The sequence below is a fragment of the Scytonema sp. PRP1 genome, assembly GCF_036697665.2.
GTDB classification, from domain to species: domain Bacteria; phylum Cyanobacteriota; class Cyanobacteriia; order Cyanobacteriales; family Nostocaceae; genus Kalymmatonema; species Kalymmatonema gypsitolerans.
On sequence record NZ_JBAHYJ020000017.1, the window covers coordinates 1 to 57,671 of the forward strand.

Consider the following 57,671-nt stretch of genomic DNA (forward strand, 5'->3'; position numbering starts at 1 on the left):
TTTTGGAGCCAGGTCAATCTTGATTCTATGAGGATGGGTTACGGATTCTTGAACGGTTCTATCCTGCAAAACAATAGTGAACGGATAGCACTTGAATACTTTAGCCCTCCCTTTTTTGGTAGTTCCCTTGCCCTAGCTGGATGGCAGGGGTCAAGAGGTTTTAAGTTTTTATCTAGAACAAAAGTACGCATTACTGCATCTCTCAATTTCTTGGTAGGGTTTGCCTCGACGGTGTTAAGACTCGGTACTTTCTGAGTAACACTGGCTTTTCCGAATGTCCTGTTTAATTACTCAGTTGTAGAGCTTGAAACTGGCACGCATTTCAAGGTACGAACTTGAACGCTTGGTCTTAACGGCTGCTAGGGTTTCCTAGCCGTCTGGTCAACAGGCTTTATTCAAGCCCACACTTACCCGGAACGGGAAGTGTGCGGTAGTTGACGCTAAAATAATGCAAACTCGTACTGCAAGTCCCACCAAAATTTGCTAACTTTAGATATTACGAAATTGTCATTCTGGGGTTTTGTCCAGATCTCCTGGTTAGCAAACGGCTACTTATGCAGCACGAGAATCTCAGTTTTTTCATTTTTAGATAAAATTTCAAATTCAATCGGACGCTGGTCAATCATCTCTTCAAGGTTGCCAGTTTCTATAAATGTCAGAAATCGCTCCTCCTCCATTGTCAAATTCGGAAAATTCAACATTTCAGTCAATCCCACTCGTAGTGGGTAAATCGAACCAAATTTTTGTAATAACCGAAATATTCGCGCTCTCTCTTGCATCGAAGGCTCCTCCTCTAAATAAGCATCAACCTGTTGAGGTCTAAGATTTATAGTCTCCAAATCGTTAGTTTTAAAATTCCGAAAACCAAACTCAATAAATTCGTTAGTGATTTTAATGACTCGACCGCATATTTGTAAATGCGGACGAACACGCTTTTTAAAGTGATAAACCTGCCCAATTTCAAAGCCTCGGAACGGATTGCGAAACCCTCGACGTACTAAACCTAGTCCATCTCGAATCGTATTTACCTCACCATTTTCAATAACATTTAATACTTCATCCCGACGCTCGTCGCAAATAAACTTGTACGCCGCATCAATACTGCGGTTGAATTCCCGTTGCAGCGCATCAGCTGAACGCAATTTGCTAAGTTCTATTAATTGAGAAATTAAATCAAATACTTTTTTCCCTTTCTGATAACTACCTGTACTTAAGCGCAATTTCTCAGCTACAGCAGCCCGAACATTAATCTTACTGCCACTATCTTTATGAGAATTATTTTCATCAACTGAATCTGTCAAATTTGACAACTTCTGGTTGAGGAGCGCTGATTGACGAAGGCCGTTTTCACGTTGCCGCTCTTTGGCTTGGCGCTTAAGCTTGGATTCCCAGTAGACACCTTCCCTAAATTTCTGGAAATAAGTCTTCACCTCTCGGTGCAGATTACAGTCAAACAGAACGTTAAGTTCTTCTTCAGCTGAAGCATAATCGCCAATGATGACTGGAACTACAGGCAAACCAAGCTTTCTGGCTATTTGCAACCGACACTTACCAGAAAGTACAACGTTTGCCCCGGTGCGTGTTGAAACCTCAAGAGGCGTAATGATTCCCTCTCGCTGAATACTCTGTTCCAATTTCGGGCGGTTTTCATCCTCACCATAAATTTCTATTAGCCTCTGGTGAATAATCAACTCATCTGGGGAAAGATGGAAAATCTGCTGATTGTCTAAACAATGCATATTTATACACAAGCATTCTCAAAGACATATCTTGAACAAACTGAACTCTTATCCTGAGCGAACACCTCCTCAAATGCTCAAACCCAAACCTTGCAAGCAATTGAATAATTAAAGCCAAACCAAAGGTTATGAAGTCTTAAGACAGTATTAAGTTTGTTAAATAACAATAAGCCTGTTATGTAAGTACTGCAAAAATAAACAAACTTTTGCAAATATGTATATATATTAACCCCAAGATGGCTAAATCTACTTAAAGAATTTGCCAAGTACCAACAGGGGGATAGAAAACAGCTATTGAAGGGAAGTCGTACACAAACAGGGTAATTCATGGTATGATTATGTTAGTTTATTGTAAAGACAAAAGCATTTGTCCAGCCTGGCGTTAACAGGTTGGCTTGCTTTTTCCTTTAAGATCTTATTGCCCCAAGCCCTTGAGTAAATGAGAAATTAATTGTATGAAAAGAGTATATCAGATCTCTAATTTTTTGGCAAAATTTTGAAAGATTATGGAGTAGGTAAAATAATGCCTGGTTTTAAAGCTGACTCAGTGGCAATAACAGACATAGAAAGAAAGGCGCTTATACATATAGTAGCTACAGGAAACGAACATACCAGTACTAAAGCTAAAGCCTTGTTAAAAGCGGAAGCAGGAGAGACTACCGCAGCAATAAGCAGAGAGCTAGAAGTAAGTCTTGGCTCGGTAGTAGGATGGAAAAAGAAGTGGAACTCAAGTACCATAAAGGCAAAAACTTGGGAAGAGGCAATTGACAAAGTTGAAAAAATTTTGGGAACAGCTGCAGGAAGACCTAAAAAGTGTAAACAAGCCCAAGTGAGCAAGATCATCGAAATCGTTACTTGGAACAATAGAGATTATCGTTCGCGACACGCTCAAAACGAAATAATCGCCTCCGAAGCAGTACGTAGAGGAATCGTTTCGGATATATCCCCTCGAAGCATAGGACGTTTACTCGAACAGTACGAAAAAGAAACGGCAGTCTCAAGTTAAGTAATAGTCAACTAACCTAACAATCATCTTGTCAAATATTTTTTTTGACAGGTTATACTTCCATAAAATATAGACAATCATAAATATTCAGCTTTACCGAAAAGTTTTTTAGAAGCCCTGCCATGTAAACATTTCAGGAAAATGCTGGGACACCACAAAAGAACTATATAATGAGCATTGAGCGGCGATACAGCTAGCTACCTTAAAGCAATCGCTCTTAACGAATGCTGTTTGCCTCCTTATTGGCGAGGGATGAAATCCTTATTTTTACGTTCGTTTCCGAAAGTTTTCGGTAAAGCTGATATTGCCTAAATTTTACATTTTAATCACAGGTGATGCCACAATACGGTTCGGTTAGGGAGATCATCTGTTGAGGTAAGCAGTTCTTGAGCAGGGGGAGTAGAGTTGCAGCGGGGGAGAAAAGAACTGATTTTTCTTCCCCTGCCTCCCCTACTTATCCGAACCATATTGGGGTAGAATTAACGTAACTGTAACGATCTGGCATCTGTTCTTCAAAACACTTATAATTTAAAACTGCCCCGCCAACCGACTACCTACTCATGGAATAGCAACGGGGATTTCTGTTAGTTGACCTCCTCCCAAGTCTCTATTTTCTAGCGAGGTTTAATGTACTGACTGGGGAAGTCAGACTACCTCCTGTGTCAGTGCGCCGCTCGGGTTTTCCGGTGTCAGGGGGTGGGGGGGTGGTGTGTTGAATATCAATGGTTCGTTTAATTGTTTGCTTGCGTTGAGAATAGAGCTTTGCACAAGAATGACAGGTTTGGCAGACTGTGCCTGTACATGTGCGAAATCCACCAGTGCTAGAGTGATAGCGAAACTAAGTTTCATTTTTTGAAGAGGCAACTTTATCTCAGTCATGACTCAAAATTACAGTTGTATGCTGCTGTCGCTGGCTCTGGGAGCGAGTATAGACTAACACACTACCGCCAGTGGTTACCAAAGCCAAGGCTGACGGGACGAGAGGTACCCAACTGCCGTGGGTGAAGAGGCCAAAACAAAGAACGTACAAGACCAAGAGTGCCCCTCCTCCCGCCATTCCCAAATGTAGTTGTGACCGACAACGCCAGACGAGGATGCCTCCCACCATAGACCAGCCCCAGACCCAGAAAGCTTCGCCCCAAAAAGGCCAAACTGATAACAGCGGTCGCTTATCCAAAACCGAACTTAGGATTTGACTCACCATCTGCGCTTGAACAATTACGCCTGGTATTTCCTGGTTAAACCCCTGGCTATCCCTGTAGGGGGTGCTCATATAATTATTAAATCTTCGGGCGGTGACACCGATGAGGACAATTCGGTCCAGAACTGCCTCAGGCTTAACCTTACCCTTGAGAACTTGTGTGAGCGTGACTGTTGGCGCGATTTTTAAAGGGGAATGGAGGTAAGAGCGGTAATTGAGCAATATTTGATAGCCGTTTGTATCCACTTGTTGATAGCCGCCCCTATGCGATCGCAAGCGCTTGAAGACGACGTTGCCTAACTGCAATTCCCCTTGAGGGGTGTACTTGGCAGAAATGCCCTCCGCCTCCAGGTAGTGGAATGCTAGTTGAGCGCTGAGGGCGTAGGGTGCAGTACAAGGGGATGTGGGGGCTGGGTTCATTGCTAATAAATGGCGACGCAAAACGCCGTCTGGATCTGTGACAACATCGCTAAACCCAAGGCGTGCTTGCGGAACCTCCGGAGGAGGTAAAATTCCCGGATTGTTTTTTGTGTGATCACTAACTTTGCACACAGCAATGAAGCCATCATTGCGCCGCATATGAGTGGCTAAATCTGGCTGATTGGGCTTTACAGGGAAATCGCGATAGATATTTAAGCCAATAGCTCGCGGTTGATACGGCTTTAGTTTCTGCAAAAGTAGAGCTAGTGCGCTATCCGATAGTGACCCTCGCCTCTCCATCCCCTTCTGGTCTTGATACTGAATATCCTGTTCATCGACAGTGACTATCAGGAGCCGTGAGTCCTGAGGTTCATCTGGCCGCAGTCGCATCAACTGGTCGAAAGCCTGTAGCTCCGATGCGTGCAGCATCCCTAGTTGCCGCACCCCCATCACCAAGCTGGTTATCGCCACACTCGCTAGGAGCGCTGTGCGAAGGATACGCCTACTTAGTGAAATTTGGCATTCGCACTCAGTTCTACCGCACAACTCCTGCCAAGTCGGAGGTACTTCTGTTGGATTCTGGCAAATCACTGGGCACCAACTGGCACAGGGGAATTTATCCTCTAAACCTTGTAACCTTTCCCGTGCTTCCCGTACCGCCAGATACAAAGACTTGCCTTCGGCAAAGATTTTCAGAAAATGCTGCAAAAATTTCTGTGCTACCAGATCTGGCACAGGCTCTCGCATAACAATGATTTGCGGAATGTGCAAATCAAGTAGTTCTCGCGCTAAGCCCAATCCATCACAGGAGTTGAAAATGGCCAGTTGCAACCCGCCAGCAACAGCGTTTCTTAGGGCATACTTGAGTTCTGAAATCGTTAAGCTATCCGTTTTATTAATGTAGATTCGACCTGTTTCACCCTCGGTTAAACTATGACCAGCGAAAAATAGAATGTCCCAGGGTTTGTTCCACAACTGGTCGTTGATGTCCTGGCGTTTAGGCTCTACTAGAAAAGTGGTTGCGGCATTGGGTAAATTTTCTAGCAACTGCCTGTCTTTCTGGACATCAATGCTGTCACTATTGCCCAGAATAGCCAAGATTTTGACAAAGCCTCGGCGAGTGAGCGTTTTATATTTTAGAGGTTCATACCTCCTTGGCAAACTCAAGGCCACTTCAGCCAGAGGGTAATTCTCCTCAACCAAATCCCATAGATGCCAGGGAAGTTGCCACAGTTGCTTGGAACGAGTGTGAATCAGCACCCGTACCTCGTCAGAGGGCACTAATTGTTTGAGCCATTGCTCCCGGATAGGACGAAAAGACTCGGAGTTGAGCCAGATGTTCAGGCGATCGCGCAACACCAACGTTGAGTCGCTACAGGTCTCGAACCGCTTGTCGATAGAACCATTGTAAACAACTTTTTCAAGTTTGATCCTGCTGGCAGAAACCATAAGACTTCGATAGTTTGACTGCCAACGGTCATAGTAGGTGACCAGTTCTGGTGCTGGAGGCAACAAGCCAGTGATTGCCGTTGAGGGGCGGGCTCCTTCTTCCCCAATCTCCAATGTGACTCGAACCCCCTGTTGAGCAAAATCACCATCTAGTTTCAGAACAACTAACTTCCTCATGCTCGGTACTGGTCGCTCGCTGATTACCCTCAAATTAGAAACGCTTTGGTAATGCTGACATCACCCAAAGCAACTATAATGCTGAAACGTTCTCCAGGTTTGCCACTAAACTTCACTTGAATATTGTTGGTTCTTTCCTCTATGGCTTTTCTGAAAAAGGAACTCCCCTTCTCATTTAGCAACATCAGGTGGAGACCGCATGACAGATAGGTTTGATCGCCTCTGGGATATACCTCCACCCAGACATTCAATTCCGGATCGGCAGCTGGCGTCAGCCCAACAACTAGAACCACCTGCTGGCGAGCACTTTGGTTTCCCAACTCAATCAGCTTGGCTCGCCTAACACCAACTGCTGAGTTGTCCGGTTCATTAGCTCTCAACTCCTGAGCGCTTCTAAAACTAAAACCCAGAACGTCTTGTTCTGGGTTTAAAAATGCTTCCACCGTCTGCCAACACGCCTCAAAAACATTCTCAAACCATTGGCTCAAGTTCACAGGTTCCTTGAGGAGTTCAATTAAATATTCCAGAGATTGTAATTCGTCTATTCTTAAATTGCCCGTTAATGCAGTTTGGGAAAATCCCAGAATTGTTGCCTGGCTAAGTGAATCACTAATCTGTACAACTACATAGCCAATCCTGTTTTGCCTGACTTCTAGTGGAATCGGGCATTCCTGTTCCTTTGGCCACACCGGGCGACACTCTAACTTCCCCATATTTGTCACCCATAAATCGGCAATATTCATGCGACTCTGCATACTATAGTTCCAACTATCACTTGCCTCCAAATCTGTCTGAATACCCAGCATTTGTAAGTATGAACGCACTGTATAAACTGCTAAAGTATTCATGTAAACCTCTTTAGATTTCTGGCTATCATGATATTCCCAAAACTCTTCAGCAATACGATGAGCTTCAGGAGTCAGAGGGAGGGTTACACTTAAGTGTTCTTTTGAGTTAATCATGAACTATCTACTTTTACTTTACTCATTACTTTACTCAGCCAAGTCATTGTTACTTATGTAAGTATTCCTTAAGGGTGGGAGCGAAGTGTTTGACACAAAAATTGTAAAAAGTATTCAGTTTTGAAATTGGAATTCTCCAATCTTCTGAAATATCTTTCCAGAATTCTCCGGCATCCCGTCGTTTCGCTAATGCTTGAAAGTTTGCTTCTGGATGACCTAATATATGTTTACTCTTAATGTCTTCAGATTGTAATAATGTATATTTAGCATCAGAAGGCAATTCTCGCTCCTCTCTTGAGGTAGAAGAAGTGAGATGTTTTTCCAGCAGGAAATTTACCCATGTTATTACGTCATCCTGTTTAGAATCGTCATTACGAATTTTCTTACAAATTTCTGATAAAACTGCATCAAGTGCCTGATTGTAAACATCAGGGGAGACTTTACCTTTACCATAAAGTCTGCTTGATTTCGTAATTCCATCAATCAGTTTTGTTAAAGCTATCCTTTCCTCCTTACTCTTTGGTGGGTGAAGTTTTGCTTCAAGTAGCAGAGCGTTTAGCTCTTCGCTCTTGTTTGGATTGACAGCACCGATTTGTCCCAAGAGACTCTTGGTAGCTTGCTCACGGGTCCACTCATCTTTACTCGTACTTAATAAGTTAGTTAAAGCTTTAATGGCGTCGGAGTTGCCAGCCGCAATTTGCTCTAAGCTCTCGGCAACTCGCTGACGAAGCCACGGGTCTTTACTATTAGGCAGTAGTTCTAACAAGGTATTGATAGCGTCTGAGTTTTCAGGATCGATTCGCCCCAAGCTAGTAGCTGCTTGACAGCGCGTATAGCTATCTTGACTATTGTGCAGCAGCTCGGTTAACGCATTAACGATATCCTTGTTACTGGCACCGATTTCACCCAAGAATTTGGCAATTTGCCAGCGGGTATCATCATCTGTGCTGGTGTAGAGTTGTTTAATCAATGCATCGATAAAGTTTTCCTTTTGCTGCTTTGGTATATCTTTTCGCTCCTGCCAGAGAAAAATTAGCTCCTGCCACTGCGGCTCAAAAAATAAACGGCGGTTGTCCGATTTGAGGAACTCCTGCCAGTCGTGGATGGCTTGCGCCGCAAAGTATTCCTGGAAGGTGGGATGAAAGAAGGCATAGACCTTTTCATCCGGATTTTCTGCCGCAACTCCTACCTGATTCAGCCAGCCCAGCTGTAGCGCTAGATGAAACAGGGAACCCTCCTCATCCGCTTCGCCCAGTTCCGACGAGATGAAGCGATGCTGCAGTCGAAATCGGGATGAGTTTTGGGCGATCGCTCTTCTTGACAATCGTCCTAGCGCCGCATTCAATTCCTGGCGTTGAGCCGACGTTGTAGGAAATCTTTCTTGTTTCCATTCGTAGAGTGCTTCAGCAAACTGCTGGTAAAGTGCGACTTTGGTGTGGGGTAATTTTCCTTGTCGTCTAGCCCAAGTGCGGCACAATAGCGCTAACCGCAAGGGATTTTTGACCATATCTTTGAGGCGCTCTTGTCCCGGTTGGTCTAACTCGGCTCTTAATTGGTTCCCTAGTTCTGGGTTGTTATTAAACCAATGGTGAATAAACTGCCCTACCTGATCTGTTGAAAGAACATCGCCATAACTAAAATTCAAAGTGCGATAGGCATCAAAACTTTCCAAGGCGTTCTTACCAGCGTCCCAAACATTTAGCCGACACGTCAGAACCACTCGCGCTTGGGCAACCCAACCAGTCAGTTGGTTTGCAATCTCAGCTAACGGGTTGGCAGTGTTGGTCACCATTTCATCTAGACCATCTAACAGCAGCCATACCCGACCTTGGTTGAACTGTTGCGAGAGCGCTTCCTGCATGGCTTCCGTGACGCGCACTTTCCGGGTAGCAGTTTTCAACCAATCTTCTAGTAAATAAGTTTCCAAGGTTTTCCCCTGCAAATCTGCCAAGGCGATCCAAATGGCTATGTCTTGCTTGGTGTTTTTGAACACCCAATTTGCTATAGTCTGCAACTGGGTCGTTTTGCCAGCTCCTGGTTCTCCAAGAATGGCTAACCGTCGCCCTTGGCTTATGGGGCTTTGCCTTCGGCGCAGGATTTGCTCAAAAAACTCATCCTGCTGAAACATTCTTGCATGGGGTTCCGGCTGATATAACTGCGATCCTCGCTCTGGAAAGACATTGCCACTACGCCTAGCTTGTTGCTGTCGCTCCACCAATCCCAGAGGTACAAAAATCTCATCTATATTAAATGTCAATCCATCTCTAACGGTTAAAGGATTGGTGGTCAGCCTTTTGCGATCAACGAGCATTTCTTGGGCTAATTGTCGCCAGTCAATCTCAAGGGAGGAAGATAAAGGCTTTACAGGTTGTAGACTTTGTTCTTGGTTTTCAGGTTCAGATTCGTTTTGCAACTCGGCGGCTTGTAGCCAGTCTACTCCTACAGCTTTACAAATCGCTACAAAGGTATCTTTATTAATAGGGCGTCCTAGCCAAAACCTCTTCAAGCTAGCTGGTGCAACTTGAGCTGCCTCACGCCATTCCACACTCGCTTTTGTCCAGCCCCGCTTGCGCCTAGCTGCATCCACGAGTTGTAGTCCTTGATCGGAAGCTTTGAGAGAAACTGCCATTCTTCTTCTTAAGATAAATTACTACTTTAGATAGACAGATATATATGAAATCTAGTGTGCTAGAGTAAGGTTACTTTTTACTCACTTTTTATGCACCAACTTTAAACGGCAATGGTCAACTAAGGAGTATGTCATACCTAAAAATAATCAGGCAGAATTTAGAATTTAAAAGTGCTGGTGCATTAAAGCCACTTTACAAACCTAGCACAAATTGACAGGCGCTTTAGTTAACACTGCAACAAAATTGATTAAAAAATGCATAACTTTTGTAAAGACTTGACGTAGTTGTGGTTGAGCATTAAGGGAACTGTATGAACAAAGAACAGGTGATAACTAAATTTAAAGGGCTACCTTCCAAACGTCGGATGGTACTGGAGAAAGTCTTGCAAGGTGATCAAAACGACAAAATTATGTGCGATCTCCAAATCGCTGATGATGCTCTAAGCCAGCATTTGAGGTTGCTTTACAAAGACTTTGGTCTCAGCAATGGAATGGGTGAGCGTGAGCGCAAGCGACATCAGCTCATTAATCTAATTAGAAATGCCGTGCCTGACATAGTTGAGTTAATCAAAGAGGGGACTCTTATCGTTCTTAATAGGAGTAGCGAAGCGGAACAGCCCCCTCTCAAGGAACAAACGACAAAAGCCTCCTTATATGTGGAACGACCCCCTATTGAACAATGTTGCTACGATTTGATTAAGCAACCAGATTCTTTAATTCGGCTTAAAGCGCCGAGCAGGATGGGTAAAACTTGGTTAATGCAAGAGATTCTGCAAAAAGCAGAAAGGTATAACTATCGACAAGTGCGTTTGAACCTTTTGCTAGCCGATGAAGAAATTTTCTCCTCTTTGGATAAATTCTTACGTTGGTTCTGTAATAACATTAGTTTGCAGTTGCAGCTGCCTACTCAAATAAATTATGAGTGGGATGAAAACTTAGGCAGCAATCCCAACTGTACAAACTATTTTGAAAAGTGTCTGTTAGCTCAAATAGACCACAAAAGTGCGTTGGTTTTGGGCTTAGATAATGTTGATTGTGTTTTCCCATATTCTACAATAGCGTCACCCTTCTTTGGTCTACTACGTCATTGGTTTGAACTGGCTAGAACTCACGAAATCTGGAGAAAATTACGGTTGGTCATTGCTTACTCTACAGATGTTTATATTCCACTAGAAATTTATGAATCCCCATTTAATGTTGGTATAGAATTTGAATTGCGACCATTTAAAGAATATAGAAGTCATGGAATTAGTGGAACGGCATGGACTAGCTTTAAATCCTTCAGATATCAAAGCTTTAATAAGCCTTGTAGGTGGACATCCTTGGCTATTAACTAAAGCACTTTCAGAACTCAAAAATTATCAGGACACTACACTTGAGGAGCTATTAAAACAAGCACATACACCATTTGGTATTTATAGCAACCACTTGCTAAATCTTTTGGAAAAACTAAAACAGTATACCGAGCTAGCTACAGCGATGAAAAAGGTAATCAATGGAGCAACTAACTCGGTGTTAGTGCAGTTAGAGCCAAAGCAGATGTCTCAATTAAAGCGTATGGGACTAGTACATATAGAGGACAATAATGTGAAGCCTTCCTGTGAACTTTATCGTCTGTACTTTCAGGAGCATTTATAGGGCAAAGCTACTAGGCAATGTTCATCTGTACTGTGATTAATTTTCATTAAATTGTGCAAATATTCTTCACTGCAAAGCTGAGAGTCGCATTTATCTAAATGGAGCATCTAATGCATGATAAAAATAGAAGCCAATTCTGCTTATTGCTATCAAGCTGGTGGGGGAAGCTTAGCTTTTGGACATCCCACCTATGTTCAAAGACAGGCTGATACAGACCTCTATGATGCGCTAGATAATGGTGAATATTGTTATGTGCTAAACGCACGACAGATGGGAAAGTCCAGTTTGCGGGTACAGGCAAAACACAGGCTACAAAATGAAAACATTGCTTGTATTTCGATTGACCTACAGGGTATTGAAAAAAATATTACTCAAGAAAGGTGGTACTACAGTATTGCATATGAGTTGATAAAACATTTAGGTAAAATAACAGATTTTGACTTAAAAAGTTGGTGGAATAAGCATGATGCTTTATCTTATATTCAGCGATTAATAAAATTAATTGAATCACAATTATTGATAAATATTTCTAAAAGAATAGTTATTTTTATAGATGAAATTGACAAAATTATTTCCTTAGATTTTATTAAAGACGATTTCTTAAGTTTTATTCGCTTTTGCTATAACCAACGGACTGAAAAACAGATTATAAGCGTCTTACGTTTGTGCTGTTAGGGGCGGCAACACCCTTGGAGTTAATTCAAGACACAATTCGGATGCCATTTAATATTGGCAGACTTATTGAACTGCAGCCCTTTAAATTGGAAGAAGCTTTGAAATTAGCGGAGGGATTAGAAGGTAAAGTTAGCGATCCCCGTGCTGTACTGACAGAAATATGGAGTTGGCAGGTGACAGCCGTTTCTTACTCAAAAACTTTGTCAACTTGTTCTAGATTCAAAATCTACTATTCAGGAGGGTCATGAAAAGAACAGCATAGAGTCGCTCGTGCGATCGCGGGTCATTAAGAATTGGAAAGACCAGGATGAGCTACGTCATTTGGAGACAATTAGCAGTCGATTACTGCAAAGTAAATCATCTGTTAAAATACTGGAGCTTTATAAGAAAATTTTGAAACAGGGGCAAGTAGCAGCAGATGATAGCCCGGAACAAATGGAATTGCGGATATCTGGATTGGTAGTAAAACAGGGTGGTAATTTAAAAGTTTGTAACCGGATTTACCAGTCTATTTTTAATGAAACTTGGATTCGAGAATCTTTATCGAATTTAAGACCTTATGCTGAGCAACTACGCGCTTGGTTAAAGTCTGCACGCTTGGATCAGTCGAAGTTGTTATACGGGCAGAAATATAGGGATGCAGATACATGGAAAGAAGGAAGAAACTTAACTGTAGAAGACTATGATTTTTTATATGCCAGCCGACGATTTGATGAGAGAGCTAAAGAATATCTATCCGATATCAGCAATTACGAAGCTGTTATTGAAGCAGTGCTGTCATGGACAGGCGGTCAAGAAGAACTTAACGATACCATTTTTCGACTACTAAAGTCCTCAACACCTTTAAGAGAAGGTTTTGAAGTACAGTGGGTTGATAACTTGGTGCGATCGCGACTGATTGACAATTGGGAAGCTCAAGAAGCGGCGAAGCCTCTGAGGGAGATTTGCGATCGCCTTCTTGATGATCTGGAGTGCGATCGGTTTCGGCTGCTGGAGAATTATCAGCAAATTTTGCAGCAACACGGTGTGGCGGAAGACGGTAGTAGAGAACAACAGGAGTTGCTTAAACTTAGGCTGGTGGTTGATGAGCAGGGGCTATTGAAAGTTTCTAATCGTATTTACAAAGAGGTTTTTAATCAAAATTGGGTTAGAAGGACTTTTACTGACAGCTTAGTAGGCTGTACAGGGATACTAGAAATGCTTTCGGAGCAAGATAAAGCAGATATTTTAGAGGTTTTACAAAAATGGCTCCCCCAATTAGAAGAAAAAACTAAAGTCCCCTATAGCATTGTCGTCAGAGAGATTCTTTTATGGACTAAGCCTAATCCCTTTCTCATTAAAGCGCTTTGTAAACTTATTTGTGAATTTAATATCCTCGCAAACAATGAAGTAGAACATATTAAGCAGCTAGTACAAACTCACTTGATTGACAACTGGGAATTTCAAGAGGCGGTAAAGCCTTTAAAGAGTATTCGAGATTGCCTTCTCAAAAATCAGGAACACGGCTCTTTTTGGCTGCTGATGCTATATCGACAAATTTTGCGACAAGAAGAAGTGGCAGAAGATTGCAGTCAGGAAAAAGAAGAACTGCTGAGATTAAAGTTAGTAGACGATATAGACGGTAAATTAAGGGTTGCTAACCGGACTTACCAGTTGGTTTTTAATCAGAGTTGGGTTGATGAAGCGTTAGCAGGTAGTTCGCGACCTTATGCTAAAGAACTCATCGCTTGGTTGGATTCCAAGTGTAAAGATAAATCCCAACTGTTGGTTGGAGATAATCTGCAAAGAGCTACAGCGTGGGCAGATAGTAATAAACCTTTTGTAAATAAGCAAGAAAAGCATTTTTTATTGAGAAGTGTCATAGAAAATTTTTAAGGAGGTTAAAATGATTACCGAAAAGGACAAAAAAGATATCTTTAACTATGTCAGTAGTATAAATTCCGAATTAGAGAAAAAAGTCCATAGTCCTACTACTGTCACAGAAGAAGTGCTTTCGTGGACATCTTTTCAAAGAGAACTCACAAAAAAAATCTTTGAAATTATCCTTGAGCAATCTGAACCTTTTATTCCACAAGGGCAGGAGAAAGAGCGGGTTGATAGGTTGGTGCGCTCCCACTTGATAGAAGAGTGGGAATTTCAAGAAGCATCAGAGCATCTAAGACAGATTCAAAATTTGATTGTTAACAGTAGGCAAAGCGCTAGACTGCTGAAACGGTATCAGCGAATTTTGCAGCGTGGAGAAGTGCAAAGTGATAACAGCCCAGAAGACATGGAACTCCTGCGATCGGGTTTGGTAAGTGTTATTGGGGGACGGTTAAAAGTTTCTAATCGTATCTATGAGGCTGTTTTTAATTGGAGTTGGGTAACTCAAGAGTTGAATAAAAATAATCGTCCAGTTTGGGCATTCATTCGTCAAAGAAGGCAATCCCGACTTGTTCTCTGGGTTATTCTATCAATGTTGGCGCTATTTACTGCTATTGCTTCACCTCAAGTTATAGATTTTTCAAAACCAATAGGATTTATTGATCCTATCTCTAATCCTCAAGGGCAAAGAGTAGACAATAATCTTAGGACTTTTAAGAAAGTGCAGGTTCCAGAAGGATTATTTAGCTACGGCGGCAGCACTTCTTTTGTCCCCATTTACAGTCCAGTAGAACAAGCCATCGAAAATGCTCAGCCACAGTTTCAATTGCGCTACCTGTCACACCCCACTGGTGCCTATGGTTCTAACATCGGTATCAAAATGTTGCTGGACGGTCAACTAACTTTTTCTCTGTCCTCTCGTGGTCTTAAACCAGTGGATCACGAGAGTGCTCAGCAGAGAAACTTCACCCTCAGTGCAATACCCGTAGCAATTGATGCAATTGCTGTGGCAGTTAATCCTGACCTTAACCTCAATGGTATCACTATCGATCAACTCAAGGGTATTTACACTGGCAAGTTTACTAACTGGATTCAAGTCGGCGGTCCTGACCTCCCAATTACTGCCTACTCCCGGCGTGAAGAAGATAGCGGCACGGTTAAATTCTTTGAGGAAAACATTCTAGGAGAAAATGGGAAGTTTGGTCCCAACGTCAAGTTTATTCCTATAACGACTAATGCGCTGCAAAAAGTGATTAAGAACCCAGGTGGTATCTACTACGGCTCAGCACCAGAGGTTGTACCGCAATGCTGGGTTAAGTCTCTGCCAATTGGGCGTCAACTGACTCAACTTGTGCCTCCCTACAAGGGATCTTTCGTCCCTCCTTCTCAATGCTCAGAGCAGCAGCGCAACCAGCTGAACAAAGAGGCATTCAAAAGTGGTCAGTATCCAATTACCCGCCATTTGTTTGTGATTGTCAAACAAAATGGTCAAGACGAGGAACGAGCAGGCAAAGCCTATGCCAATTTATTGAGAACAGACCAGGGTCAAGAATTAATTGAAAAGGCAGGATTTGTGCGAATCCGCTAATTAAGTAAGTTGGTACAAATAAAGTTAACTGGTAAGGATCGTCCTTTGTCATTAGTCATTGGTCATTTGCCACACATAAGACTTTTGACTAATGACGGTCAACATAGTTATATTTTCTTCTGCTTACCTACTTATCTCTCTTTTGTTACTTTGGGAAAAGTAAAATCGTCAAGACATTCAATAAGTAACTGCCAAACCTGCAGGAGAACGCGAAATTATTGATGATTCGGAAACCAAAAATTTTAAATACCTGCAGTGTGGTTGAATTAATTTCAATTTTTTGAAAAGATGTATTTAATAAATAAACATTAAACTTCTTGCAAAAGTCCAAAAAAATGGATAATTAACCGCAGATGCACGCAGATGCACACAGATGCAATCTACTTATGCAAGAGGTCTAGTCATATCAACACAATATAGGGGCGTAAGTCCTGCGGACAGGCTACACCAACGCGCAGCGTTCCCGCAGGGTACGGTTGTTCGCCCTTCTATGTGTATTGCACGTAATTAAGAACCGCTTTATCTGTATTTGGCAAGACCATTTTTTTCAAGTATAAATGTCTTGACAGGGTTGTATGTTTGAAACTGAGAAATTCTCAATGACTGAGAAAAATCTCAGTCCCAAAAAGTTTTTTGAGTTACCAAAATCTGAGATTTTTATATGTTCTCTTAAAGATAAGAGAGCTTTAAAGGCAGTGACCAGTAAAAAAGTTAAGTGGGATAAAAGGGGGTCATATGAAAACTTTAAAACAGGGTTTCGAGGAGTGCTATCTCGCTATAGCAATGGATGCAGAAAGACTGGTGCAAGATTGGCGATCGCGGTTAGCAATGGAGTGTCCAGAACAAAGTGTTGCTAACAGGGAAAGTATAATGAGCTGGCTTTTCTTAAATCACCTAAAGCAGTATGGGATACTCAACCAAGAGGAACAAAAAATTGTCCACCAGGCGGTGGAGTACCGCTACCAGATTTTACGTCGGCGCTACTTAGGGATTACCAAAGAACGTGCTTATCGCAACTTAATAACTCGGTTGGGAAGTTTGGTGACATTACGTCCTAAGATTCAGACTTGGGTAGCCAAGAGTCGAAACCACCAGCGGACGGTACTGGATGTGTTGCAAGAAGTTATCGAAGAATTACTGCAAAGTGATAACTATATACAACAACAGATGGTTTCCATTGCTCAATACACAACTGATGAGATGTTAAAGAACGCCCTGCTGTTTGCTAGTTTAGAAGAGTATTGTTTGCGACCAGTACGCAATCAACCGCTACTCGTTTATTGCTTTGTCAATTATGTGAGAAATTTGGGTGTATGAGCTATTTCAAGATTGACTTTTGAAACTGAAAAATTCTCAACAACTGAGATTTTTCTCAAATCAAAAAATTTTTCTCACTTACCAATTTCTGTATATTCCTAAGTGCTTCACTAAAAATAAATAAACTTGAAATTTTCTAAACACAAAGGCGGAGGATTGGTCATCATGCCAAAGAAAGTTTTAATGATAGTGACAAGCCATAACCGTTTGGGAGATACAAAAAAACCCACAGGTTTATATCTTTCAGATCTGGCACATTCTTATGAAGTGTTATCTGAGGCGGGGCTGGATATTACGGTGGCTTCACCTCAAGGAAAAAATGCACCGATTGACCTTAAAAGCCTCTCTGAAGAATTCACACTTTATGCCAAGTACGCTAAGAATACCTTACTACTTAAAGAAGTAAAAGTGGAGGACTACAATGCTTACTTAATAGTAGGGGGGCACGGAACTATGTGGGATCTTCCTGCTAATGCAGAGTTGCAACGTATTCTTCCCACTGCTTACGCTCAAAACAAAGTGGTTGCGGCAGTATGTCATGGTTCTGCAGCTTTAGTGCAACTTAAAAATCCGGATGGCAATTTCATGATTAAAGGCAAGCGAGTCACGGGTTTTACCAATGAAGAAGAAGAAGCTGTCGGGTTAACAAAAGTTATGCCATTTCTTTTGGAGGATGCTCTGAAAAATGCTGGTGGGGAATTTGTAAAAGCACCCAACTGGCAAGCCAATGTTGTTGTTGATGGATGCCTTGTCACTGGACAAAATCCAGCATCAACAAAAGGTGTGGCTGAGGCGGTAGTCAAGCTTTTAACAGCTCAGAAATTAAGCACTAAAAGCTTAGAAAGCCCTTTAACACTCTAAGAGAATGCTCAACTTCCCCTGAATTTGTGGGGGAAGGGGGCAAAACATAAATCTTAGGCTACAGCAGTTTTCAATTGTATGGACTCCACCCGCCTAGCGGCACCCACCCCTTGATAAGGGGAGGGTTAGGGAGGGGTGTATTCCATCTAGTTGCAAAACGCTGTAATGAATTGAGTTTCAACTTTCAACGCATGAGGAGCAAAACATGGAGTTACTAGTCGATCCGCCAAAAAAGAAAGTTGTTGGCATTACGAACGTAGTGCATCCTTCTATCCATGATGTGAATCTGTTAAGTGAAGCAAGGGCAGAAGGTTTAGAACTAAACTTTGAACAATTTGGTTTGGATTTGTATTTGGATGGTTTGATTGAAAAACCCTGGGGACGTGAATGTCGCATCTACGCTGACCTCTTTTATGATGTGTGGAAGCTAGACATTCTTCCCGGACAATCGACATCAATGCACTGCCATCCCCGGAAGGAAACTGTTTTGTTGTGTCTTGAGGGTACTGCAAAATTCCATTCCTTGGCTGAAACTCCTGTCCTTGAGGCACTGGACTTTGTTCATATCCGCAAAGGTGCGTTTCATTCCACTGAGAACATTGGTGATTCTGTTTTGAAATTAGTGGAAATTGAAACCCCTCGGAACAAGTTTGATTTGGTGAGAGCCAAGGACAAGTATGGACGGCAGGGGCGACTCTACGAGACGCAGACTTTAGACCACAAGATAGGTGAGATCAATCAGATCGATTTTCTGGGTGACGCCAAAATCCGGTCCACTGGTATTTCCAACAAATACCGATTTGGGGTGAAAGGTGGGATGGATATTATTTGCCGTCCCGATCACAACTTAATCTTTGCTGTTTCGTTGGGCATAAAGAATGTTTTTACTCATGACATTCAAGTGTTTCAGGCTGGCACTATGTCGATGTCAATGCTAGAGCCAGACAATCTCTACTTCACGATCGCTCACAATCTATAACTTTATCAACCATTATCAACGATTAGGAGAGTCTCAAATGTTTAACGCAGTTATCATCACAGGTCCTGGATTTCAAGATCATGACGTAGTTTACACTTACTACCGCTTGAAAGAAGAAGGATATGCAGTAGATGTTGCAACTAAAGCAGCTTCCCCAGTTAAGGGTAAATATGGAATACCCTTACCAATGGATAAAACTGCCCTACCACTGATTTCCTTCGACGATTTGTCCATTGATAAGTATGACGTTGTCATTCTCACTGGGGGTCATGAAGCACCCGATCGCGTCAGACAAGACAAGAAAGTGTTGCAATTCGTCAATCAAATGGCAGAGAAAGGTAAAATTGTTGCTGGCTTGTGTCATGGTCCGTGGATTATGATTTCCGCCAAAGTTTTGAAAGGACGGACTGTCTGCGCTTATGTTGGGATGGTGGATGACATGATTAACTCTGGTGCTAATGTTATCGATGCAGATGTGGTCACTGACGGCAATATTATTACTTGTTCCTACTACGGTCAGGTTGGTAAGTTTATGAGAGCTGTGTTTGCTGCAACAGAAAAAGCTCACATCAACGGTAACAAACAGCCAGAGTTAATCATTAGCTAGCAAGGAGTACCTTTCTCCTCCCGCTTCAACTCGAGAGAAGAGTCCTCCCACAGAATTTTTTGATTCAACAATCACATTTCTAACCCCTTTCTTAGGGGGGTAGGGGGGACTTTTTTGTCGAACAACCTTGATAACTGTATAGCTTTTAAAACAATTGAGAGCCACCCAATCAACACCTGACTAGGAGGAACAACTGATGAAAAAAGTCATAGCTTTGGATTTCGACGGATTGATTTGTGATGGATTGAAGGAATGTATTTTAGTTTCCTGGAATGGATATCATGGTAAAGATGTATCTGACTTCAGTGCCCAAGGTTTAGAAGCCATACCAGTAGAATTTTGTGAACGGTTTAAGCACTGTCGAAATTTCGCCAAACACCTGGGTCACTTCGCTGTTCCACTGTTTGACTATACAACCCCAATTGCCACGCAAGAGGATTTTGAGGCAGTTTACCAATCAATTAACTCAGATGTTATAGATGAGTTCACGAAAAATGTGACTGCCTACAGACACAAGGTAAGAAGGGAGAAAGAGGCAGAATGGTTGAGCTATCACACTTTATATCCAGGCATGGAAACTTTTTTAACCACAATTGACTTGCCTGTTTATATCGTTACCGCTAAAGACGGCGACTCGGTAATGAAAATCCTCAGCAGTGCAGGTATTCAGTTTGATGAAAGCCGAATTTTTGGCGAACAAAAAATGAAAGTAGAAGCTTTCCGCAAGATTACAGATTTGTCAGGCGTTCCCCCTCACGAACTGCATTTCTTTGATGACAACATTTTGAATGTGGTAGAAGCTCAAAAAGCTGGATACAGCGCTTACTGGGCAACTTGGGGATATAACGCGCCTGACCACATTCACATTGCTAAAGAGAATTCTGTCAGTAGCATCACTTTGTCTGAGTTTCTAGAAAATCACTTGGGAGTATTAGATCAATGAAGTTTTTACATTGCATGATTAGGGTCAAAAACTTGGAAGAAAGCTTGGATTTCTACTGCAATAAATTGAGGCTGAAACTTCTCAGACACAAGGATTACTCACACGGACGATTCAGCTTGTACTTTTTAGCAACCGATGAAGGTGCGCCAGAAATTGAATTAACTCACAACTGGGATGAACAAATCTACATCCAAGGTAACAATTTTGGACACCTAGCATATCTGGTTGATGACATTTATGAGACTTGTCAGCACCTGCAAGCGAATGGAGTTCAAATCCTGCGTCCTCCCAGAGATGGTCGTATGGCTTTCATCAAAGACCCAAATGGAATTTCCATTGAATTACTCCAAGCAGGACAATCCCTTTCTCCGGCAGAACCTTGGGTGTCAATGCCTAACGTCGGGACGTGGTGATTTTTCCGATTAGGGTGCCAAAACTTTTCACTTAAGTTGTTTTAAGAAGGGAACTAATAATTAGGATGAAACACACACTAACAGCACCAAAAAGTCAAGACCAGCGCGAACGTTTGCTACGGCTTCTTGTGACAGCAACATTCTTGATTTTTTTTCAAGCCTACATGGTTGCACCGCTCATCCCTCACCTCGCCGTTGCGTTCAAGGTTTCTAGCCAGACGATTGGACTCATAGTCCCGGCGTATTTGATTCCCTATGGGATAGGGTCACTCATCTATGGTTTACTCTCGGACCAAATTGGACGGCGGCGCATCATACTGACTTCGTTGCTGGCGTTTGTTGTCCTAACTTGCTTCACAACAACGGCACAATCAGCCTCACAGCTCATCTTCTGGCGCTTCTTAACCGGACTATGTGCCAGCGGTGTCATCCCTTTAGCGCTGACATTAATAGGGGACATATATCCCTATGAGCGGCGGGGACGTCCGATGGGCTGGATATTTGGAGCGATGGCTGGAGGTATGGCATTCGGTTCAACATTCGGAGCTTTGCTTGAGCCACTCATCACCTGGCGTGGGATTTTCCTTGGGGTCGGTATTCTTGGCGCTCTTGTGTTGAGCCTGCTGTACCTTCAACGGCATCTTCTGGGGAATGCCACACGCTCGACCACTAACAACATCCGTGACTTGTTAACTACTTACAAGATGTTACTTGGATCTGGGCGGGGACGGCGAACTTATGCCTACGTGCTGCTCAATGGCATCTTTCACTCAGGGGTTTACACGTGGCTCGGTTTGTACTTCCAACAGCGCTACGGTTTGGGGGAAGTCGGCATCGGTCTAGCACTTCTTGGCTACGGTGTTCCAGGTTTTTTACTCGGTCCAATGATTGGACGCGCTGTAGATCGCTGGGGGCGCAGTTGGCTACTACCCACTGGGTTTGCGATCGCAGGGGTTGCAGCTGCTATTTTGATGTTCCACTTGCCTCTAGTTGTTGCAGCTGTGGCAGTAACGCTTTTGTCCCTTGGCTATGACATGACACAACCCTTGCTTGCTGGGATTGTGACTTCCTTGGGTGGAAAGCGCGGCGGTCAGGCGATGGGACTCAACGTGTTCACTCTATTTATTGGGTTTGGTGTCGGCAGCTTTCTCTTTGGTGAGGTGCTGAGACTGGGCTTGAGCGCGGCGCTCTTCCTTTTTGCTGCGATCGTCCTGGTAGCCGCCTTAGCTGCAATTCCCTTGTTCCGTTCGGAGGCTCCAAATGTAGTGTCTAGCTCAGAACGTACTTAGTCTCGCTGAAACGGAGAGTGGAAAAAACCGAGTTCTCCCGCAATTTTAGTGAAAGGGGATATGTGCCTGCGATTGCCCGAAGGACAGTGTGCTCCGGGCGATCGCGGCATAAAACTTTCTTTGACAATACACCAGCCCAAATATATTTACAAAGTGCAGGTGACATTTCATGCTATTGTGCTGACTTGTTTTTATAGGAAATTTCATATATTATGGTTGATAATGAGGATGTTTCAGAAATCCCGTTACGCCCTCTTGTTTGGATGGGAGACTCTCGTAAGAATATTCGTGAGTTTCCTGAAAATGTGCGTGCATCGGTAGGCTATGCGCTGCAATTGGTGCAAGCAGGGGAAACACCAATGGATGCCAAGCCTTTTAAAGGGGTTGGAAGCGGCGTGTATGAAATCGTCAAACGGTATGATACCGACACGTACAGGGCAGTTTATGCGGTAAAGATTGGGGAGAAGGTTTATGTCCTGCACGCTTTTCAGAAGAAATCAAAGCGCGGTATCAAAACCCCACAGACGGACGTTGACTTGATTAAACAACGTTATAAGGATGCACTAGAAAGGGAAAAACAACCATGACCCAAGAACCCGTTTTTGAAGAAAGCACTGGCAACGTTTTCGCTGACCTTGGTTTGGCGGATGCCGATGAACTTTTTACCCGTGGCAAGATAGGGATTCAGGTACTCCGTCTCCTGAAAGGGCGTAACTTGAAACAACGCGAAATCAGTGACCTTCTCGGTATTCCACAGCCCGAGGTATCCCATTTGATGAAAGGAGAGTTTCAACGGTTCAGCGAGGGTAAACTTCTCACTTTCCTCAAGCGACTCGATACGGAAATCACCTTGCATCTTCGTCCCCGTCATGGTGGAGAACAAGCGGCGGAAACGGTGGTATCGCTATAAGGGGTAGTTTGAAGGCGATCGCCAAATGCCATTAAGGAGCAAGTGATTCTACGAAATTTGCCCAAAACGTGTACTGCGGGTTGTCTATCCTGCTCATGACGCACAGAGGATTTTCTAGAGGACAGGATGAGACAACCTGAGAGTATCCGTCAGTGAAGGCTTTTGAGACGCACTTGTTGAAGTGCTTATCTTCAAATACAGTGGGTCAGGACGGCTTACGCAGAAACAGCTGAAGAAAGAACGCTCGTAGTTTGCGCGAGCAGTTCTACCATACGCTCAGCGACACCCATTGCCGATGCGGGATTTTGTCCAGTCACCAGGCGATCGCTCACAACCACCTTCGCTTGAAAATTAGGTGCTTTGTCCACAGTTGCACCACGTTCAATCAGCTTCGATTCCAATAGGAACGGTACAACTTCAGTTAATCCCACTGCGGCTTCTTCTTCGTTGGTGAAGCTGGAAACAGTTTTATCTGCAACCAAATACTGACCATTAGAGAGTTTGATGTTCACAAGTCCCGCCGGACCATGACACACTGCTCCAACCACGCCGCCTTGCTCGTAAATCGCTGTCGCAATGCGGGCTAGTTCTGCGTTATCGGGGAAATCCCACATGGTACCGTGTCCACCTGCATAGAAGATGGCATTGTACTGGGCTGGATTGATTTGCTCGGGGCGTAATGTGTTTTCCACCTGTGCGACTTTTTCTGGATTGTCGAGGAAGGCTTTGTTGAGCGGGTCATTTAGGTCAACCCCAATCATAGGAGCTTTGCCACCCAAGGGGCTTACGTATTGAACACTCAAGCTTGCTTTGTCGAACACTGCAACTGGATGGCTCACTTCTGGCAAGTAGAACCCGGTTTCTTTGCCTGTATCTCCTAATGTGTCATGACTGGTTAAAACGACTAAAACTTTTGCAGACATACGATGGCTCCGTGAGTCAAAAACGCGCTATTCCAGGCAAACACTTGTTTTACGTAAGAATGTGCCTGATAGTTCCATGCTAGAAGCAACTTATCTAAAATACAAATTATAAAAATTGGGTCTTTCCATAAATATAATTATGGTTAGTTTGGAATGGTATCGTAGCTTTATTGAGGTCTATCGGGTTGGAACCGTATCGGGTGCGGCACAAGTGTTGCATTTGACGCAACCTGCAGTCAGTCAGCACATTGCAGCTTTGGAGTCTACCTTGGGTACGCAGTTGTTTCAACGTATGCCGAGACGCATGTTACCAACCGAAGCTGGAAAGCGGTTGTATAACCGAATTGCTGCTGCTATTGAAACGCTGGGATCGATACCAACAAAGTCAGCCCTAGCTGATGCTCCGCTTCTCATCAGGCTGGGAACACCGCAGGAATTCTTCTCCGAACACATACTGAAATACCTGTCTCAAACTGATTCGACACTGTTTTCAATTCGATTTGGATTAACGCAGGAATTGATTGAGCAACTCTTGGAGAATAATCTTGATTGTGTGATTGCCACGCAAAAGATTCCAAAATCAGAACTGGAATATCAACTCATTTTTGAAGAAAGCTTTTGGCTAGTTGGACCACCGACAGCAATCATTCCAGTGTCTCAAGATGTCCTACAGGTTGATTTAACACCGCTAGAGCAGTGGCTAAGCCAGCAACCCTGGATTGCTTATAGTGAAGATTTACCAATCATTCGGCGATTTTGGCGGGTTGTTTTTGGTCGTCGCTTGAATGTTAACCCACAGTTTGTGATCCCAGACTTACGCAGCATTCGTGCAGCGATCGCCCAGGGGTTAGGTTACAGTGTTTTGCCCGACTATCTCTGCAAAGAATGGATTGCTGAAAATCGTATAACGCTGGTTCTCAAACCAACTTTAGCTGTAACGAATCACATCTGGCTAGCCTATCGAAAATCCGAAAGACAGTCACAGCAAACAGCAATGCTCCTGAACTTACTAGAAGCATCTCTATTGTGAATTCATGGTTTGCGCCATACGGTTGCCATAGAGCGAGTAGGATTGATGGGTATTGAACATATATCGGCTTAAATAACCTGCGGTTATTGTCAGTCGGTTTTCGTCACTGTCCGGCGCAAGACTGGCCACGCTCACGGAGTACCGTTATAGTGGGGGACTTAGTGCCGAATTAGTTAAAAAATCCTCTATCCAGATAAAGCTTTTTCACCTGAATTTTTCTGACTTTTCACGGGAAGTTCTCAAACCACGAAACAGCATGACTTTTTCCACAGCATTATTTTCAATAGTCGTGAATTAATGAAAATGAGCAACGGAAAAACCAGGGTTTGGGAAACCCTCAAAATGTTCCAAATTTATTGCTCGCTGCGACCCAATTGACTGATGCGCTTAAGTATACGTAGAACGCTGTATAACTCATTTTCTCTGTTACGCACATCAAAAATATCTGAAGTCGCATAGCGAGGCGGATTGCCTTTGACGAGTTTAATGAACATAAAACTGCCACCAGATGTAATCATGCCAAAAACTTCCTCCTGTGACTGGGGAGCAGCTAGCATATACGCTAAAATTTGGTCAAGTCCTGCCTCTACAGAATAAGCTACCTGTTTCGACTCAATGACTGTCACCCAGAATTTCTGATTGAGAAGTAAGAAGTCAATTCGTCCTTTAATGATGGAAAGTTTGTCAGTAGTTTCAATTTCGACAGATTTCTCTAATTTGATGTGAAAAGGAGGTAGATAGAACTTGCCAATGAATAGTAGGGGAGATAAAACGATAGTATTAACCGTGTTTTCTAGTAACGGCGGATAATTCCGTAAATTGATGTAACCTGCTTTTACTTGGTCTAATAGCTGCTTTTCTTGGTCTGTCAGTTCTGGTAATTCGTCTTGCCACTCACGAAAAAATTCCTCAGAATCAACTAACTCTAATCCATAAAGTGATATGAGATTTTCAAGAGTGATATTTTCTGCCTGAAGAGTTTGAACCATAAGTCAATCTAGTTAATAAAGATTTTTTGCAGTCAAAGAGGGAACAGGCAACAGGCAATAGCGAACAGACTGCTTAAAGTGGGGATGAGTGACCCCACTTTAAGCCTACGACGCAGTAGTTGTCGGAGTCTGGAGACTCAAGAGCACCCAATAGAGAACAAGGAACTGTTCCCCGCTCTTGAGTTCCCTATTCCCTTCTTTGATGAATTGAGACAAGATTTCATAATTGGGAAATTATCAATTATCAATTAATCTTGGTAATTATCTATTGGTAATTACAATTGATTTTAACAAAATTATGACTTTTCAGGTTGAGACTGCAAAATCCTTTGGGTTTATTTCTTCTCGAAATAAGAATTAACTGACAGAATTTTACCCACAATAACCGGGGTTACCAAACTCATGCGCTAATGGACGCAAGCTGCAAAAACTCAACAATCTGACTAGAATTAACAGACAAAGTTAGCAAGTAGTCAACTAGCCTTTCTTTCTCACCACTATTCACATAAACAGAATAGCCAGGAATAGAGGCTTTAGAACAGAAACTACGTAACTTCCTCAAGCTAAATTGCATTAACTTCTGCTTTTCCTGAATAGCATTTACTGTTGGCGTCTCTTGAGAACCAAATAACTCCCTCTGTTGAGTAAAATTATCCATTTGTAGCTTTTCTTCACCATCTAGTTGAGTATCTTTTTGAAAAGTTAACTGTAGATTTGAAGAAAAATCTTCAGTCGGTTCTTGAATGAGTTCTTCCAAAAAAGATTTGGAAGTCCCTACTACCTCACCAGTTTCACCAGTAGGAGTATAAAAAAGCCAGCAAATTAATGAAAGAATCACTCCAAACAGGTAAACATTAAACACTAGGTCATAAGCAAAGTTAACTAGTTCAGTCATGTCGGTTTCTCCAAATAGTTAATTGGGTAGATTCTGTAAAGATTAGCTACCCAGTAGTGGGGCGAAACCGCCCCGTACTGAGTGCCACATCTACAAATTCCCAACTACCTTTGAAGAAGGGAAATTAAATTAAGTCAACAAGGTTTTCAGACACTTGAGGTGGAGATATTGGATGGAAAAGATTAGGAGAAATTCTAGGTGGAGAAATCTCACGTCTATTACCACGTAAATAGTTAACAAGAGAAACCAAGTCGTAATTATACCGAAGCTCGTGCGGGCAATTAGAGTCGTATGGGTCAATTGCTTGACCGTTAAACTTAAAGAAATAGTTAACACCAGTAGAACACTTGTGGACAACTATTCTATTTCTATCCACGCGCACGTCGGCACCATACAAACCTTTATTCAGTTCCCTAATTTTGTCTAGGTGACTGTAATCTTCATGAACTATTTCTCGGTATTTAAAGTGAGTGACATATCGGCGCAAATGAGAAGGCGAACCTAATTCAGGTAATTGATCTGACCAAGATAACCTAAATCCATCAAAATCAAACTGAAATCTACGACCGGAATAACTATCTTTGACAACAATATAGTCATCCATTTTAAAAACTTCGACATCAGCCAAACCTTCGTTAAGGCTAGCAATAACATCTGCGTTTTCATATTCGCGCTGCACTATCCCGTCTAAGAGTTTTTTATCAGGACAATGTGTTCGTTCCCACCCAAAAGGATGCATTCCACAGACTATTCTGTCAGCACCATGAAGGTAAGAACAGCCCTTGCAGGAATCCAAACAAGCATTTCTAAATTGCCCGCTAGATTTTGCCCAGTAAAAACTATTATGAAGCTGAAAATACTCCTCCAACGCTTCTTTAGGTAAAGGTTGACGTGAATGGAAATACTTTCCTACCAGATTTTCTCTTTCTGGATAGCTGGCTTCAAAAAGGACAGTCAGTTTTTGAATTTGGTAGTCATCAAGTTTAACAGAAACAATTTCTTCTTTCAGGTTAGACTTTGTACCGCAATGCGAACTCAAACGACAAAGGTGTAATCCATGTAAGGTAGGATGACCTTTGATTTGAGTTACATAATAGGTGTAAGTGACATTTTGCCGCCAAGTATATTCAACTCCTTTTGAATGAGTTTCCTCATCTTCTTCACAATCATCCAAACCAAATAATTCATTTTCTTCCTCCTCTTCTTCCTGTGAATCATCTTCATCAAATAATTCATCAGAATTATAGGAATCAATTGCAATTATCCGGTTTGAAGATTTATTTTTTTCCTCCTCTTCCAACTCTTTATTGGTTGTACCCAACACTAAACTACCAATAGTAACAGCAGAAACAGTACCAACTAAACCAAATAAACCAGTTGCAGTCGCAAGAGCAGTTATACCCTTGTAAGCAGGCTTATTTTCTACGCCCACCCCGGCATCTGCCAGGAATGTCAACCCAATTGAAGCCGGTAAAACCAATCCTACTGAAGCAAGCATTGCTAGTAGAGAAGCCATTCCTAAACAAGAATTGATTTCTTGTAGTCGATGTACAACCTGTGTCTTGAATTTGTCTTTCATAATTTCCCCTTTTGCAATTTTAACCGTTAGCTGCTAATGGCAACCCCGGCATTGGGGATGAGGGATTTTTAGACTTTGAAAAAACTTACTACTCTACTACTGTCAACTATAAATGGCACTCAGTTTTGATTTGAAACCATTATTTTTGATGTTCGAGTTCAGTTTTCTAAAAGCTAGACTCCCAGTGGCAGTAACAAGCATCGAACCTGTAAATAACCCAACGTTTACTGCCCAGTATCATTAGAAGATATGACTATTAGACTCATTCATCTCTAACTCTTGGAAACAATCAGTGAAACTTTGAAAGTGGAAATAACGTAAAGGTTGACAAGATACTGTCAACAAGCTTAATGTATCCAAAATAGCAAGCATTTGTAACCTAGATAAATCAGCGCTTAAATCATTAGTAGTGCAGTGTAACCTATCAAAATTATCTAATACTAAAAGCTTATTTTCTCCAAGTTGTAGCCTTTCTACAATTTGCTGCCACTCTGCACCAGCGTATAATCCAAAACCCATAGCTATAGCAGAAAAGAGGCTATCTACATTAAAAGGATAATCCAAAGCTAAGTACAAACTTTTACAGCTAGTATCTTTAAGTAAAGCCTGTTTGATAAGGTAAGTTTTTCCAATTCCGGTACGTCCCCACAAATTAATATTGACACCACGATTAATTTTCTCTAACAAATCTCTATAAGCTTGATACCTTAACATGAGCGCCAACCTCCTTTATACTTCTAATATTTCAGACAAAAACACTAACTACAAAGTACAAAACTACTCCCGGTAACTGAAAAAAAGAACCTACTACCCAAGCAACAACAATCGTGTTTGTCATATCCAGCAATTTTCTATATTCCCTAGCAAAGGAAATATATAGAATTGCCAGTACCACAAGAGCAGCAAGATGCATAAAGCTACACACCTACAAATTGTAGAGCTTTTTCTAAAGCCAAACTAGAAAACTGATTAAACTTGTAAAAGCTATCCAATAAAAAATCAGGATTTTGTGCCATTCTCACCAACACTTCATCTTTTTTCGCCCGATGATAATAATGAACAACAGGAGAGGAAATAGTACATAAATTGTCATTTCTAATGACTGCCGCTGCTACTAACCCATCCATAATAAATTTACTAGCTGCAGCAACATTATCATGGTCCCGGGCAAAGGTCTTTAAGTACCAGTGAAACTCCAACCAAACTTGACCTGAAAATTTGACATCACAAGTGCTTGCAAATCGGCATATCTTAGCTGTCCAGTATTTTTTCTGTCTGGCGCTTACTTGCCAGCTTTGACGAGCAAAATCTATTTGGTCATTAAGAGTGGGAGGAAGAAAATTTATCCTCATTTCAAATATCATCTCCTTCCTCCAAACCTATAAATTGAACGACAGCATCACGGATACGCTTGTATCTTCTACCATCCGCACGCGATATACTAAACAATTCTTGAACTATCTCAGAAATCTCATAACCCCTTTGATGCAGGGATATAATACTAGATTTAGTAGCTTCATCAAACGCAATATTTGAACGAAACTCTTCTTGTTTGTCAAACTTATTCTTATCAAGAACTCTAACTGAAATTTCTGACGTAATGGAGGTATTAAAATGAGAGAAATTCAAACCAGAATCCCAAGGAGTCATATCAAAAGCATGATTTTTCGCTTCTTCTAAATATTTCTCAAAATCTTTCTTCTCGTCTCCCAAGTACAGCCCCTGGAGACGAATGACCCCTAAGGGAGACTTGTAGAGCATATCGCCAAACCCCAGTAAGCTAGCTGCCCGGTTATCATCAGGATCGCCCAAGATAATCCCGCTGTCCTCCGGTCGGGAAGTTGCAAAAGCCACCTTCGCTGGACAGTTAGACCGAATGAGGGGTTTAATCACATCTTTGTCCGGACGCTGGGTAAACAACAAAATATGTATCCCCGCAGCTCCCGCTTTCGCCAGCAGCTTCATGAGCATCAGTTCAATCTGGTCTTTGTGATTAGGGTCAGACAATAAGTCAAAACACTCGTCTATCAGACACGCTATCCGAGCCATTGGCGCAGTGGGAAACATCTGATTGTATTGCGCCGCCTTCTCCACTCCCAAGCGCTCAAATTCCTGGTAACGGAGTTCTTGCTCCGCCACAAGATATTCCAGCAACTTTAAAGTGGCTCGCGCATCCTTAGCCACTGGTGCAATTAAATGGGGTAGCCCGTCAAAACAGCCAAACGTCACGCGCTTAACATCACTAAGAACCAACCTCACCACTCCTGGAGGATACCGCCGCGCCAAATATAAAACAGCAGCGCGCTCAAACTGACTCTTACCCCCACGAGTCGGCCCACCACCCAAGACATGAAAACGTAGACGTTCTCATCATAAAGGGGTATTTCAACATAGTTACTGTCAACATCCACACCACCTGGAATAAGTAAGTCGGCGTGAAAAAACCAAACTATGTAAAGATAAGTAAATACGGAGAAGATATCAAGCGGGGTAATAAAGATATGGGTGCTCGTTTAAGGGTGTTTCTAACTCGTGAGCAAGATCGAACCCTACTAAACCTCAGAAGTGCAGATGTACCACAGAAAGTCAAAGACCGAGCAGAAGTAATCAGGTTAAACGCACATGGCTGGTACGTGGAAAAAATAGCGGCTCACTTTAACTGGACTCCACAAACAGTAAGAGAAGTTTTACATAAATGGGAAAAGCATGGTCTGCAAGGACTTTGGGAATTACCAGGTCGAGGGGGGAAAACAAAATACAAGGAAGAGGACATAGTTTTTTTGGAAGAATGCCTCAAAAAAGAACCACGTACATACAACAGTCTTCAATTAGCACAGAAATTAGAACGCGATTGCCCGAAGGGCACTGCGCTCCGCGCAATCGCCTAGTCAAGTTGAGTCCCGATAGGTTAAGACGGGTACTCAAAAAAAGGGGGTAAGAGTGGAAACGAGCAAGGAAGAGCCACAAAGGGAAGCAAGACCCAAAAATCAGAGAAATAAAGCAAGCAGACCTAGATATGTTGGAAGTATCTGCTGCCACTGGAGAAATAGACCTGAAGTATTTAGATGAATCAGGGTTTTGTGCATGGAGTGAGCCGAGTTATACCTATTACCAACGAGGTGAGCAAAAACATTTAGAACAAACTTCTCGTCGTGGTCGCAGATTAAGCATTATCGGGTTTCTTCAACCCTTAATCAGTTTTGTTTATGGTCTTGTTATCGGTGGTGTTTCACGCAAATCTTATATCCAGATGATGGAACAAGAAGCCGAGGAAACCGAAAAGGCTGGACGTATTCGGGTAATTGTGCAGGATAACGGTCCAATACATCGATGCCAGGATGTTCAGCAGTTATGGTCAAAGTGGGAAAAGCAAGGTTTGTATAGCCGTCGCCAAAGGTGTTAGGACAAGTCGGCTGTAGATGGCTGCAACAGCATGATTTGTGGATTGAAAAGTTGTCCTAAGCTTCGTGTCGGTTGCTATATCTCCATGAGATGAAGCGAACTCACGGAATTTTTCCCAGTCGCTGATTTTATGATTATTACCCGGAGGCTGATTGGGCAAGGCTTGGAAGTCCCCAGTTTCGGCTTGTCGCTTCAGCCATAAGTCTATCGTGTTGCGACTGATATTGAACACAAGACTTGCTTCGCTTTTCTTCAAACCATCAAGTTCGATAGCTTGGATGACCTTTTGACGAAGGTCGTAACTGTAAGGTTTAGGCATATGTTAGCGCGAGCGCACTTTGCAGGAAAAAAAGGGACTACATCTAGTTTATGCTCAAACCGCCTTGGCGGTTGCTATAAAACCCAAGTTGAGATGGCCTCACTTTGGGAGGGAGAAATTAGTGATCGCACAATCTCACGGGCTTTGAAGAAAATTGGTTTTACTCGAAAAAAAAGACCTATGGCTACCGTGAGCGCGATGAAGCCAAACGACAAACGTTCATAGATCAGTTATCTACACTACCCTCGGATAAAATCGTGTACTTAGATGAGTCTGGCATGGATAGTCGAGATGAGTATGATTATGGTTGGAATGAAAAAGGGGAGCGCTTCCATGCACTTAAGTCAGGCCGACGCTCTGGACGGGTTAACATGATTGCCGCGCTGTGTAACCAAAACCTAATAGCTCCCTTCACTGTTGAGGGTGCGTGTAATCGAACAGTTTTTGAAACTTGGCTGGAAGCTTGTTTGCTTCCAATACTCGAACCGGGACAGGTTTTGGTGATGGATAATGCCACATTCCATAAAGGTGGGCGCATTCAACAATTGATCCAGGATGCAGGGTGTGAACTGCTGTACCTACCGCCTTATTCTCCAGACCTTAATAAGATTGAAAAATGCTGGTCTTGGTTAAAAAGTCGAATCCGCAAAAAACTCGATCAGTTTGATTGTTTACGAGATGCCATTGAGGATGTCTTGCTTTTTACGTCTTAACCGCCTTGGCGGTTGCTATACCCGTTCAAACCTCCTTAACTTCCGTTCAGGTTAATCATGACTGGTTGAAAGCCGGAAAACAAACGAGATCAATATCAATAATCAAAACCTTCAATACGATATGTAGAGTACTTACTTCAATTCTTCTTAATAAATTGGAGTTCAATGTGATGGATAATGTAAGGGATAATTCAACCGAAATAGATTCAGCACCGTCTCAGAAGTTTAGTAAGAAATCAATTTTAGTGATTACGGGGATTGCGATCGCAGCCCTGGCAGGAACGATTGGTTATCGCTGGTGGATTTATAATAAAACCCATGAATCAACTGATGATGCCTATGTAACAACTTATATCCATCCGATTAGCAGCCGTATTGCTGGAACGGTCACCCAGGTCAATGTAGATGATAATCAGGAAGTCAAGCAGGGACAAATACTGGTTGAGCTAGATCCAAAAGATTATCAAGTTGTTGTGCAACAAGCGCAAGCAGCATTGGAAAATGCGAGCAGGCAAGCCAGTGCCGCTCAAGCGACTATCAACCTGGCATCTAAAACGGCTCAAGCCAATACAACCGAGGCACAAGGAGCAGTAGGGGACGCGATTGCCAGCATTGCCAGTTCCCAGTCTGCTGTGAAGCAGGCGCAAGCAGGAATCGCAACTGCACAGCAACAATTCACCAAGGCACAGGCACAGGAAGCCAATACCAAAATCACTTACCAACGGTATGAACAGCTTTATCAAACGGGGGCAATTCCTAAACAGCAGCGAGATGATGCTCTGACGGCTTACCAAGTTGCCCAGGCAGAAACGAAGGCGGCACAACAGAGTATTCTGGATGCAAAAGCGAAGTATCAATCCGCACTCGATGGCATCGATCAAGCCAGAGCAAACTTAGTGGATTCGCAGGGGAAAGTGCAGCAGGCACAAGCCAGTGGACAGCAGACCGAAGTCAACCGCCGCCAGTATCAAGCTGCCCAGGCGCAAATTGCCAGTGCGGATGCCAATCTCAAACAGGCACAGCTCAATTTGTCCTATACCGTCATCAAAGCGCCTGTTGCAGGCAAAATTGGTAATAAAACAGTTCAAGTGGGCCAACGGATTCAACCCGATCAACCGCTGCTTTCTGTCGTGAGTGATGATAATTGGATCGTTGGCAACTTTAATGAAACACAGGTGGGTAAGATGCAACCCGGAGAAGCGGTTGATATTCGTGTGGATGCATTTCCAGGCAAGACTTTCAAAGGCGCAATCAACAGCGTATCGCCTGCATCGGGTTCAGATTTCTCCTTGCTGCCTCCCGACAATGCCACTGGCAACTTTACCAAAGTGGTGCAGCGGATTCCAGTCAAAATTACCTTTGATCGCAATAGCATTAAAGGCTATGAAAACCGCATCACACCAGGAATGTCGGTTGAAGTGACGGTCAGTACGGGAAGTCATTAAACATGAGCGAAAAACTCTAATGAAGAAGCAAAACTCATCCACGATACGTCAATTATCAAGCTACAGCCTTAAACAACTGCTTGACAATCGCCGCTCTTTTGTGCTTAAGGTAGTTCAACCAAGTTTGGAAGGATTGATGGATGGCTCTGTTTCTACCCTCGCACCTATCTTTGCAGCCGTGTTTGCGACTCAAAAGCCCCATGTAGGTTTTGTCGTTGGACTTTCGGCGGCGGTTGGTGCGGGAATCAGTATGGCATTCGCGGAAGCCCTTTCAGATACAGGAGTAGAAACCGGACGAGGACATCCGATTTTTCGGGGTGCGATCGTGGGTTTGATGACATTTTTAGGGGGCATTTTGCACACCTTACCATTCTTGATTTCTAACGTGAATACTGCACTCTATCTGGCTTATGGAGTTGTTGTATTTGAGTTAATTGTGATTTCTTACATTCGCTACCGATTCTTCCAATTGAATTTTATTAAATCTGCCTTTCAAGTCATTGTTGGAGGCGTTCTAGTTTTTCTTTCCGGTGTTGTTATTGGAAATGGATAGCTGAGTATTTACAAAAGACATCATCATGACACGATCTAAAATGGTCAAACCACAGGTGAAACAATCTAGTGATTCTGTTCCCGTATTAACCTGGGTAGCGGTGTTGGGAATGAACCTGGGCGCATTGATGTCATCCCTGGATGTGACTGCTACGAATGCATCGTTGCAAGACATGACTGGCGCGTTAGGAGCCACCCTCGATCAAGGTTCTTGGATTGCTACCGCTTATTTAATTGGTGAAATTATTGTCGTTCCGTTAACAGGTTGGTTTGGTAAAGTCTTTTCTACCCGCTGGTACATGACGGCTAGCACAGTCTTATTTCTGGTTTTTTCCGTTGCCTGTGCCAATGCTACAACGTTAGTTGAAATGATTGCCTTTCGAGGCTTTCAGGGATTCTTTGCGGGTGCATTCGTTCCTGTGGCAATGGCATACGTCCTACGTCACCTACCACCCTCAAAACACACGATTGGGCTAGCAATCTTTGGTCTTACTATCACCCTTGGACCTGCTATTGGACCAGCATTGGGCGGTTGGCTAACTTATAACTATAGCTGGCAATATATCTTCTACATTAACCTGATTCCCGGTAGTTTAATGTTGGCGACCTGCATTTTTCTAATTGAGCATGAACCGATGCACTTGAACGAATTAAAGCAGGGTGATTGGGCTGGCATATTAACAATGGGAATTGGGCTGGCCTGTCTGCAAACTGTGTTGGAGGAAGGGAACCGCGATCTCTGGTTTAACTCACCATTTATTGTGCGATTGACTGCGATCGCCGTCGTCTGTCTGACCCTATTTCTGGTAATCGAACTGACCAAAAAGCGCCCTTTTATCAATTTACGCCTGATGCAGCGTCGAAATCTTGCGCTTGCCAGTATCATCAGTTTTGTCGCCGGGTGCGGCATCTTTGGTGCTCTGTATGTGATGCCTATATATCTAGACTCCGTACAACACTACACTCCCTACCAGGTTGGGCTGACTCTAATGTGGGTTGGATTTGGTTCAGTGCTGGTAATGCCGTTCCTACCTATCATTCAAGCTAAAGTCGATTCACGGGTGATTGTCGCCGTAGGATGTGCCGTCTATGCAGTCAGTTGTTTCATGAACTCTCACCTGAGTGCTCAGTCGGGTACACCGCAGTTAATGCTGCCAGAGCTTGTTCAAGGAATCGGACAGAGTTTAATCACGATTCCCCTATCGGCTCTCGCAACTGCTGGAATTCAAGGGGAGCAATTGAGTGATGCTAGTGCGCTGTTCAACCAGGTACGCTACCTGGGGGGTTCCTTTGCCGATGCAATCTTTGCGACTGTGATCCAACATCGTTCCGAATTCCATTACGATCGCCTGCGAGGTGATGTCAGCCTCTACAACGAAACAACTCAGCAGCGACTTCAAGAGATGATACAGTATTTCATGAGTAAAGGAGCCGATTCAGCTACCGCTACCCAACAGGCAATTGCGGCGATCGCTCAAGTTGTGCAGCAACAAGCAACCGTTATGGCGATCGATGACTGTTACTACCTGCTAGGGTTGCTAATTCTCATCAGCGGTACTGCCCTACTGTTGATGAAAAAAGCTAAAACAAGCGGGAACATTGTTGCTCATTAGAAACCAGTACCTTTAGGTTAAGGGAAAAAGCGGAAGGCGAAAGGGTTAATTAACGCTTGTAGGTAGCTTCTTTTGCAAGGGAAATGTGATTGCCCTTTGGGCAGAGCGCAATCGCCATCATCAGCCCAAAAACCTTGGCTCTTACCCTCATTCTTTCGTTAACCTACAAAAGTTTTCGATCAAGCTGAATTCTCAACAAACCCTGCTTTTTACTATAAGCAATTACGAGAAAACAACTTTAGTTTGTCAATTTTTTTCAGAATATATTTATGATAATCATAATTTTTTTTGGTTAGATATCTATTTTTTAATAGTTAAACTTAAGTAGGAATGTGAACAACACACCTAGGGGGATATGAACACTCAAATCTTGTGGTTGCTCATCAAACGTATCAATTACAGACTCTACCTAGGCTTTATCCTAAGCTTATTACTGTTTATTTGTCCAACAGCTAAAGCTGGTTACGTACCCCCCAAAACTCAAAAGCCTCCTAGCGATCAATCAAGATCTGGAGGAACTAGAGGATGTTCAGAAGAAAAGATACCCCTAACCATTCTTGCCCCTACGACACATGTTGGATATACAGCTTCTTTTCGCCCCACATTTGTCTGGTTTTTATACAGTCCTTATGAAACAGACTTCAGAATTTTTGAGTTTGATACAAACAATCGCCTTCAACAACTAGGGAATCCCATTAAGTTGCAAGCTTCAAAAGGAATTAACAAATATTCTCTTCCAAAATCTCAGCCAGAATTAACTGTAGGTAAAAAATATCTTTGGCAGGTAGCTATCTTTTGTCCAGAGGGTGGCTTCTTAGTTCAAAGAGCAGAATTTGTGGTTGTCCAACCGTCATCAGATTTTACAAATAAACTATCAAAGACAGTAAATGGTTCTCAAAGAGCAAATTTTTACGCCAATGAAAGTCTGTGGTACGATGCATTAGAAGAGGCTCTCAAATTGGCTCCAAATGGTAAGCTGGGAGAAGTTGGTGCATCTCTGGTGCAATCTCTTATGCAATCGGAAAAACAAGAGGGAAGTCTTCAGGAGCAACAAGAAATTCAGCAAAAATTTGAAAATGTAAAGGCGATCGTAAACTCTCAAACATAAAACACTGCACATTAAAAGAGTGAACAGCTACCTACGCAGTAACGCGTCGCTTTGGTGGAGGATTTAAACCCGGCACCAACGCTCTCTGGTGCTCTTGGTGCGGGACTTAAATCCAATGATGAAACTGATAACTGATAACTGATAACTGGTAACTGGTAACTGTTAAAGCCAATTACCAATTAAGATGAATGGTGCCCAGTAATAGGGGTGTTCAAATTGGTCATTCATGTCTGATTCTCTGGCTTTAATAAGTTGAATTTGAGCCTGCCGCAAAGCTTGTGCTTTACTCATACCTGGGTTGCGTAAGTTGCGGTAAAATTCAGAGACTAACATTAATGTGGAATCATCTCTGATAGACCAAAGAGAAGCTAGGGCACTTTTGACGCCAGCCTGCAAAGCTACACCAGCTAAACCAAGAGTTGCACGGTCATCTCCTACAGCAGTTTGACAAGCAGTGAGTGTGAGCAATTCTACCAAATCAGAACCATCATTGACTTGGCGGAGTATACGTTCTAGCTCATTGATGGTAAGTTTATTGTTGTCTCCTGTGACTAGAAAAGTATCTTCTAGAAGTGTACCAAACTGAGCGTGAGTTGCGATGTGAATAATCGGATAGTTAACTCTATCTAGTTCTTTTTCTAGTCTACTCTGGTTGAAATCTGTATTTTTTAACTGTTTGCTACGCGGAAATTGTTGTTCAACCATCTGAATTTCTGAATCCACTTGTAGTAAAGCTGGATAGTCTTTTTCATCAACTTTAGCTTTTGTGGTTAAGCCCAAGATTAAAGCTCTATTTATTTGAAGATTCTGTTGATTAGATGCTGTTAGACGTAAACTAGGTGTGGTAGCAATAGCATACTTCTCAATCAAATATTTCTCCCCATCATGAAGCGCAGTTATGGGAATACTTCGTAGGAAACTGTCTTGGATGAAAACGAGAGTTTTAATTTGATTTGGATTGAAATCAGCCTCGAAAGGACGAATAATCCAGTTATATAGTTTCTGCGCTGAGGCTTTATTATAATCGATGATCGCAGATAATTGGTCTTGCAGCCCTTGGCGAAATTCGTTAACTTGTCCTTCCAGAGTTTCGCGCTTCTCATTTATCCAGTGCAACCGCTTGGTGCCATTTGGGAGACTGAGTATAATCGCAGTTTTATCATCGAAAATAATCGAGCTAAAAACAGCAGTATCTTTTCCTAGTAGCTCATCAATATTTTTCGAGTTACTAATAGCGACTACTATACAATCATTTCCAAAATAATTTTGTAATTCTGCCAATCTGAGAGAATCTATAGTTGACACCGCAGTTGTAAGTTGCTGAAAGCGCGTTTTATTTTCAATCGATGATAAAGAAGCTTGCTCTAGCTCTAACTGAGCGAATTCTCTGTAAAAAGGCTCAACGACATCCCGAAAATCAAATTGTAAGTTTCTATCAGCATTTAGGATATCACTACGGATGTCTTCTAGAGTAGAATATGCTTTTTGATAAGCTGTTGCAGCTTCCGCCTTTTTCCCCTGCGCTTTCAAAATTCGTCCCACTTGCCACTCCCACAAATAAAGGCTATCTTTTGCCAATAATCCTTGTTCAGCTTGCCAAAGCGACTCTTGAGTGAGTTTTAAAGCTTGCTCATATTCTTGACGACATTCATAAAAATGACCTAGTGAGCCATTTGCAAAAGATGCTGAGCGAGAATTTTTGAGACTTTCAGCGGTTTTGATAGCATTGTTGAGTAGTACAACAACTTCTGCATCTGGTAGTAGTCCTTTTACGGGACATTGAGTTAAGCGTGAGGTTGCAGAAGTCATATAAGTTGTCGCAGCATCAACCTTAATAGCTGGTAGATTCGCCAAATCTATTGCTATATAAACTTTTTGGGTAGAATCGGGTAACTTCTCTAGTAGGGCTAAAGCTTCTTTCACGGCTGTGTCAAGTTGAGTAGGATGAACTTTGGTACGATAATAAAGCTGAATTAAATTGCTTAGTGCTGACGCTTGAGCGAGCTGATCACTTTGGCGAGCTTTGTTAAGACTAGACTGAAATGTCTGTGAAGCTTTTTGGTAAAAACTTTTAGCGTTTTGCTTGAACTGCTCAGCCCGAGGAACACCGCTACTTTGAGCAGATTTAGCACGCAATTCCCACAACTGCGCCTGACTAGCATAGGTATTGCCTAAACTATTCAGCACTAAAAAGTTATAATCATTGTGAGCAATCTTTTGTGCACTCTCAAGATATTTAATAGCTTGCTCGTAATCACCCATCAAACGATAAGCTTCCCCAAGACTTCCTAAAGCTGCTGCTTCCCCCCGTTGGTCTTTTTGATAACGAGAAATTTGCAATGCACTTTGTTGCAGACAAACAGGTTCTTTGACTGGTTGTTGTTGCTTAGGTTCTTGTGCCAATACACCACATAATAGAGCGATCGCCTTTTTGGATTGCCCTAACCTGCTGTAGACTTGAGCAAGTTCAGTGAGCATTCGTCCCATTTGCTGCGTATCTCCTATTTGACGATAGTAAGCAATGACTGCATCCCAATGAGCGATGGACTTGTCCATTTGACCGATTTGTTGATACGCCCTTGCTAAATTCTCTAAAACTATCGTTGCATTTGCAGAGTTGTGAGTCGTTTTGTAAATATTTAAAGCGGATTGCCAATATTTAATTGCATCTGAAAAATTTGCGCTTCGGTAGCTTTGAACACCCTGTTGTACTAGTTTACTAGCATCAGGAGTTTGTGCTTGTACCACTTCCCCTATTTTCGGTTGCCAAGTGATAAATGCCACATCATTTAGCCATAAGCAAAAGGTGAGACTGCAAAGAAATAGAATTCCTAGTAACCGATATCGAGTAGATTTACGGTATTGATTGTCCACATAGCACCTCCTATAACGAAAAGCAAACGTTATCAAGGACACTCACGGCTTAAAACAAGCTGTCCTGAAGGAAGTTGATACACATCTTGAGCTTCCACAATCGGCGAACCTTTTTGCCAAGCATGACGAGTAGAGTTTTCTAATGCGGAAGCATCAGTTGTACGCACACTGCCAGTCGCATACTGGGACATCACAGCGTCTCCAGGACGAAATGGCAAACCACCAGAACCTGTGATAATGAAACTCCCCTGTTGCTTTTGATTACGGCGTGCAATACAGCTACTGGCAATCAACCGCGACGTGTCTACAAATTCAATCGGTAATTCAACTAAACCAGCAGCTGGGTCAATACCTGCTGTGGTGACACTGATTATGCCAATTAAGGCATCGGTCGCTCCCGTGGCGGTGATGTCGCTACTGGGGGTGGGCTGAAGACGCGGTTGAATGCCAAAAATCGAATAGGCATTGATGCTGACGTTGCCGCCGCGAAAATCTTCAGAGTTGGCGCTGATGTCGCTATTTTCTTGAGGAATAGCCACTAGAAACTGAGTATCAATCTCAATGTTGCCACCAGGAATGTTGCTTCCTTTGGCGTTGGTTGTGATCTTACTACCATTGCGGAGGAGGATGAGGGGCGATCGCAAATTGATATTCCCTCCACCGCCAGTGGTGTCTGCCCGAATGCTGCCAGCATTGTTGAGATAGATTTGATTCGCATCCACAAACAAGTTGCCTGCACTGCCTGTGCCTGAACTGCTGACCGTCACTTGTGCTTGGTTTTGAATACCGAGGGTGCCTGTGCGGAGATTTAAGTTCCCGCCATTGCCGCTGCTACCCGTCCCGGCGGCAATAATCGAACCATTGCCTGTGAGCGTAATCGACTCTGGGGCAGTGAGCGTCAACGTTCCACCCCGACCACTGCTGTAGGTGGAAGCAGAGATTTGTGCGCCTTGTTGCAGGTTCACCCGCACACTTTGCCCGTTCCCTCGTGGCTGAATGGTCAAGTCGCCCGCATCTCCAGTATTGGTGGTTTCGGCGAATAGACCACTGCTTGCCCCACTCAGTTGCAGGTCTGGAGTATTAACTATGATGTCGCCAGCCTCACCGTTACTATTCGTCGTGGTGAGTAGTCGCCCGCCACTGCTCAAAGCTACCGTGTCGGCACTGAGTGTGATATTGCCAGCGTTTCCCTCTCCAGAGGTGGAAGCTGCAAGTTGAGCGCCATTGAGCAGTGAGAGCTTAAGCGCTGTGATGTCAATATCGCCTCCCCTGCCCGATCCACTTGGCTCAAGCGTACTGATGGCATCTCCCCCATCAAACGAGACACTACCGTTCGCCTGAATCTGGATATTTCCGGCATCGCCTTGCCCTTGTGTGCTCGTGCTGATTCTGCCTTGGTCGGAAACCGACAGTGAACCTGTGGTGATGATGATGTCCCCTCCGTTTCCCACAACTCCTTGTGGGGTCGTGGCAAACACTCCACTGCGGAGGTTAGTACGAGTAGAGGTTGTGCCACGAATCTGTACAGAGTCACGAGCATGAATGGTGATATCACCTGCATTACCCGTGCCGCTGTCATTGTCGGCATACAGGGCACCCCCATTGGTCAGCGCCAGCACTCCAGTGGTGATCGTTATATCTCCTCCCCTACCCACAGCTCCTTGATTCACTTGTGTGAAAATAGCGGTGTTTTCAACGGGGCTTTCACCATCTAGTGAGACAGTATCGCGGACATTGATATTGACGCTACCTGCATCTCCCTGTCCATTAGTGCTGGAAACCATTTGAGAGCCTCCTGTAAGAGACAGCGACCCTGCCGTGATCTCGATATCGCCACCCTTACCGATGCTAGTGTTGTTTATGTTACTGAGTACACTACTGTAACTATTCAAAGAGACAGTATCGCGGGCATTAATATCCACACTGCCTGCATCTCCCTGTCCATCCGTGGCAGAATTCAGTTGAGCGTTATTGGTGAGAGAAAGCGACCCCGTAGTGATGTTGATACCGCCACTGTTACCGACACCTTGGTACACGGCACTGCCTATAAGACTGTCATCCAAAGAGACAGTATCGCGGGCATTAATATTCACCCTACCTGTGTTTCCCTGTCCTCTCGTGTAGGAATTCAGTTGAGCGTTATTGGTGAGAGACAGCGACCCCGTAGTAATGTTAATACCACCACTGTTACCGACACCAGTTGGGTCTACGCCACTGCCTATAAGACTGCCGTAACTACCCCCATCCATAAAGATCATATCGCGGGCATAAATATTGATACTACCTGTATTCCCCTGTCCTCTCGTGACTGAACCTATTCGAGCACTATTTGTGATAAAAACCGATCCTGTCGTGATGTTGAAATCGCCAGCGTTACCGACACTCGTTGGTTGCACCGCAGTGCCGCCTATGACACCATCACCATCCCAAGACACCGTATCGCGGGCATTAATATTGATACTGCCTGTATTTCCCTGCCCAAACGTGTCGGAACCTAGTTGAGCATTCCCTGTGACAGAAAACGACCCTGTCGTGATGTTGATGTTACCTGCATTACCCGTACTTCCAAAACCCACTCGGTTACCGATTAGGCTGTCATCAGCTAGGTTGATTGTTTCTGTCGCATCAAGCTGCATATCCCCCGCTTGTGCCCCAGCAAAGCCCAACCCGTCTTTAATTCCCACCCAAATTCTACTTCCTTGGCTTAGGGTCAAGTTCCGTGCGGTGATAATCATACTCCCGCCACCCCCTCCACGAGCGTCTATAACAGCGCTGTTGCTGAGGGAAACATCTGCCCGTGCTACGCTATCGGGAAAACTCAACCGCCACTCACTAGCCGTTCCACTCAGCCCAACACTTCCCTGTCCCGCTACGGCACCCAACTCCACTCGGCTTCCCGGACTGATAATTTGCCCGCCTTCTAACCCGACATTGCCACCAACTAGCAACAAGCTCTGTCCCGGTGGTACCTGCAGCCCGGTACTGTTGTTAGCCGTCGAGCGGTTGATAATTGCTTGCGCTGCCAGTTGATTGAAAAACAAGGCGTTGGGATTGACGTTCAACACTTGACTGGGCACCGGTTGTCCTGGATTCGCACTAAAAATATCTCCATTTGCCAATCCAATCGCATCGGCTGTGGTGGTTACAAACGAACCGCCAATATTGAGTGACGCATTCGGACCAAACACAATGCCATTCGGGTTGAGCAAGAACAGGTTGGCTGTACCGTTAGCTCGGATTAAGCCATCAATATTAGAAATTGACCCACCTGTGACTCGTGTTAGGATATTCTGCACATTAGCCGGATTGTTGAAGAAGGCAGTACCGCCAGTGGGCACAGAAAACGATTGGAAACTGTGGAAGAGATTACTACCGCGAATTGCTCCGCCATCAATGCGATCGCTTGCTAAGTCACGAATCACTAAATTAGGTGTAACGACAGAACTTTCAGAAGACAGCGTAGCATCTGGTGTTATTTGTGCATTGGCTTGCTCAGATGTTGTCAATGCGTACGCACCTACCAAGGAACAGCAACCTGCCAACCCTAATTGCAATCTTCTAAGTCGCCAAAATTTTCTTTTCATAGAATAGTTCGCTTAAGAAGTGATAAATGGCACATGGTCTAGCCATAAGCAAAAGGTGAGGCTGCAAATAAAATAAATAGGATTTCTAGTAACTGGTATCGAGTAGATTTACGATATTGATTGTCCAAATAGCACCTCTTATAACGAAAAGCAAACGTTATCAAGGACACTCCCGGCTTAAAACAAGCTGTCCTGAAGGAAGTTGATACACATTTTGAGCTTCCACAATCGGCGAACCTTTTTGCCAAGCATGACGAGTCGAGTTTTCTGATGCGGAAGCATCAGTTGTACGCACACTCCCAGTCGCATACTGGGATATCACAGCGTCTCCAGGACGAAACGGCAAACCACCAGAACCTGTGATCATGAAACTCCCCTGTTGCTTTTGATTACGGCGTGCAATACAGCTACTAGCAATCAAGCTGCTAGTGTCGATTAGGTTTTGAGGTAACTCAATAAAGCTATTTTGAACCAAGCTTGGTTCAGGTGTGGTGATGATGCCGGAGGACAAGTCACCAGTTGCATTGAGATCAACGCGGTTATTACGATCCAGAGTGAGGCGATCTGCACCAGAAAGAGTAGGTTGATAGTTTTGACCGAAGAAAGCGGGGGTGTTAAGGGTGATGTTACCGCCTCTTCCATCTCGGGCAAATGCAAGGATGTCGCTGTCATTGAGGGCGATGATGGAGTTAGCATTAAGGGTGATATTACCGCCGCCACCTACGCCACTCAAGACGTTGGTTGCAATGTTGCTGTCACCAAACAGGCGCATGTCCTTTGCTGTAATAGTGATGGCACCTCCGGAAGAGCGTTCTGCAGTAGTGATGATATCACCGTTAGTAGCCCTTAAGAGTCCGTCAACATTAATAGTGATGTTGCCTGCATTTCCCTGACTGCGCCCCTCGGCGCTAACTACTGCTCTATCCTGAATCAGCAACTCACTGGTATGAATCGTCAAATCACCCCCATTTCCAGTTGAGCCTGAAATAGCTGCAGAATACAAGCCGCTGAAACTGTGACCATCACTAGAGGTACCAATCAGTTGTACCTTGTTAGCAGTGAGTGTCAAATTCCCTCCATTGCCACTACCCAATGTGCTAGTACTAACTTGTGCCCCATTTTGAATCAGCAACTCACTGGTATTAATCATCAAATCACCCGCATTCCCGGTTGAGCCTGAAATAGCTGCAGAATACAAGCCGCTGGAGAAGCGACCATCACTAGAGGTACCAATCAATTGCACCTTGTTGGCTCGTACTGTAAGATTCCCTCCATTGCCAGTACCAAATGTGGCAGCATTAACTTGTGCCCCATTTTCAATCAGCAACTCATTGGTATGAATCGTCACATTAGCCCCATTCCCAGTTGAGCCTGAATCAGCAGCAGAACCCAAGCTGCTGACAAAGCGACCATCACTAGAGGTACCGATCAGTTGCACCTTGTTGGCTCGTACTGTAAGATTCCCTCCATTGCCAGTACCAAATGTGCCAGTAGTAACTTGTGCCCCATTTTGAACCAGCAACTCACTGGTATGAATCGTCAAATCACCTGCATTTCCGGTTGAGCCTGGGTTAGCAACAGAAAACAAGCCGGTGCCAAAGGAACTATCACTAGAACTACCAATCAGTTGCACCTTGTTGGCAGTGAGTGCCAAATTCCCTCCATTGCCACTACCAAATGTGGCAGCACTAACTTGTGCCCCATTTTGAATCAGCAACTCACTGGTATGAATCGTCAAATCACCCGCCTTCCCGGTTGAGCCCGGGTTAGCAACAGAAAACAAGCCGGTGCCAAAGGAACTATCACTAGAACTACCAATCACTTGCACCTTGTTGGCTGTAAGTGTCAAATTTCCTCCATTGCCACTACCATATGTGCCAGTAGTAACTTGTGCCCGATTTTGAATCAGCAACTCACTGGTATGAATCGTCAAATCACCCGCCTTCCCGGTTGAGCCTGGGTAAGCAGCAGAAGCCAAGTTGCTGAAAATCTGACCATCACTAGAACTACCAATCAGTTGCACCTTGTTAGCAGTGATTGTCAAATTTCCTCCATTGCCACTACCAAGTGTGCCAGTACTAACTTGTGCCCCATTTTGAATCAGCAACTCACTGGTATTAATCGTCAAGGAACCCGCATTCGCGGTTGAGCGTCGTTCAGCTTGAGAATACAAGCCGCTGGGATACTGACCATCACTGGTCGTACCAATCACTTGCACCTTGTTAGCAGTAATTGTCAAATTGCCTCCATTGCCACTACCAAATGTGCCAGTACTAACTAGTGCCCCATTTTGAATCAGCAACTCACTGGTATTAATCGTCAAGGAACCCGCATTCCCGGTTGCGCCTGAAAGAGGTTCAGAAAACAAGCCGCTGGAAAACTGATTATCACTAGAGGTACCAATCACTTGCACCTTGTTAGCAGTGATTGTCAAATTCCCTCCATTGCCACTACCAAGTGTGCCAGTACTAACTTGTGCTCCATTTTGAATCAGCAACTCACTGGTATTAATCGTCAAGGAACCCGCATTCCCGGTTGCTCCTGGCTTAGCTTGAGCAGTCAAAGCATTGAGGAACCGATTATCACTAGAAATACCATTTATATTTAGCAACTCAGTCGCCATCACTTGCAAGGATCCACCAGACTCTGTTCCGAGAGTACTTGCCTCTATTTGAGAACCATTGCTCAGGGTGACGCGCCTGCCCACTACCTGTATATCACCACTGCCCGCGCCACTAGCATCAACTGCTGTTTGTTGCGATAGTTGAATATTGCCAAAGTTTTGCACCCCATCATAGCCAAAGGCAAAACCTTTATTATTGGAGGCGAGGCTGACAAAACCTGAGCCGGCAACACTCCCCAGTTCTATCCGTCCGCCAGCAGTTTTGATGGTTGCTCCTTCTAAGCTAATATCACCACCCACCAATGCTAAGGTTTGGTTCGGTTCCACCCGTAGAGCATTCATTGTATCAATTAACTCACTTGTTATCCTTTGACCCTGACCATCGCCTATAACCTGAATCTCTCCTGGATTTGCTCCATATTGCAAACCTACAGGCACACTGAGGGTAAGTAATGATGTAGACTGTGGTGCAGTGGCGCTATATTCAAAGCCATCAGCAAATTTCAAGCTATTTGCCGTACTACCAACAAACGAACCCTGAAGATCCAATCGCGCATTTTGACCAAATAGAATTCCATTGGGATTGAGCAAAAACAAGTTGGCATTACCCAATACACCAAGCCTCCCTAGAATCTCGGAGCGACTCGTTCCTGTCACCCGAGTGAGAATGTTCTTAATTCCCTCAGGATTGCTGAAATAAACTCCTCTTGCTTCACCCACGTTGAATTCTCGAAAACTGTGGAAGAGATTACCACCGCGAATTGCTCCGCCATCAATGCGATCGCTTGTTAAGTCACGAATCACTAAATTAGGTGTAACGACAGAACTTTCAGAAGACAGCGTAGCATCTGGTGTTATTTGTGCATGGGCTTGCTCGGATGTTGTCAATACGTACGCACTTACCAAAGCCCAGCAACCTGCTAATCCTAATTGCAATCTTCTAATACCGTTTCTCCATGAAGATGCACGCTTATTCAACCCCCTTGTAGTCCCCCCTTGGTAGGGGGGGATGCAGTCGGCGGAGGGTAAATAAAGTGCAATGTCACAGAGAATTGCTATACAGCGCTTTGCATCTAAATGGAGTACACCCCTCCCCAACCCTCCCCTTGGCAAGGGAAGGGTGCGCGACAGCGCGGGTGGGGTACTTCTGTACTTCACGAACTTGCAATCTGCTATAAGTAGCCAAAATTTTTCTTTCATATAACATATTCTTTATTCTGTCAATTTTCATAAATAAATTTTTACTGAAAAATAAAAATCAATTTTTAGCTGGATCTAAAATTTTTTGTTGATAAATTATTTACTGTAAATTAAACCATGAACAACACACTGAGGGGAAGATATGAACTCTCAAATGTTGTAGTTATTCATCAAACGTATCAATTGCATTCCTGACATGTTCTGATAAAAATAAACTGTTATCTAGCTGCTATTTAGCTGTCAATATATTTTTGGATATTTAAATGTAAAGTAAATTAAATTTTTCAATTAATTACTACTGGTAAAAAAAGTAACTTTAATCACAAACAATCTTCTAAATATTAATTTTGTCAATTCCGGGAAGTGTCAAATGCAGCCTCATATAAAGCTTCTAGCTGGCTAAGATACCATTAACAAGACTAATTTGATAAACAAAATTAATCACATATTAAGCAACACCTTATGGGGTTCATCCCAATTTCACCAAAACACCCAAGGCAATTCGGTGCGTAGTCCTGAGCGAAGCGAAGGAACAGGAGGGAAGAATCTCAAGCCCACGTTGATTTAAAAGATGCTTCGCTTCACTTAGCATGACAATAAATTTGCACCTATGGGATACTCCCCACCTATTATTTTTTCATTTCTTTGTTACTTAGTTAACTTGTTAGTAAAAGTATTCTGTGATAAACAAGTAACAATACTATATTTATTACTAACGTTTAGTTTCAGAGAAGCTTTGAAATATGCTGTCAATGGTGGGGTTAAAATTGTGTACTGGAGCGAATACCTACAGTTTTACTTTGCAGTACGTATTTGGAGGTTGAGTGTAGCAGGGTTGTTAGGGTGCATAGGAGCGTGCGCCACTTCTTTAGATATCTGTGTCTTTGCCCAAAGCAGCGATATTGTATTTGACAACACTTTAGGCTCTGAAAGTTCTACAATTTTTTACCTAAACCCCAGCTTAAGAGTTGCACAATCAACCCCACCGCCGAGAGTTACCATTCCCCCAACCGTACCAGGGCGCGTTGAAGAAATTATTCCCAAACCCACTAAACCTCTACCCATCCCCTCTACTCCAAGCGCACCACCAACACCACCCAATCTCGAAACACCTCCCATTCCTCAACCCACCGCGCCTTCTCCCACAAACCTTCGCTTTTACATTAAGAAGATTGAAGTCTTAGGCAATACCGTTCTCAAAGAGGAAATTAGTCAGTTAGTTAAGAAATATGAAAACCGGAAAATTACTTTTGAAGACCTAACCGCCTTGCGCTCTGCTATCACCGAGCTTTACGTCAAAAAAGGTTACGTCACTTCCGGTGCATTTTTGCCCAACAACCAAGCTCTTGACAAAGGTATTGTGCAAATTCAACTGGTAGAAGGCGAACTAGAGCGAATAGAAATTACTGGTTTAAGCCGCCTGGGAAAAGGATACGTGCTTCGTCGCTTGAGGAGCGCCACTAAAGCTCCTTTAAACCGCCAACGCCTAGAGGAAGCACTGCAACTGTTGCAGCTTGATCCGCTTTTAGAACGGGTGAATGCTGAGTTAACCGCAGGTAGTGTCCCAGGGCGCAATATCTTACAAGTGCGTTTGAAAGAAGCTCCTGCATTTCATGCAGGCATTATCATTGGCAACAACCAATCTCCTAGCATCGGTTCAATTCAGGGTAGTGTCTTTGTGACTCACGATAACTTGTTGGGCTTCGGCGATCGCCTGGCTGTTGAATACGGACGCACCGAGGGACTCAATCTCTACGATTTCAGCTACACCGTGCCGCTTTTACCTCGCAATGGCACTCTTAGCTTCCGCTATAGCAACAACGACAGCAATATTGTCGAAGCCCCTTTCCAAGACTTAGGTATTCGCAACCAGTCCGAAACCTTTTCCGTCAGTCTGCGCCAACCGTTAGCGCAATCCCCTGAATCTGAGTTTGCTATTGGTGTAGGGTTAGACTTGCGTCGCAATCAAACCTTTATTCTGGATGACATTCCCTACTCGTTTTCACAAGGACCAGAAAACGGGAGATCCAGAATCACTGTGATTCGGTTTTACCAAGACTGGGTAAATCGGACTGCAACACAAGTGCTAGCAGCGCGATCCCAATTCAGCTTTGGCATCGATGCCTTTGATGCAACCATCAATAACACAGGTACCGATGGACGCTTCTTTTCGTGGTTAGGACAGTTTCAGTGGGTGCAGCAATTGTCCCCAAGAGCCTTGCTGGTAACTCGCATCGATACCCAGTTAACGCCAGATTCTCTTCTATCATTGGAAAAGTTTAGTATTGGTGGTGTAGATACGGTTAGGGGCTATCGGCAAAACCAAGTAGTATCTGACAATGGCGTTGTCGCTTCTTTTGAACTCCGCATTCCCGTCACCGCTGATCCTAGAACCCTACAAATCACGCCATTTTTTGAGATAGGCACTGGGTGGAATAACCGTGATGCTAACCCAGATCCGAATTTAATTGCAGGCTTGGGTTTGGGTGTGGAATGGCAAATTAACCGTAGTTTGGATGTCCGCTTAGATTATGGTATCCCATTAGTTGGGGTGAGCAATAGAGGAGACTCCTTGCAAGATAATGGACTTTATTTCTCGTTGCGATATCAACCTTTTTAACCTTAAGGTAATGATAAGTATTCAACCGCACATGATATTAGCCAGAAACTCAACCTCTCCATCATTATTAGGACTTACGCAAAATCTCTAATGAAAGCCTCTTTCCTTCATGTCCTTCGTGTCCTTTGCGGTTCATTTTTCGGTTATTACTGCGTAAGTCCTAATTATATCTCAATACGGTTCAGTTAGTGGTGTTTAGTTTTGTTAAGATCCCCTAACCCCCTTAAAAAGGGGGCTTAGTTCCCTCCTTTTTAAGGAGGGCTAGGGAGGATCAATCCTTAACTGAACTGTATTGAATTATATCTTTGGCACTACCCATCTTTGGCACTCCCAAAAAAGGATTTAAGTTGCTTTCGGATTTTTCCGATGCAACCTTTGCTACCTCCGAGGAACCAGGTTAACTCACATAAAGTTCCACGGGGAGAAACAGATTCTCGCTTAAAATGACCTCCCAATTTACAAGCTAAATTTATAGCTTGTTTTGTGCCTTTATTTTCTAAATTTGAACTGATGCCGCATCCATTATCTTTTATGGTAAGAGTGTACCATCCTTGATTTTCCTTACCAGTAGCTTGGATGAATTTGGCTCCTACTGCATGTTTTCCAACATTGCATAAAGCTTCTTCCAAGAATTGGCAAAGTTCTCGTTTCTGTTCAATACTCAAATACTCCTCCCCAATGGGGTCAAATGACCGAGTTTTTACTTTAAGATTTTGAAAAAAGGGAAGGTCTCGCTCTAATGTACTGGTGTAAACCTCATAAAAAAGTTCGTGAATTGGAAGTTTTAAATCTAGTTTTAAACCACTCCCAATACGGAGGCTTTCTTCCTGATCTAGGGCTTCCAATTTTAGATATTCACCAATCGCCCGAATTTCAAAGTTGAGACTTTTCAATTGCGAGTGTAATTTCTCCCGTGAATAATTCTGCTCCTGAACACATCTTAAAGTATTAGCTAGTGTCTGCAAAGGTCCATTATGAATAAGAGTAAATGTATGGTCAATTGTGCGTTGGCGTTCATTAATTTGAGATTGCAAAGCTCGGTCGCGTTGATAAAAAGCAAAAGCACTTAGACCTACACCATTGATACCTAAAATTAACAAATTTGGTGCAACGGGAATCCACCAACCCCATATCAAAAGCAGATAACTAATTCCAACCAACAAAAGACTAATAACACCAATAGCAAACAGATTCTTGAGTACAGATTGAGTCAGCCGCCCAATAATAATGGGGATAAAACCCCAAAATGTTATCCACAAATATTCCCACTTATCTGACCAATCTTTTAACAGTGGTCGTTTATTAAGAACTGCGCTAATGATTTGGGAACAAGCATGAGCGTGAAATTCTACTCCAAAAATTTGATCAAAACTTTTCAAATCAGCAATTGCTTTAGTATAAAGATAGTCTGGAACGCTAGGAGCTGTTATACCTATCAAAATAATGCGATCGCGCAGCCATTCCGGCTGAGATTTGCCAGTTTTAATATCATTAAGAGATAAAACTCGAAATGGTTTTTTTCCACTCCGCCAATTGAGTAATGTTTGAACCCCACCCGCATCTGTTCCTACATATCCGCCAGTGTTGGGCAAAAAGCGAGGGATTTCAACTGAGCCAAAGCGCATAGCTTCGGGGTCATGAATACCATTTTCTAAAGTAATACCTTCACGAGATAAATAATTCTCTGCTAAACGCAAAGATAGGGAAAACTTGTAGCTTTGATTATTGTTTAATGATGGTGTACTCAGAAGAACGCGCCTGGAGTTGCCATCCTTATCAGCGATAACATCCATGAAACCTATTTGTTCAGAAGACACATACGACAGCGCAGCAATTTGATTAGGTAAGACTTTTTCAATAGCAATTATATTTTTACTTTGTTTAAATACATCAATTAGTTGTTTATGACCTGGCTCAAGAGGCACATTTCTAACAATATCCAAACCAATAACTCTCGGTTTATAATTCTGTACTTTCCTGATAACTGCTGCAATCTCACCATCTGGTATGGGATATGTTTTTGCACTCGCGATATCATCTTCATTAATGCCGATAATTGTGATTCTATTATCTATAGGCTCAGCAGGACGTAAATGGAGAAAGTTATCAAGTGCCATCCACTCTAAAGGTTGAAGTAACCCAGTGAAGCGAGCGATGGTGACAATCGCCAAGACTGCAAAGCCTGGTAACGCTCCTGTACGCCAAATAGCAATTTCTTTCTTAATTTTTCTCCAAATCTGCGTTTCAGAAGCTTCAACCATGAATTAATAACTCCTAACTCCTTATTAGTCAATTAGCCCTTCTTCTTTCGCACGGATTCTCGTTTGAATTCGCATATTCTTGCCTTCTTGTCTGCAATCTTCAGGATAAACGCCCAAAACGTCTTGGATTTTAGTCCAGTATGAACGAATTGTCCTTTCATGCATATGCATTCGTTCAGCAATAGTCTTATCTTGCAATCCTTCTTCAAATGCTAGCCCCAGAACCTCTAGCCACTCAGGCTTAAATTCCAGTGCTGTTTTTATATCTTTTGTATGCGTTCCCCCTTGTAGTGCTAAGTTAATCCTTGTTAATATCTCTTTTTCAGACAGTCCTTTATCGGCGATCGCAAAGCCCCCTTGATGCTCGTCAATTTCATGTTTAATCCGCACCAGTGCTTTAACATAACTGCTTTGCACCACGATATTTAGTGCAGGATATTTTTTCATCAAAATCTTCAGTAGTTGAATACCTTCATCAATATGGGCGGTCATTCCGGTCTTGTATGGAATGGACAAGTCCATCACAACAAGATCAAGTTGAAAACTCTCTACTATATCAAAAGCTTCTTGTGCAGTTTTAGCCTTGAGAATTTCCGCGTTTGGGTACTTCTGTCGTAGCACATCGAGGCTTCCTGTCAGGATTAATTGGTGGTCATCTACTACTAGAATCTTTTGCTTTTCTTGACTCATCATCAATTCCTCAAAGTTTACTTTTACCGTAGTTCTTTCTGATATCACGTTCATAGCAAACCTGAAACCCAAGTATCCACCACTTAATTGTTTTGTCAAATAAACCGATAAGTTTTTTAAACACATAAATTTAAAAAAGTCAATTACTTTTCTTAGGTAAACAGTGATTTTTACGAAAAATTAATAATATTTAATAAATCTGCGCTTGTCTTCAATGTATTTGTGTATGCGCTTATTTTATTAAAAGCAGCTCTAGCCGTGTATACAGAAAAGTGTATGTTTTGAAGCCGGGTTTGGTATTCAACACAGCACTTTTGGTAAGTGTGTAATTTAGCAGTTCTTTTTATCTTATTAATTAAGCACACTTCAAGCTTAACTTCCATTCAGCGAACAACAAACGAAAGATAAACTGACGACTTGCCAACTTTTACGCATCTACCTTTACTTATATGAGCTTTAAATCCTTTGCAATCCACTCAACTGAAGCCAAAAAGTTAGAACTCGACAGCCATGTCGAAATTTTACCAAATCAGACTATGGGCTTTAAGTATAAAACTGTATCTGCCCTAGTCTCACCATCTGAGTCATCTTTGGCCCCCTCACCTTTTGTAAATGTCCAGCCAAACCCACAATTGGACATCGTGTCTCTCAAAACAAGTCAGCAAGTTGCACCTGTCTCAGTAGCTGAGGCGATCGCCAAAATGCTCTCTGACATGGGAGTGCAATATGCCTTTGGTGTTTCGGGAGGTGCGATCGCTCCTGTATGGCATACACTGGAGAATAGTTCAATCGAGGTGCTTCACTTTCGTCATGAAGCAGGAGCCGCTTTTGCTGCTTGCGAGGCATACTTTGCTAGTGGTCGCCCTGTCGTGGTGTTTGCCACAGCAGGTCCAGGCATCACAAACGCTCTGACCGGACTCTTTGCTGCACGTTGGGAGGGTGCGAAGGTGATTTTCCTGTCGCCTTCCACATCAACAGCGCAGCGCGGACGGTGGGCTTTTCAAGAAACAAGCGCTTACACAATGCCCAGCGGGGGTATTTTTACCTCGGGTTCAATGTTCGATTATGCTACTACCCTTGAAAGCAGTGATGAACTGCCAGAAGTCCAAAGAAGGCTAGCTCTAGGCTTAGCTAGACCAGGAAGTTTCATAGCTCATGTAAGTATTCCTACCGCTATCCAGACGAGTTTGCTCAAAACATCGTTACCACAAACGACTCTTTCTCATTCTGTGGCAACTGTGAGTGAAGAAACCGTCTCAGAGTGTTTACGGTTACTCTCTTCTGGTCCGTTTGCCATTTGGGTTGGTTTTGGTGCTCGCTCTGCTGCTTTTGAAATTCGCGAGTTCGCCGAAAGAACGGGGGCTGCGGTCATGTGTTCACCACGCGGCAAAGGTATTTTTCCAGAGGATCATCCTCAGTTTATTGGAGTTACGGGCTTTGCAGGGCATTCATCTGTTCTGACATATATGCAAGAGCAACGTCCTTTGCATACTTTGGTGTTAGGCACACGACTGAGTGAGTTTACCTCGTTTTGGAACCCCGCGATGATCCCTCCTGGAGGTTTTGTGCATGTTGACATTGATCCCGAGGTACCAGGAACCGCATATCCATCAGCTAAAACATTTGCCGTTCAGTCGGACGTGGGAATGTTTGTAAAAGCATTGCTGAAATACTTCCCAAAGCGTACTGGTCGATCAAGAGTCCCCTCATTACGCACGAGACCCGAGGGTAATGTTATCAATCCAAGTGCCAATGGTCTAGTACGACCTGAAGTACTTATGAATGCGATCCAACGGATCATCGTCGAAGGCAGTGATGCATTGGTGATAACTGAGGCAGGTAACTCCTTTGCTTGGGGAAATCATATGCTGCAATTTAACAAGCCGGGTCGTTATCGAGTCAGTACTGGGTTTGGAGCAATGGGTCATGCTGTCACGGGCGTCGTGGGTGCAGCGCTAGCTCGTAATGGTAAAGCTGTTGCGATCGTTGGAGATGGTGCCATGCTCATGAACAGTGAGATCAGCACTGCAGTGCAACACCAGATTCCTGCTGTTTGGATTGTACTTAATGACGGATGTTACAACATGTGCAAACAAGGCTCGATGATGCAGGGCTTTCAAGGCATGGATACAGACATTCCGCAAGTGGATTTCCTCAAAATTGCTCAAGCGATGGGAGCTGATGGTATTCGCGTTGCAACAGAGACTGATATCCAACAAGCCCTAGAGCAAGCACTTGCCTCTACTGGTCCGTTTATTGTTGATGTAGTCATCGATCCCACACGACCTGCACCAATTAGAAGTCGTATCAACAACCTAAATTTACAACAACAATAGAATTCATCAACAGCCTAAATTTACAACAGTAATCAAATTCATTGGAGGTTTATTATCATGTATCATCCAGTAGGCATTCGCTCGCTTGCATTAAGCGTTCCAAACACCATACGTACAAACGATTACTACCGCAATAAATATCCAGAGTTAATTGCTCAGTCCGAGCAAAGAAGTTTAGCAAAGCTGTTTTCACTGGCTGATTCCACTCCCAGTAATGAGTTTGACTTGGAGATGATGCCTTATTTGTCAGACCCCTTTCGCGGCACTGTTGAACGGCGAGTACTTGCTCCAGGTGAGTCGTCACTAACACTTGAGTATAAAGCCGCTAAAGATGCTCTGGACGCAGCTAAACTTTCTCCCGATGATGTCGATCTGATGATTGTCGCCTCACTCGTTGGCGAGCAAATCATACCTGGCAATGCTGTTTTCCTCGCTGAGCAACTCGGTTTACAATGTGCCGCTTGGAATCTTGATTCAATGTGTTCAGGAGCTATGGTTGCACTCCAAACTGCCAATACACTCGTTCGAGCAGGAGAGTACCGCAATGTACTGGTGGTGAGTTCTTGTACGTACTCTCGCTTTGTTGATGAAAGAGACACCATGTCGTGGGTAACTGGTGATGGTGCTGGAGCCTTTGTAGTTAGTCCACTTCAAGCCAACCAGGGAATTCTTGGCAGCAAAACTGTTCATACCGCAGAAACTTGTGGTGCTTTTTACACTGAACTGGCAGAGGATTCCCAAGGTCAGCCACGATTATTTCTAAGGTCAGGAAAGGGAGCAAATCGAATAATCAGCAGTACATTTGCTAATTATGTTCGTACTTGCTGCAACGGTGCTGCTACTGCCGCCAACGTCACACTTGACCAAATCGACTTCTTTGTTTTTAATACAACAACCGCCTGGTTTGTTAATTTTTGCGCCCGTGTACTAGGCGTTGACTTAGAGCGCACAATCAACCTCTACCCTCAATATGGAAACGTTGGACCAATACCTGTCGTTGCTAATTTGTATCACGCAGCACAATTAGGTAAAATTAATGAAAATGATCTGGTTCTCGTCTACTCCCTTGGTGCATCAGCAAACGCCACTGCAACCGTGATGCGCTGGGGTGATGTAGCTCTAGGACCTGTTCCGGTTCATGAACCCAATATTGCAGTCAAAACAGCCAAAGACAAGAGCCCTGTTGGAGCTATCTAACAATATTGAATACCAATTCTCTTAAAGATTGCAACAAATCAAACCTCGTGTAGTCCCTCCGCATGTCGGGGGACGCCGACAGGTGGGATGTATTTTCCTCGTTGAATAAGGGTTTTCAGTACTTGTTACGCCAGAAAGTTTCAAAGTCCCAATCACTACTAAGTAGTATAAAACAAAACTATTCAGACGAAAGGAGCACACTCATGATAGGTCAATTTCATGGAAAGGTCGCGCTGGTTACTGGAGCTTCATCAGGCATTGGTCGGGCTACTGCGATCGCGTTTGCACGTGCTGGAGCAAAGGTCGTCGTTGCTAGTCGTCGCATCACCAACTCAGAAGAGACCGTACACCGCATACATGAGCTTGGAGGTGAGGCTATTTTTGTCAAGACAGATGTATCAAATGCTGCTGAAGTAGAGGTACTAGTCAACAAGACTATTGATTACTATGATCGTCTGGACTACGCTTGCAACAACGCCGGTGTTATAACTTCTAGTCTACTCACTAATATGTTGGAAGAAGACTGGAACCATATACTTGATGTGAATCTCAAAGGAACGTGGCTTTGTCTTAAGTATGAGATTGGAGCGATGCTCAAACAAGGTGGCGGTGCAATTGTGAACGTGGCTTCCGTCGCTAGTGTTGTCGGTTGTACGGGGCTTACCAGTTACTGTGCCAGTAAAGGTGGAATTATCGCCTTGACTCGAGCAGCAGCAATAGAATATGCCCAATCCGGCATCCGAATCAATGCTGTGAGTCCAGGTTGTGTTGAGACCGATATACTAGCTGCTGTCCCAAAAGACAAACTCGCTCAACTTAAAGCAGGGCATCCGATAGGACGCATTGGCAAATCAGAGGAAGTTGCAGAAGCTGTACTGTGGTTGTGTTCCGATGCGGCTTCCTTCGTGATCGGGCATAATATGATAATAGATGGAGCATATACCGCACAGTAAGGTAGAAAGTTTGATAATCGGGAGTGACCAATTCTAGCTAATCTTACTGGCTACAAAATTCTCCATAGTGTAACTATGTTACTGGTTCTCTTGATACTC

General features: G+C 43.4%; 45 protein-coding genes and 3 pseudogenes (1 of these 48 running past the window's edge). 28 read left to right on the forward strand and 20 right to left on the reverse strand.

The genetic code is table 11. The features are described 5' to 3' along the window. The coding region (locus V5G28_RS36575; RefSeq protein WP_442994207.1) for a hypothetical protein at positions 1-69 on the reverse strand (69 nt) is incomplete at its 3' end. Positions 70-548: 479 nt separating this feature from the next. After that, a complete protein-coding gene (locus V5G28_RS02905) occupies positions 549-1,739 on the reverse strand; it encodes a ParB N-terminal domain-containing protein (RefSeq protein WP_332990728.1) in 1,191 nt (396 codons plus the stop codon). Positions 1,740-2,235: 496 nt separating this feature from the next. Between V5G28_RS02905 and V5G28_RS02910 the strand changes: the two genes are divergently transcribed. Beyond that, positions 2,236-2,745: a helix-turn-helix domain-containing protein gene (locus V5G28_RS02910; RefSeq protein ID WP_332990731.1), complete on the forward strand. Its 510-nt coding sequence runs from the start codon at positions 2,236-2,238 to the stop codon at positions 2,743-2,745. A gap of 645 nt (positions 2,746-3,390) precedes the next feature. Here V5G28_RS02910 and V5G28_RS02915 read toward each other — a convergent pair. The 4 genes from V5G28_RS02915 to V5G28_RS02930 are packed head-to-tail and all read right to left on the reverse strand — an operon-like array spanning position 3,391 to position 9,583. After that, a complete protein-coding gene (locus V5G28_RS02915) occupies positions 3,391-3,594 on the reverse strand; it encodes a hypothetical protein (protein ID WP_336229544.1) in 204 nt (67 codons plus the stop codon). Positions 3,595-3,616: 22 nt separating this feature from the next. Further along, the gene (locus V5G28_RS02920; RefSeq protein ID WP_332990733.1) at positions 3,617-5,992 is read right to left on the reverse strand and encodes a CHASE2 domain-containing protein; all 2,376 of its coding nucleotides are present in this window, start codon (positions 5,990-5,992) and stop codon (positions 3,617-3,619) included. A gap of 29 nt (positions 5,993-6,021) precedes the next feature. Then, entirely contained in the window at positions 6,022-6,954 is a 933-nt protein-coding gene (locus tag V5G28_RS02925; RefSeq protein ID WP_332990735.1) for a DUF1822 family protein, read from the reverse strand. A gap of 49 nt (positions 6,955-7,003) precedes the next feature. Further along, complete coding sequence (locus V5G28_RS02930; protein ID WP_332990737.1) at positions 7,004-9,583, reverse strand: HEAT repeat domain-containing protein; 2,580 nt, start codon at positions 9,581-9,583, stop codon at positions 7,004-7,006. Between the two features lie 311 nt (positions 9,584-9,894). On the opposite strand from V5G28_RS02930, the gene V5G28_RS02935 reads away from it, so the two are divergent. The 15 genes and pseudogenes from V5G28_RS02935 to V5G28_RS03005 all read left to right on the forward strand — a co-directional run bounded on the left by V5G28_RS02935 (position 9,895) and on the right by V5G28_RS03005 (position 22,666). Further along, positions 9,895-10,920 (forward strand): AAA-like domain-containing protein, encoded by a 1,026-nt coding sequence (locus tag V5G28_RS02935; protein ID WP_336229545.1) that lies wholly within the window; start codon positions 9,895-9,897, stop codon positions 10,918-10,920. Continuing rightward, a complete protein-coding gene (locus tag V5G28_RS02940) occupies positions 10,826-11,221 on the forward strand; it encodes an AAA-like domain-containing protein (protein WP_332990741.1) in 396 nt (131 codons plus the stop codon). Before V5G28_RS02935 ends, V5G28_RS02940 begins: the two co-directional genes overlap by 95 nt. A gap of 114 nt (positions 11,222-11,335) precedes the next feature. Continuing rightward, positions 11,336-11,896, forward strand: coding sequence for an AAA-like domain-containing protein (locus tag V5G28_RS02945; protein ID WP_332990744.1), 561 nt, complete (start codon positions 11,336-11,338; stop codon positions 11,894-11,896). A 41-nt stretch (positions 11,897-11,937) separates the two neighbouring features. After that, positions 11,938-12,144, forward strand: coding sequence for a hypothetical protein (locus V5G28_RS02950; RefSeq protein ID WP_336229548.1), 207 nt, complete (start codon positions 11,938-11,940; stop codon positions 12,142-12,144). A gap of 22 nt (positions 12,145-12,166) precedes the next feature. After that, positions 12,167-13,771, forward strand: coding sequence for a hypothetical protein (locus tag V5G28_RS02955; RefSeq protein WP_332990747.1), 1,605 nt, complete (start codon positions 12,167-12,169; stop codon positions 13,769-13,771). Between the two features lie 10 nt (positions 13,772-13,781). Beyond that, the gene (locus tag V5G28_RS02960; RefSeq protein WP_332990749.1) at positions 13,782-15,347 is read left to right on the forward strand and encodes a PstS family phosphate ABC transporter substrate-binding protein; all 1,566 of its coding nucleotides are present in this window, start codon (positions 13,782-13,784) and stop codon (positions 15,345-15,347) included. Positions 15,348-16,082: 735 nt separating this feature from the next. Beyond that, positions 16,083-16,649: pseudogene (locus tag V5G28_RS02965) on the forward strand (hypothetical protein); the annotation flags it as partial. 180 nt (positions 16,650-16,829) lie between these two features. After that, positions 16,830-17,525: a type 1 glutamine amidotransferase domain-containing protein gene (locus V5G28_RS02970; RefSeq protein ID WP_332990753.1), complete on the forward strand. Its 696-nt coding sequence runs from the start codon at positions 16,830-16,832 to the stop codon at positions 17,523-17,525. A gap of 205 nt (positions 17,526-17,730) precedes the next feature. After that, on the forward strand, positions 17,731-18,504 hold the full coding sequence (locus tag V5G28_RS02975; protein ID WP_332990755.1) for a cupin domain-containing protein: 774 nt from the start codon (positions 17,731-17,733) through the stop codon (positions 18,502-18,504). Positions 18,505-18,541: 37 nt separating this feature from the next. Further along, complete coding sequence (locus V5G28_RS02980) at positions 18,542-19,111, forward strand: type 1 glutamine amidotransferase domain-containing protein (RefSeq protein ID WP_332990757.1); 570 nt, start codon at positions 18,542-18,544, stop codon at positions 19,109-19,111. 196 nt (positions 19,112-19,307) lie between these two features. Then, entirely contained in the window at positions 19,308-20,054 is a 747-nt protein-coding gene (locus tag V5G28_RS02985) for an HAD family hydrolase (RefSeq protein ID WP_332990759.1), read from the forward strand. Next, positions 20,051-20,467 (forward strand): VOC family protein, encoded by a 417-nt coding sequence (locus V5G28_RS02990; RefSeq protein ID WP_332990761.1) that lies wholly within the window; start codon positions 20,051-20,053, stop codon positions 20,465-20,467. The genes V5G28_RS02985 and V5G28_RS02990 overlap by 4 nt, the downstream gene beginning before the upstream one ends. A 65-nt stretch (positions 20,468-20,532) precedes the next feature. Further along, positions 20,533-21,756, forward strand: a complete 1,224-nt coding sequence (locus V5G28_RS02995; protein WP_332990763.1) for an MFS transporter — start codon at positions 20,533-20,535, stop codon at positions 21,754-21,756. 212 nt (positions 21,757-21,968) lie between these two features. Beyond that, positions 21,969-22,343 carry a type II toxin-antitoxin system RelE/ParE family toxin gene (locus V5G28_RS03000; RefSeq protein WP_332990766.1) on the forward strand — a complete coding sequence of 125 codons (375 nt, stop codon included), beginning with the start codon at positions 21,969-21,971 and terminating at the stop codon, positions 22,341-22,343. Continuing rightward, the gene (locus tag V5G28_RS03005; RefSeq protein ID WP_332990768.1) at positions 22,340-22,666 is read left to right on the forward strand and encodes a helix-turn-helix domain-containing protein; all 327 of its coding nucleotides are present in this window, start codon (positions 22,340-22,342) and stop codon (positions 22,664-22,666) included. The genes V5G28_RS03000 and V5G28_RS03005 overlap by 4 nt, the downstream gene beginning before the upstream one ends. Positions 22,667-22,881: 215 nt before the next feature. On the opposite strand, the gene V5G28_RS03010 is transcribed toward V5G28_RS03005, so the two are convergent. Then, on the reverse strand, positions 22,882-23,589 hold the full coding sequence (locus V5G28_RS03010) for a type 1 glutamine amidotransferase domain-containing protein (RefSeq protein WP_332990770.1): 708 nt from the start codon (positions 23,587-23,589) through the stop codon (positions 22,882-22,884). A gap of 139 nt (positions 23,590-23,728) precedes the next feature. Between V5G28_RS03010 and V5G28_RS03015 the strand changes: the two genes are divergently transcribed. Then, positions 23,729-24,619, forward strand: coding sequence for a LysR family transcriptional regulator (locus V5G28_RS03015; protein WP_332990773.1), 891 nt, complete (start codon positions 23,729-23,731; stop codon positions 24,617-24,619). 353 nt (positions 24,620-24,972) lie between these two features. Here the strand turns inward: V5G28_RS03015 and V5G28_RS03020 are convergent, their stop codons facing one another. The 6 genes from V5G28_RS03020 to V5G28_RS03045 form a co-directional block, all read right to left on the reverse strand. Further along, positions 24,973-25,608: a restriction endonuclease subunit R gene (locus tag V5G28_RS03020; protein ID WP_332990775.1), complete on the reverse strand. Its 636-nt coding sequence runs from the start codon at positions 25,606-25,608 to the stop codon at positions 24,973-24,975. Between the two features lie 400 nt (positions 25,609-26,008). Continuing rightward, positions 26,009-26,503: a hypothetical protein gene (locus tag V5G28_RS03025; RefSeq protein WP_332990777.1), complete on the reverse strand. Its 495-nt coding sequence runs from the start codon at positions 26,501-26,503 to the stop codon at positions 26,009-26,011. 124 nt (positions 26,504-26,627) lie between these two features. After that, entirely contained in the window at positions 26,628-28,082 is a 1,455-nt protein-coding gene (locus V5G28_RS03030) for a hypothetical protein (protein WP_332990779.1), read from the reverse strand. Between the two features lie 240 nt (positions 28,083-28,322). Beyond that, positions 28,323-28,796 carry an AAA family ATPase gene (locus V5G28_RS03035; RefSeq protein ID WP_332990781.1) on the reverse strand — a complete coding sequence of 158 codons (474 nt, stop codon included), beginning with the start codon at positions 28,794-28,796 and terminating at the stop codon, positions 28,323-28,325. Positions 28,797-28,999: 203 nt separating this feature from the next. Next, on the reverse strand, positions 29,000-29,446 hold the full coding sequence (locus V5G28_RS03040; RefSeq protein WP_332990783.1) for a hypothetical protein: 447 nt from the start codon (positions 29,444-29,446) through the stop codon (positions 29,000-29,002). Continuing rightward, positions 29,436-30,428, reverse strand: a complete 993-nt coding sequence (locus V5G28_RS03045) for an FtsK/SpoIIIE domain-containing protein (protein WP_336229553.1) — start codon at positions 30,426-30,428, stop codon at positions 29,436-29,438. Before V5G28_RS03045 ends, V5G28_RS03040 begins: the two co-directional genes overlap by 11 nt. 89 nt (positions 30,429-30,517) lie before the next feature. On the opposite strand from V5G28_RS03045, the gene V5G28_RS03050 reads away from it, so the two are divergent. Further along, positions 30,518-30,970 (forward strand): helix-turn-helix domain-containing protein, encoded by a 453-nt coding sequence (locus V5G28_RS03050; RefSeq protein WP_332990787.1) that lies wholly within the window; start codon positions 30,518-30,520, stop codon positions 30,968-30,970. A 128-nt stretch (positions 30,971-31,098) separates the two neighbouring features. Further along, a complete protein-coding gene (locus tag V5G28_RS03055) occupies positions 31,099-31,485 on the forward strand; it encodes a transposase (protein WP_336229554.1) in 387 nt (128 codons plus the stop codon). A 78-nt stretch (positions 31,486-31,563) separates the two neighbouring features. Here the strand turns inward: V5G28_RS03055 and V5G28_RS03060 are convergent. Further along, positions 31,564-31,803 (reverse strand): annotated as a pseudogene (locus tag V5G28_RS03060) (IS630 transposase-related protein); the annotation flags it as partial. Positions 31,804-31,878: 75 nt separating this feature from the next. Between V5G28_RS03060 and V5G28_RS03065 the strand changes: the two are divergent. From V5G28_RS03065 to V5G28_RS03085, 5 genes and pseudogenes are all read left to right on the forward strand, one after another. Further along, a pseudogene (locus V5G28_RS03065) lies at positions 31,879-32,516 on the forward strand (IS630 family transposase); the annotation flags it as partial. A gap of 170 nt (positions 32,517-32,686) precedes the next feature. Further along, positions 32,687-33,961, forward strand: a complete 1,275-nt coding sequence (locus V5G28_RS03070) for an HlyD family secretion protein (RefSeq protein ID WP_332990791.1) — start codon at positions 32,687-32,689, stop codon at positions 33,959-33,961. 19 nt (positions 33,962-33,980) lie between these two features. Continuing rightward, positions 33,981-34,514, forward strand: a complete 534-nt coding sequence (locus tag V5G28_RS03075) for a hypothetical protein (protein WP_332990793.1) — start codon at positions 33,981-33,983, stop codon at positions 34,512-34,514. 25 nt (positions 34,515-34,539) lie between these two features. Beyond that, positions 34,540-36,126 carry a DHA2 family efflux MFS transporter permease subunit gene (locus tag V5G28_RS03080; RefSeq protein ID WP_332990795.1) on the forward strand — a complete coding sequence of 529 codons (1,587 nt, stop codon included), beginning with the start codon at positions 34,540-34,542 and terminating at the stop codon, positions 36,124-36,126. 355 nt (positions 36,127-36,481) lie between these two features. Further along, positions 36,482-37,234, forward strand: a complete 753-nt coding sequence (locus V5G28_RS03085; RefSeq protein ID WP_332990797.1) for a DUF928 domain-containing protein — start codon at positions 36,482-36,484, stop codon at positions 37,232-37,234. Between the two features lie 162 nt (positions 37,235-37,396). Here V5G28_RS03085 and V5G28_RS03090 read toward each other — a convergent pair whose 3' ends face one another. From V5G28_RS03090 to V5G28_RS03100, 3 genes are all read right to left on the reverse strand, one after another. Beyond that, the gene (locus V5G28_RS03090; RefSeq protein ID WP_332990799.1) at positions 37,397-40,108 is read right to left on the reverse strand and encodes a CHAT domain-containing tetratricopeptide repeat protein; all 2,712 of its coding nucleotides are present in this window, start codon (positions 40,106-40,108) and stop codon (positions 37,397-37,399) included. 32 nt (positions 40,109-40,140) lie between these two features. After that, complete coding sequence (locus V5G28_RS03095) at positions 40,141-43,692, reverse strand: two-partner secretion domain-containing protein (RefSeq protein WP_332990802.1); 3,552 nt, start codon at positions 43,690-43,692, stop codon at positions 40,141-40,143. Between the two features lie 160 nt (positions 43,693-43,852). Continuing rightward, a complete protein-coding gene (locus V5G28_RS03100; RefSeq protein WP_336229558.1) occupies positions 43,853-47,251 on the reverse strand; it encodes a two-partner secretion domain-containing protein in 3,399 nt (1,132 codons plus the stop codon). A gap of 1,204 nt (positions 47,252-48,455) precedes the next feature. On the opposite strand from V5G28_RS03100, the gene V5G28_RS03105 reads away from it, so the two are divergent. Beyond that, a complete protein-coding gene (locus V5G28_RS03105) occupies positions 48,456-50,135 on the forward strand; it encodes a ShlB/FhaC/HecB family hemolysin secretion/activation protein (RefSeq protein WP_332990821.1) in 1,680 nt (559 codons plus the stop codon). A gap of 311 nt (positions 50,136-50,446) precedes the next feature. Here the strand turns inward: V5G28_RS03105 and V5G28_RS03110 are convergent, their stop codons facing one another. Together V5G28_RS03110 and V5G28_RS03115 are read right to left on the reverse strand one after the other, a co-directional pair. Then, the gene (locus V5G28_RS03110; protein WP_332990807.1) at positions 50,447-52,396 is read right to left on the reverse strand and encodes a sensor histidine kinase; all 1,950 of its coding nucleotides are present in this window, start codon (positions 52,394-52,396) and stop codon (positions 50,447-50,449) included. 24 nt (positions 52,397-52,420) lie between these two features. After that, a complete protein-coding gene (locus V5G28_RS03115) occupies positions 52,421-53,140 on the reverse strand; it encodes a response regulator transcription factor (protein ID WP_332990809.1) in 720 nt (239 codons plus the stop codon). Positions 53,141-53,622: 482 nt separating this feature from the next. On the opposite strand from V5G28_RS03115, the gene V5G28_RS03120 reads away from it, so the two are divergent. The 3 genes from V5G28_RS03120 to V5G28_RS03130 all read left to right on the forward strand — a co-directional run bounded on the left by V5G28_RS03120 (position 53,623) and on the right by V5G28_RS03130 (position 57,572). Beyond that, complete coding sequence (locus tag V5G28_RS03120) at positions 53,623-55,422, forward strand: ScyA-related TPP-binding enzyme (RefSeq protein WP_442994208.1); 1,800 nt, start codon at positions 53,623-53,625, stop codon at positions 55,420-55,422. Positions 55,423-55,479: 57 nt separating this feature from the next. Beyond that, positions 55,480-56,619 carry a 3-oxoacyl-ACP synthase III family protein gene (locus tag V5G28_RS03125; RefSeq protein ID WP_332990813.1) on the forward strand — a complete coding sequence of 380 codons (1,140 nt, stop codon included), beginning with the start codon at positions 55,480-55,482 and terminating at the stop codon, positions 56,617-56,619. Positions 56,620-56,822: 203 nt separating this feature from the next. Beyond that, positions 56,823-57,572: an SDR family oxidoreductase gene (locus V5G28_RS03130; RefSeq protein WP_332990816.1), complete on the forward strand. Its 750-nt coding sequence runs from the start codon at positions 56,823-56,825 to the stop codon at positions 57,570-57,572. Positions 57,573-57,650: 78 nt separating this feature from the next. On the opposite strand, the gene V5G28_RS03135 is transcribed toward V5G28_RS03130, so the two are convergent. After that, positions 57,651-57,671: the 3' end of an NB-ARC domain-containing protein gene (locus V5G28_RS03135; protein ID WP_332990819.1), read on the reverse strand. The gene runs 3,465 nt beyond the window's last position; the window shows 21 of its 3,486 coding nt (coding positions 3,466-3,486); the start codon falls outside the window, past its right edge; it ends in the stop codon at positions 57,651-57,653.

Coding starts and splice junctions, on each gene's coding strand:
- V5G28_RS02920 (WP_332990733.1), bottom strand. CDS start 5,992: ATGAGGAAGTTAGTTGTTCTGAAACTAGATGGTGATTTTGCTCAACAG.
- V5G28_RS03015 (WP_332990773.1), top strand. CDS start 23,729: ATGGTTAGTTTGGAATGGTATCGTAGCTTTATTGAGGTCTATCGGGTT.
- V5G28_RS02930 (WP_332990737.1), bottom strand. CDS start 9,583: ATGGCAGTTTCTCTCAAAGCTTCCGATCAAGGACTACAACTCGTGGAT.
- V5G28_RS03020 (WP_332990775.1), bottom strand. CDS start 25,608: ATGGTTCAAACTCTTCAGGCAGAAAATATCACTCTTGAAAATCTCATA.
- V5G28_RS03095 (WP_332990802.1), bottom strand. CDS start 43,692: ATGAAAAGAAAATTTTGGCGACTTAGAAGATTGCAATTAGGGTTGGCA.
- V5G28_RS03055 (WP_336229554.1), top strand. CDS start 31,099: ATGTTGGAAGTATCTGCTGCCACTGGAGAAATAGACCTGAAGTATTTA.
- V5G28_RS03035 (WP_332990781.1), bottom strand. CDS start 28,796: ATGTTAAGGTATCAAGCTTATAGAGATTTGTTAGAGAAAATTAATCGT.
- V5G28_RS02985 (WP_332990759.1), top strand. CDS start 19,308: ATGAAAAAAGTCATAGCTTTGGATTTCGACGGATTGATTTGTGATGGA.
- V5G28_RS02980 (WP_332990757.1), top strand. CDS start 18,542: ATGTTTAACGCAGTTATCATCACAGGTCCTGGATTTCAAGATCATGAC.
- V5G28_RS03005 (WP_332990768.1), top strand. CDS start 22,340: ATGACCCAAGAACCCGTTTTTGAAGAAAGCACTGGCAACGTTTTCGCT.
- V5G28_RS02960 (WP_332990749.1), top strand. CDS start 13,782: ATGATTACCGAAAAGGACAAAAAAGATATCTTTAACTATGTCAGTAGT.
- V5G28_RS03070 (WP_332990791.1), top strand. CDS start 32,687: ATGGATAATGTAAGGGATAATTCAACCGAAATAGATTCAGCACCGTCT.
- V5G28_RS03080 (WP_332990795.1), top strand. CDS start 34,540: ATGACACGATCTAAAATGGTCAAACCACAGGTGAAACAATCTAGTGAT.
- V5G28_RS03120 (WP_442994208.1), top strand. CDS start 53,623: ATGGGCTTTAAGTATAAAACTGTATCTGCCCTAGTCTCACCATCTGAG.
- V5G28_RS02990 (WP_332990761.1), top strand. CDS start 20,051: ATGAAGTTTTTACATTGCATGATTAGGGTCAAAAACTTGGAAGAAAGC.
- V5G28_RS03130 (WP_332990816.1), top strand. CDS start 56,823: ATGATAGGTCAATTTCATGGAAAGGTCGCGCTGGTTACTGGAGCTTCA.
- V5G28_RS03040 (WP_332990783.1), bottom strand. CDS start 29,446: ATGATATTTGAAATGAGGATAAATTTTCTTCCTCCCACTCTTAATGAC.
- V5G28_RS02925 (WP_332990735.1), bottom strand. CDS start 6,954: ATGATTAACTCAAAAGAACACTTAAGTGTAACCCTCCCTCTGACTCCT.
- V5G28_RS02940 (WP_332990741.1), top strand. CDS start 10,826: ATGGAATTAGTGGAACGGCATGGACTAGCTTTAAATCCTTCAGATATC.
- V5G28_RS03025 (WP_332990777.1), bottom strand. CDS start 26,503: ATGACTGAACTAGTTAACTTTGCTTATGACCTAGTGTTTAATGTTTAC.
- V5G28_RS02970 (WP_332990753.1), top strand. CDS start 16,830: ATGCCAAAGAAAGTTTTAATGATAGTGACAAGCCATAACCGTTTGGGA.
- V5G28_RS03030 (WP_332990779.1), bottom strand. CDS start 28,082: ATGAAAGACAAATTCAAGACACAGGTTGTACATCGACTACAAGAAATC.
- V5G28_RS03075 (WP_332990793.1), top strand. CDS start 33,981: ATGAAGAAGCAAAACTCATCCACGATACGTCAATTATCAAGCTACAGC.
- V5G28_RS03085 (WP_332990797.1), top strand. CDS start 36,482: ATGAACACTCAAATCTTGTGGTTGCTCATCAAACGTATCAATTACAGA.
- V5G28_RS03115 (WP_332990809.1), bottom strand. CDS start 53,140: ATGAACGTGATATCAGAAAGAACTACGGTAAAAGTAAACTTTGAGGAA.
- V5G28_RS02915 (WP_336229544.1), bottom strand. CDS start 3,594: ATGAAACTTAGTTTCGCTATCACTCTAGCACTGGTGGATTTCGCACAT.
- V5G28_RS02905 (WP_332990728.1), bottom strand. CDS start 1,739: ATGCATTGTTTAGACAATCAGCAGATTTTCCATCTTTCCCCAGATGAG.
- V5G28_RS03010 (WP_332990770.1), bottom strand. CDS start 23,589: ATGTCTGCAAAAGTTTTAGTCGTTTTAACCAGTCATGACACATTAGGA.
- V5G28_RS02950 (WP_336229548.1), top strand. CDS start 11,938: ATGCCATTTAATATTGGCAGACTTATTGAACTGCAGCCCTTTAAATTG.
- V5G28_RS03110 (WP_332990807.1), bottom strand. CDS start 52,396: ATGGTTGAAGCTTCTGAAACGCAGATTTGGAGAAAAATTAAGAAAGAA.
- V5G28_RS03125 (WP_332990813.1), top strand. CDS start 55,480: ATGTATCATCCAGTAGGCATTCGCTCGCTTGCATTAAGCGTTCCAAAC.
- V5G28_RS03000 (WP_332990766.1), top strand. CDS start 21,969: ATGGTTGATAATGAGGATGTTTCAGAAATCCCGTTACGCCCTCTTGTT.
- V5G28_RS02945 (WP_332990744.1), top strand. CDS start 11,336: ATGATAAAAATAGAAGCCAATTCTGCTTATTGCTATCAAGCTGGTGGG.
- V5G28_RS02975 (WP_332990755.1), top strand. CDS start 17,731: ATGGAGTTACTAGTCGATCCGCCAAAAAAGAAAGTTGTTGGCATTACG.
- V5G28_RS02935 (WP_336229545.1), top strand. CDS start 9,895: ATGAACAAAGAACAGGTGATAACTAAATTTAAAGGGCTACCTTCCAAA.
- V5G28_RS02995 (WP_332990763.1), top strand. CDS start 20,533: ATGAAACACACACTAACAGCACCAAAAAGTCAAGACCAGCGCGAACGT.